The sequence below is a fragment of the Rufibacter roseus genome, assembly GCF_001647285.1.
In the GTDB taxonomy this organism is placed as follows: domain Bacteria; phylum Bacteroidota; class Bacteroidia; order Cytophagales; family Hymenobacteraceae; genus Nibribacter; species Nibribacter roseus.
The window spans coordinates 173,015-230,685 of sequence record NZ_LRML01000004.1; the positions used below are offsets into that span (position 1 = coordinate 173,015).

Below are 57,671 nucleotides of genomic sequence, written 5' to 3' on the forward strand. Positions count from 1 at the left end.
ACTTCAGAGGCGTGAAGCGAATTGGCGACGTCATCAAAATTTTTTCTAAAGTACGGGAGCAGGTCCCTTCCAAACTGTTGCTGGTAGGCGACGGACCGGAGCGCCCAAAAATGGAAAACCTCTGCCGGAAGCTGGGCATTTGCCAAGACGTGCGGTTTTTAGGCAAGTTAGAGGCGGTAGAAGAACTGCTTTCGGTGGCCGACGTCTTTCTGATGCCTTCTGAGAAAGAGAGTTTTGGGTTGGCTGCCCTGGAAGCCATGGCCTGTGAAGTACCTGTCATCTCCTCAAATGCCGGAGGCTTGCCAGAACTCAATGTGCATGGTTACTCTGGATTTGTGAGTGAAGTCGGTGATGTGAAAGACATGGTGAAGAACACCTTATTTATACTGCAAGACGACCAGCTGCCTATTTTCAAAGCCAATGCCCTTGCCAGAGCCAAGGAGTTTGAGATCAATAACATTGTACCTATGTACGAGGCCGTTTACCAACAAGCAGTAGAAGCGGTAAAAGCTGAGGTATAATTTCTGTTTTAGGCCTATTTTCTTGAAAACAGGCCTAAAACAGGAGTATTTACAAGTCTCCCCACTTTCTTTCAGGGCTTGTTTGAAACATATTTTATAGAATATCCACTTTTTACCCGCTGTCACAGCTCGCCAACAAGATTCATCTAGGTTACAATAAGTTAGGAGTGAGCTTCTCCTCTCCCTACCCAATCCCGCTTTCTGCGTATTTTAAATCATCAGCAAAAACAGCCACTTTCACCTCTACCCTATGATCAATTTCAAAATAAGCACGTTTGTGGGCCTTATCTGTTTGGTTCAGTTGCTGGTAGTGTTTGGCTTTGGGCTATACAATGAGAATGGCGACATCATTGCTGCCTCTTTGTATCTGCTGGTTTTCTTTCTGCCTGCCGTTTTGATCAACTTCATCATGGGGTTTTCTCTGATTCTCATCAATTTCAAAAGCCGGCTGGATCGGCTGGTCTTTCTGCTGTTGTTTGTGACAGTGGCCTTTCTGGTAGGGAATGAGCTCCTGGAAACTACAGGTTACGTATTGTATAGATGGGTGATAATAGCCTCCTCTCTGCTCTGTGGCCTGTACTTCTACCGTGGTCTAAAAAAGAACCAAGCTGCGGCCCAGTAACTTTATTTTCAGAAATCCTGTTTTAGAGCTGTTTTTCTAAAAAGAAGTCAAAAACAGAATCCTTCTTTAATTTAGCGCATCACCTCATAAATATTCAGCAAGTGAAACCCGAACATTCCCTCGACACCCCCTGGACTACTTTGGAATCTAAACCTGTGTACAGTAACCCCTGGATTTCTGTACGCGAGGACCAGGTGATTAATCCCAGCGGTGGCCGGGGTATTTACGGAGTAGTCTCCATGAAAAACAAGGCTATTGGCATCATTCCCATTGATCAAGAAGGAAATACATGGCTGGTGGGGCAGTACCGTTACCCGTTGAACGAATACTCCTGGGAAATACCAATGGGCGGAGGTCCGGTAGAACTAAGTCCATTGGAGTCGGCGCAACGTGAATTGAAAGAAGAGACCGGTTTTACCGCTGCCCGCTGGACTAAAATTGCCCGAATTCACACCTCTAACTCGGTCACTGACGAGGAAGGATTCGTGTTTCTGGCCGAGGAGTTAACAGCCGGCGAGACCGAATTTGAAGAAACTGAAGACCTTAAGATCTGGAAGCTGCCGTTTGCTGATGCCGTAAAAATGGCTCTGAATGATGAGATAACAGACGCCATAAGTGTAGCGGGCTTATTAAAGGCTGACAGAATTTTGGCTTCAAGAGAACAAATAATCAGCAATATTTAGCACTAACTTTCTTTTGCCAGCGTTGCCGTGGAAGAACTGTTTTAGGCCTTGTTTTTTAAAAACAGGTTAAAAACAGCTCTGGTCAGTCAGAGGCGTGGTGCTTTTGCTAATAATTTGTAATTTTGAAGAGATGAAAAGGATTAAAGGAATCGGCAGAATGTTGTATTCCGTGTGGTGCACCACATGGTTTGTACTTCCGTTCATAACGTCGTACCCCCTCTTCAGGCTGTTGATTGCCAAGCCCAACCGGCTGCGGCACGCCCACACACTTAATCGCATCTGGTCTAAGCTGCAGCTGCGCATGTACCTCATGCCCGTAACAGTGCAGGGCTTGGAGCAGATTGACCCGAAACAGAAGTACGTGTTCGCGCCCAACCACAGCTCATACATTGACATACCTATGATTTTGGCGGCCATTCCGGGCTTCATCAACTTTGTGGGCAAGAAGTCTTTAACTAAAGTGCCGCTGTGGGGTCGCATCTACGACGCCCTGTACATTTCCGTTGATCGGGACAGCCCCATCAGCAGTGCTAAGGCGTATATTGCCTCTAAGCAAAGCATAGAGGCAGGGCGCAGCGTCGTAATTTTTCCGGAAGGCAAAATCTCTCCTGATTCTGGCAACAACCTGCTCCCATTCAAAGACGGTCCTTTCAAACTGGCCATTGAGAAACAGGTACCTTTGGTGCCTATTACTATGCCATACAACCACCTGTTTTTACCCGATAAAAAAGGCAAACTGGTGATTAGATACCATCCACTGGAAATAATCATTCATCCGCCTATCTCAACCGAGGGCCTTACCCGCCATGACATTGAGTTTTTAAAGGAGAAGACGTTCCAGATTATTCAAGAAGAACTGCATAAGAAACACCATGAGCACCAATATAGAAACACTGCGCCAGTTAGCGCACTTAGCCCGGCTTGAGTTTGACCCTGCCAAAGAGCAGGAAATGCTGAAAGACCTGAACAATATTCTGGACTGGGTAGACCAGCTTCGGCAGTTAGACACTCAGAATGTAGAGCCGCTGGTGCACATATCAGAAGAGCTGAACGTGATGCGCGAAGATGTGGCCCAAAACACCGTACGTCATGAAGATGCTCTGCGCCTGGCCCCTCGCAAAGACTCTGATTATTTCCGGGTACCCAAAGTGATGGAGTAGCCTTGATGGATATCTTTTCTTTTTGGCCCCGTTTAGAGCCTAGCCGCCGCTTTCTATATTTATTGTTAGCGGCGTTGCTTTTTATCGCCCTTGGGTTCGGTGTCTACGGATACTTCAAAGGAGCTGACACCATTTTCCCGGTAATCAAGCTGACTGAACTTTATCCGGCAGAAGCCCAGCTTTTTCCTTCTACTCACCTTCTCACGCCTATTCATGTAAAAGCCAATGCGTACCTGGTGTATGAGCAATATGCCTTGGGTGACATGCAGTTCCCCATGTGGGGTGCTTGGCTGTACTTTATAGGCCTGGCCGCCGCCCTTGCTTTTTTCTGGGCGCTCATTAGTACGTTCAAGCGCATTCCGTATTATGTGGGGGTAACGCTGGGCATGCTGTGGCTGGCAACGCTTAACTTAGACTTGATTGGTATCTTCTCAGAAACCAGCCGAACTGTTCTCCTAGTTACGTTGGCCGTTCTGGTGGTCACCAGTTATTTCTTCCATGCTTTCCGGCAGTACGCGTCTCTGTTCCTCCGTTTTCTGGTGAATGCTGTTTTGGTACTGGTTCTGGCAGCTGCTCTATTCTATTTCACGCCCCTACCAGTAAGCTTTACCGCCCTTCATGTAGTACAGCACGGTACTCTTGCCAGTGCAGTGGTGTCTTTGCTGTTCATGATCTTGGTGTCATATGAGAACCTCCACGGCCTTTTGTGGTTTAACACCCAGGCTCAAAACCCGCAACGACGGTTTGGTTTAGTGCAGTTTTTAATGATCAGCTTGCTTTACTTAGGCAATTTGCTTTTGCTGTACTTAAACCAAATAGGCTCTCTGCAGTTTGATTTTGCAGGCATTGATGCTATGCTGGTGTTCCTGTTCTCGGCTGTTATTGGTTTTTGGGGACTAAGACAACGGCAAGTTCAGTACGCCCGCTTTTTTAGGTTTGAGACAGAGGCATTACCACTTTACCTGCTGTTGGCCCTGCTTACGTTCTTAAACTTCGGGTATGCTGCCTTAATGGCCAACGACCCTGTGGTGCAGGCCTACCGAAGCGCCATCATCTTCACCCACCTTGCCTACGGTGTAGCTTTTCTGCTTTACCTTTTAGTTAACTACGCACATTTGATAAAACAGCGCTTAAGGGTGTACAGAGTGGTGTATGACCCCAAAAGGCTTCCATACTTTGTGGTGTATCTGGTCGGGACGGTATTTGTTATTGTGCTATTCACCTGGTCTAACTTCTCGGTTTATTATCTTACCAAAGCGGGTCATTACAACTACCTAGGCGATTTATACCGGCATACAGAAGAAAAGCCTTTGCTAGCAGAGCAGTATTACCTGGAAGGTCAGGTTATGGCTTGGGGAAGTCAGCGCTCTACGCTCTCCTTGGTAGACATGTATCATCAGGAGCACATGCGTACTCTTGAAATTCAGCAGCTCAGCGAACTTCTGAGAAGAAAGCCGTCACCCGAGGTCTACTTACGCTTGGCTAATTTACGTACCTCCTCTTCAGAATTGTTTGACCAGATAAAAGTGTTGCAGAACGGCATAAAAGCCTACCCTACCTACGCGCCCTTGCTCAACAATCTGGGGCTGGTGTATAGCAATACTACTTTTAAAGATTCTGCCGCTTTCTATTTAGATGCAGCCCTGGAAAACAGCCAGGAACCAGAAGTCATTCAAGCTAATCAGTTGATGTTCCTGACCCGGCATCAGTTTTACCAGCAGGCGCAGGAATTTTCTAACAAGTACCAAGGCAACTATGGCCCGTTACTGACGAACAGACTAGCGGTAAAAGTAATTACGGGCAGTAGTAAAACCGTGGCGGAAGCAGAAACCTCAACGGTTCAGGACAGTGTTCTCTCTACACAAAGCTTTGCCCAATTTTACCTGAAGCACCTGACGGTTAACCGCTCTACTGATACCACAGCACTGGTGCAGGTTGAAAGAATGCTAAAGCAAGAAGAAAACAGCGTCTTTGTGCAGGATCTCACTATTTTAAAAGCATTCCTGCAGCAAAGAACAGGCAGACCTACCCGCGCCAAAGCTACCATGGAGTATTTAGCTGCCAACGGCGGAAGAACTTCTGGTTACTATTATGACGTCTTGGGCCAGTGGATGCTACAGGTGCAGTTATATCCGTTAGCCGCCGATTATTTTGAACAAGCTGCCGAAAGAGGCTTCCTTGATGCCCAGCTACATGCGGCTATTGCACACGCTTTGGCAGGCAATACCAACAGAGCGGCACAACTAGCTTTAGACGCATCTAACATTTCTCAAAACAACCGGCGGAAGAAAGCAGGCACTCAACTAGCCATGGTGACGCAGCTTACTCCGGACATGGCGGCCAACGCCCCAGATTCGTTGAAGGTGCAGTTCTTACAGATTTTTGCCCGCTCTTTACCGGTAGAACAGCTAGAACAAGTAGCCAATAAAATTACCACTCCTGAACTGGCGCCTGTGGCCGCCTTGCCGCTGATGGAGCGGTTCATCTCCGAAAAAGAATTCCAGAAGGCCAGTAATTTACTGGGCGCTCACTTTCCGGCCTCTTTTCCTGAAAACAGGGTAAAATCTAAAGCGCATGTACTTGCCGCTGAGTTATGGTGGAAAGCGGAGCGGTACCAGATGCTGGAACAGCAGTTGCCCACCCTATATTTTGCTCCGGAAGATGCCGGAGCTCCTCATTACTACCGCGCATTGCTGGCACAGCGTAATAAAAATACCCAGGAAGCGACTAATCAATTCAACGCCTTAGTTCAGAAAGCTCCTTGGTCAGAAATGGGTTACTTGGCGGCCGCTAACTTCTTTGTCAATCAGAAGAAGCCGCTACGGGCCTATGACCTCCTGCTGGAAGGAATTGAGTACAACCCACAGTCTACTTCTTTGCGCAAAGCTTATATAAGAATTGCCCTGAACCAAGGCTTTGAGAGCTTCGGCCTTACCGCATTAGAGCAGTTAAAGCCAATGTTGCCCCCTCAGGAGTACCTTACGTTCAAACAGGAAATAGACGCTCAATTGCAGCAAAGGCAGGCGCAGCAAGAAAAGTGGCAATAACATTATACGTATGAGCACGATTATTAAAACCGAAAATGTTTCTAAGGTGTACCAAATGGGTGCGGAGCGAATACATGCTTTGCGCTCGGTTTCCATAGAAATAAAAAAAGGGGAATATGTAGCCTTTATGGGCCCCTCCGGCTCGGGAAAATCAACGCTCATGAACATTGTAGGCTGCTTAGACACCCCTACTGATGGTCATTACATCCTGAACGGCAACGATGTCAGTAACATGGCCGACAATGAGTTGGCCACTGTGCGTAACAAAGAGATAGGCTTCGTGTTCCAGACCTTTAATTTATTGCCCCGTGCCTCTTCTTTAGACAACGTGGCACTGCCGCTTATTTATGCGGGGTACGGCAAATCTCAACGGGAAGAAATTGCGCTGGCGGCACTGGAAAGCGTCGGCCTTGGCTCCCGAGCTAAACACAAACCCAATGAGCTTTCAGGTGGGCAGCGTCAACGGGTAGCCATTGCCCGAGCCTTGGTGAACAACCCCAGCATTATTCTGGCAGATGAACCCACCGGTAACTTAGATACCAAGACCTCTTATGAGATCATGGATTTGTTTGAGAAGCTGCACGCTAAAGGCAATACTATTATCATGGTAACCCACGAAGACGATATTGCCCATTACGCTCACCGCATAGTTCGCTTAAGAGACGGCTTGGTAGAGTCTGATATCATTAATGAAAACATCACCATACCTGCCATGCAGGCGGCGGCACATAATTCTGCTTCATGAAAATTTACACCAAAACCGGAGACAAAGGCGAAACTTCATTGATTGGCGGTACCCGGGTTAAAAAATCGCACCTGCGCATTGATGCCTACGGCACTGTAGATGAGCTGAATTCATTCATTGGTGTGGTGCGTGACCAGGAGGTAAACCAGAAAAGGCAAGAACTTTTCTCTGAGATACAAGACCGGCTGTTCACCATAGGCTCTACTTTAGCCACAGACCCAGACAAAACTGGTAAAACACAGATCCCTGACCTGCACGAGCAGGACATTACCTTTCTGGAGCTGCAGATGGACCAACTAGACCAGAACCTGCCGCCCCTGCGAAATTTTATACTGCCTGGCGGTCACCCCGCCGTGTCTTTCTGCCACGTTGCCCGCAGCGTTTGCCGCCGTGCCGAGCGGTTGGCTATTGCCTTACAGGAAGAATCTTTTGTGTCAGACCTGGTGATTAAGTATTTAAACCGATTGTCTGACCTGCTTTTTGTTTTAAGTAGGGCTATTAGTTTTGAATTAGACGTAAAAGAAATAACTTGGAAGCCTCGAATCTGAGGCTTTTTTTATTCCCAAAGATCAGATTTCCGTACATCATTACCGTTGACTAACATGCAAACCGAAGCAATGCCCATTCATACCACCGTTACCACTGCCAGCCAGCTGGCAAATTTAGATTTAGACAACCTGCAGTTCGGGAAAGTTTTTGCTGACCACATGCTGGTAGTTGATTATGCAGACGGCGCCTGGCAAGATCCTCAAATTGTACCGTATGGTCCTATTGAAGTAAGTCCGGCTACCGCAGCGCTACACTATGGCCAAGCCTTGTTTGAAGGAATGAAAGCCTACAAAACCGTAGACGGACAAGTAGTTCTCTTCAGACCAAGAGACAACTGGGCCCGCATGAACGAATCTGCCAAACGCCTGTGCATGCCTGAGATTCCAGAAGAGATTTTCATGGAAGGTTTAAAGCAGCTCATTTCTATTGACGCCGACTGGGTGCCGCAACGTCAGGGCTATTCTTTGTACATCCGTCCGTTTATGTTCGGTTCAGAAGGATTATTAGGCGTGCGCCCGGCCAACAGCTATAAGTTCATTATCTTCTGCAGCCCAGCCAGCAGCTACTATGCTGAACCAGTACGTGTCAAAATTGAAGAGTACTACACCCGTGCCGTAGAAGGAGGTTTTGGCTACGCCAAGGCAGCCGGCAATTACGGAGGGTCTTTACTGCCTGCCAAACTAGCCGGCGAGCAAGGTTTTCACCAAATCATTTGGACCGATGGCCGCGAGCACAACTACATTGAAGAGTCTGGCACCATGAACGTAATGTTTGTGATAGACGGTACTTTGGTTACTCCGGCTCTAAGCACTTCTATTTTGGCCGGTATCACCCGCGACAGCGTACTCACACTGGCCCGCGATTGGGGCATGAAAGTAGAGGAGCGTCGTATTCCGATTCAGGAAGTAGTAGATGCCTATGCGGCCGGCAAGCTGCAAGATGCTTTTGGTACGGGTACTGCCGCTACCATAGCCCACATTAAGTCCATCACGTTCAGAGATCAGGAAATGGAATTACCACCGCTTGCTGAGCGTGAATTCTCTAATCGGGTTTCCAAAGAACTAGACGCCATCCGGTACGGACAAGCTCCAGATCCGCACGTCTGGGTTGTTCCGGTACAGTAGGTCACAGACTCAAGACAGAAGACGCAAGACTCAAGACTTCTCAGGTGATTCACTTGAGAAACTTGTATCTTGCGTCTTTCTTATGAATAGAATGTAGAAGATGTCACGTTTTCAGGCTCATTTTCGGAAAAAAGGCTAAAAACAAAAATCATTTCCACATCTTCTCATTTTCAAATCTTCAAATTGAATTAGGACATTATAACCCATGACTCAAGACCAGATAAAGGAATTGAAAGGCCGCGTTGAGGCTTTGAGGAGGTATCTTTGACTACGATACTAAAAAAGAGAAAGTAAAAGAGATCGAGGAACAGTCTACCGCCCCAGATTTCTGGGATGACCCCAAAAAAGCGGAAACCGTGCTGAAAGAGGCCAAAAGCCTGAAGACCTGGACCGATGATTTTGAGGCCACTTCCAAAGCGGTAGATGACGTGGAGGTGCTCTTTGATTTCTACAAAGAAGGCGAAGTGTCTGAGGAAGACATTGCTGCTGAATTTAAGACCGCCGAAGAAGTGGTGGAGAACTTGGAGTTCAAGCGCATGCTCAGCAACGAGGAAGACCAGCTAGGCGCCGTACTGGAGGTAAACTCAGGTGCCGGCGGAACAGAGAGCCAAGACTGGGCTGAAATGCTGTACCGCATGTACCTCATGTGGGGCGAACGTAAAGGCTATTCCGTAAAGGAAATTGACATTCAGCCGGGTGAAGGCGCAGGTGTGAAGTCTGCTACTCTGCAGTTTGAAGGCGATTTTGCCTATGGCTACCTGAAAGCTGAAATTGGTGTACACCGGCTGGTGCGCATCTCTCCGTTCGACTCCGGTGGACGTCGTCACACGTCGTTTGCCTCCGTATTCGTGTACCCAATTGTAGATGACACCATTGAAATTACCGTGAACCCCGCCGATATTGAGTGGGATACTTTCCGTTCAGGCGGTGCCGGTGGTCAGAATGTAAACAAGGTTGAAACTGCGGTACGCCTGAAGCACAAGCCTTCAGGTATTGTGATTGCCTGCCAGATTGAGCGCTCGCAGCTCATGAACAAAGAGCACGCCATCAGAATGCTAAAATCGCAGCTCTACCAGATTGAGATCAATAAGCGCAACGAGGAGCGCGACAAGTTGGAAAGCACTAAAAAACGAATTGACTTTGGTTCTCAAATCCGAAACTACGTGCTGCACCCTTACAAGCTGGTGAAAGACATAAGAACCGGTGTTGAGCGATCAGACGTGCAAAATGTACTTGACGGTGACCTTGACGAATACATTAAAGCCTATCTGATGCAGAGTTGATTTTTGCACCTTGTAAGTAATATTAATAACATGAAATATCTGTCTTTGGGTTTGTGCTTACTGCTATTCTCTTGCGGGAAAAAGATTTCCAACGACAATCATTCTATTGAGTACAAAGGAGACTATTCAAAATATAAAGGAATAGATACCTTAAGCACATTCTTAGTCGACAGATATGCCATTGACCTAGACTACGATAGTAAAATTGACACTATAGTACTAGAGAACCATGAAGATTTAAGAGGGGACCCGCAAACTTTTACCATTATGAAAGTACAGTTGGGAACAAATAAGGAGTACGTTTTCAAGAATATTCAGGGCGGACAACTTGACCAAAAGGCAAAGCTTCGTTTACCTAACAGGATAAAGTCTGACAAACTCTATATTCCAGAAACAAGGGAAAAAAGTAGTTTAATTTTCATCTGGGATTACCAGTATCCAGATTGTACCGCTGGACTTGCTATCTATCTTATTGACAGCAAAGACATAACTGAAAAGCGAAACCAAAACTTTTATGTTTCTGAAGTGTCAAATTCAACCTATAAAGGCAAAGTTGCAGTTATTGGAAAACCAGATTGTGAAGAAGAGACCGCTTCAGACACAATTTTTGTAAGCTTGTAGAGAAATCAACTTAAAAAGAGCAGCATCAGAAGTAAAAATTCAGCTGATAATAAGTTTTAAACGTCGCCTCGGCCCACAGTCCTTCGTCATTTATATTATGCTTCTTCACAAAACCGCCACTTTGGATAACTAAAGTGGCGGTTTTGTTTTGCCCCTCAGCAACTGAGAAAATAGCTTGATGATGTGTTTTTGGCCTAGTTTCAGAAAAACAACCCCAAAACATAGAATTCAAACGAAGGGTTGTAGCTATTATAGAAGTTCATTCAAAAGGAGTTAATCATTTCTTCTATAGGTGCTGCCATTGCAGATAGATCAGTTTCATAAGTCGTTGACTGTTTGGGAACTGATGCCGCTGCGGCCATGTTCGTCCTCTGTAAAGCTCTACATCCAAAACTAATCTAGTCTGCCTGAAGAGCTCTATATGCTGCGCCATGAACCCTACCCGTGCAATACATCATATCTGTGTCCGCTTGACTTCTTCAGCGAGGATCTTGGCTGTGCTCTTCTTGTTAGCAGGTTGCCTTAGCTTTACATTTCTTCAAAGGTCAATATCAAACACTTCTCCCTCCCCTATTGCTCTGGCAACAGACAAGCTAGATTTTACTCCAAATGAGTTTTACATAGCTGATGTGCGGGATGAACGACCCAATACCAAAGCCATAGCTTTTTTAGTACCAACCACGCCTCCAGGTGCTACCCCACAGGCTGTTGATTTAGAAGGCGGCACGGCAAATTCAATCCGGAAATACATCAGAGCTAGTCTAGCCCACAACACTCAGTTAAGGCCTGTGGTTATGCGGCTAAAGGAATTCAAAGTAACTGAAACTATGTCGCTTAAAGGGCGGGTAGAGGGGAAAATGGAGTATGTAGTGGCGTTTGAGGTAAAGCGCGAGGGACAGTTGCTTCATTTATTTGAATACAAAAGCGGCGCCCGATATGACCGGCCAGCGGGCCAAGCCGCCGCTTTAGAACCAACCTTACGCCAGGCCATTGCCGAATCTTTACGATACCTGCACCGATGGATGGCTTTAGAAGTGAAGCATAACGAAAAGCTGGCTCGTGAAATCAAAGTAACCTTTGAAGATTTCACCCAAAATAACGAACCTGACACACTCTTTTATGACCCTAACCGGCCCTTGAATTGGTCAGATTTTAAGGGTGGGCCAGTTACGTCTGGTAAATTTGCCGCATTTATCTTTCCTGGGTTGTCTTCAGAATCATATGCAGTGGTCAAAAACGGGGTCATTCATGTAAAGGTGACACTGCGGGTTTATACACTGCGGCAATTGTCTAAAGTTAGGGCAGACTCAAAGACAGCCTATGTTCTGAACCATGAGCAGCGGCATTTTGACATAGTAAAGCTAGTGGCAGAGCATTACAAACAGCGGGTGCAGCCACAAAAGCTTACCTTGCAAGACTATGACAGCATGATCAAGTACCAATATTTGGAAGCGCTGTGGGAGTTAGACCAATTGCAAAAGCAGTACGACGAAGAAACGCACCACGGCCTGAACCATACCGCCCAAGAGCGCTGGAACCGAAAAATTCAGGATGAGCTGCAATCTTTTATGTAGCCTCTGCTCAGAAACCTGCTGGATAGTCATTGCTGGATTCCGGTAGCACCAGCCCAAGTACTACTAACAGAAAGAACACCACTCCAAAAACCAAGGTGGCTATTTCTCCTCCTGTAAAAGCAGAAGTCCGCTTTTCCTCGGGTTCAAACTGTGAAAAGAAATAGTTTCGAGCTTTTACTATTGGCAGTAGCGGCAGGAAAGAAAACAGAGACACCAACCACAGTGGATCTGGCAGCCGGTGCATAAATGAAATGATAAAGAAGGCAAACAGCAGCCAACCCGCTGGATAATAACCGCTGTAGCCGTGCTCCTGCGCCTTGTGCAGAATCTTCTTGAAAAGAGTGTTTCCGAAAAAAATGATGAAGATGGCACGCCAAAATGGTTTGGTGTCCTCATCTTCCTCCATTTCTTTAAAAAAGTAGAAGTTCTTGTAGAACCAATACACCTCGTAAATGCCAAAGGTAAAAAAGCAAAGTAGCGCAAACTGCCATAAGGGCTGTACTTTGTGGTACTCTTGTATGATCTCTTGTTCCCGCTCAGAATAGTCTGACGTGTGGGCTTCAAAGATAGGTAGTTCAGCGGGTAGAGATTGTTCCATAACAAGTCGTGTAAAGTAGTATTGGATAGAAAGATAGTTATAATCTTATAAATTCAAAACAGCCTCGGTTAGAGCCAGAACAGTTTTTTCTTGCTACAGCCTGTCTTGGTTCTGTCACCACTTCTTGAATGCGTTTTCCGAAGAATGCCATCTGAAACCAGTTTCTCTTAGGCAGACGGTAGTTATGGAAACTTATAATGATTTCTATTGCTTCCAATACCTCTCTTTATCTCTGATAGTTTGGTAAGAACTTTGAGGCGTTCTAAGAAAATGAATTGAGCTTCAGCCAAGAAAAGAACAGCCCTACTGTAAAGTGATAAAAAAAGCCTGCGGCAAAAGCATTTGCCGCAGGCTTCGGTTATAAAGGCTGTGAAAATACTACCCAAAAATCTCGTTCAGCAAACCAGCCAAATGAATGCCACCTTTCAGTAATTGCTCATTCAGGGTGTCTACATGGTCAAAGTTGTAGCGGTAACTGAGCTTTTCTTCAGGCTTTACGCTATCATATAATTTATCAGCAATTTGGTAGGAGTTTAAGAACCACTGGCTGATTGGCTGCGCCTGCCAAGTCTTTATTTGTTCTTTGGTGGTACAGTTTAGTACCGTTGCATATTCAGTGTAAGATAATTGCTGGTACTCAATCAATTGACTGTCCCACAAACGGTGCAGGTTGGTTGGGCTGTTAAACCACTCCAACCGCACTCTGTTTCCACCTAAATCTTCCGGTCTACCCACATGCATAGGTTGGTGTACATCGCCTACCAAGTGAATAAGAATGCGCAGATACATTTGCTTAGTAGCCTGTGGTAGTTCCTGCTTTTTCAACTCACTTACCAGAAAGTTGATTTTGGTGTAGGCATTGGTGGTGGTGTCTTGCCTCAGATGCGCTTCCACTGCTTCAGCAAACATACCGTCCTTCAAATTAATGTAATGCCAGTTATCAAGGTATTTGTATGCAGGGTCTGATTTCACAAAATCCGGCCAATTACTGGCCATAGCCACCGACTCACCCAATATCTGACGCACTTTCTTTTTGGCCTTGTTGCTCATGTTGCGCTCGGCAATCTCGCCCACAATGCGGTGCCCCAGCATGCCCCACGCCATTGACTGCAGCGGCAAGTACACAAACAGCGCCAGCAGGGCTATTCTTTTGATCATTCTTGACATCATTGTTCTTAAAACTTTAGAAAATCAGGTGTAAAAGTAGGCGAAAAAAGCGGTATAGGGAACAGTAGCTTAGCTAATTGTATTCAATCTTGGTGTATCTTTACTTAAAGCCACACCACATGTTATGAAATTCCTTTACTCTATTGCCCCCACTTTTCTTTTATTCCTCTTGTGTTTCACACCGCTTCTAACGGTGGCACAGACTAAGAAAGTAAAAGCCAAAGGCCCCAGCCGATATATTCAAATAGAATCTTCAGTATTAAAAAGTGATCCTTCTATCAAAGATGGCCCCTCCAGAACCTTAATGAGTGGCAGAGTAGTGGAAAAAGGAAACTTTGAAAACAACAAGAAAGTTGGCGTCTGGACTTACTTAGATAGTAGCCCTAATCAGTACCTGGAGTTTGACCATACGCTGAATAAAGTTATAGATGATACCCGAAAGAAGTCTGCTGAGCAACTCAGGAAAATAACGAATGCACCTGCTGATTCAACTGTCTCTCTAGAGCCAGTCTTTCTAGGAAGCTGGGGAATTGTGTACCGCCAATTAACAGACAAATTTAGAGTAACTGCAGAAGCCGTAAGAGCCAGTGTTGACGGCACCATTGTGGTTGCCATAAAAATTGGAGATGATGGCAAACCAGCAGCATATGAGGTTGTAGAAAAAATGGGCTATGGGATGGATGAAGAGCTACTTAGGGTGCTGATTCCTATTCTGGAGGATTCAGAATGGCATTTGCCAGAGCTTGATACGCAGCAAGAACCAAACAAGACATTTCTATTCCCCTTTAAAATCAGGATGAGATAGCGCTCTTGTTCCTTTGTGTTTTAGCTTGTTTTAGCCCTGCTTTTCAAAAATCAGCCCTAAAACGCTTAAAAATCCCGCACCGAGCACACCACTCCCCGAGCTAAGCTGGTGTTCTCCATGAGTTGAATCACCTTCTGGGCAGTATGCTCTGGTGCTGCCAGATCTCCGTTAGCTTTATAGTCTCTGAACTGTTGAACGCTGCTAAACTGCACAGGGTCGGCCTCTCTGATCTGCTCCTGCATTTCAGTGTCTATAATACCAGGTGAGAGGGAGAAGACCTTTACGCCGGTTCCTAATTTGTCTTGCTCCAGTTGGGCAGTCTGCGAGAGCATGTCAAGCGCGGCTTTTGAGGCGCAGTAAGCGGCCCAGCCGTCTTTGGCTTTCTGACCGGCTCCTGAACTTATGTTAACAATCATTTTCTCCACGTCTTTCCGGTGCTGGTAGCTCTGCAGGAACAAGTTCATAAACATGGCCGGCACAATTACGTTCACGTCGAAGACGAACTCGAAATGCTCGTTTTTGCTCTGCCCTATATAGCCAATATCGCCAATCACTCCCGCGTTGTTCACCAGCACAATTTTTTGGGCATCAGTAAACAGCGAGAACACTTTGTGCAGGTTATGTTCTACTCCAGCAATATCAGAGAAATCCAGGGGCTGATGCCGGTAGCGCTCATGAGTGATCGTGCAGTTTCTGGATACCCCTATCACGCAATTTTGTTCTTCTTTCAACAAAGCCTCGGCCAATGCTTTCCCCAGCCCACGGCTGGTACCGGTAATGATGTAGTAGTTCATAGTTTCTGTTCGTGTTGCAGTTTGAGAATGTACGGCTTCCGTTTTAGGCATGTTTTGAAGAAAAGAGGCCTAAAACAAATTAAAATCTTGGGTCTGTCTTCGGAACCAGTTTGGGTCTCCAGTTAGCATCAAACTTTCTAGCCTGTGGACCAAAGTTCCCGAAGTCAACATGGAAGCCGTTGCTGCCTTTATGGTTGCTCTCGTGCTGGTCCAAAATAAGGCAGAAAGCGATGAGCAGGTCATAATCACTGTTGTCGTCAGAAATGAGATGGTAGTTGTCGCCGTTAAACCAGGAGACGGCGGCTTTTTCCCACCAGGCAATCTGCACTCCGTCTTTGTACACTGAGAATTTGCGGCCACGGTGACCGTAAATGTCATAGGCACTGCCGCCCACGTAACATTGGAAGTGGCGTTTCCAGAAAGACTCTGTACGGAAAAGCACCTCTGCCCCACCCTCAAACTTAATGGTATACTTGGCTTTCACCCAAGCCCACTTCTGCTGAATGGCAACTCTGGGGAAATCATGATCCAGCTCAAACACCTGCAGTTTGGACATGAAACTGAACATGGAACTGGTGGCGAAAAACCTTTCCTGCCCGTTCAGGTAAATCTTATATTTGTCTTTAACAGATAACTTTTTCTGATTGATGTCTATTTCCATAGGCGTTCCGTTGCCCCTGAATTTACGCTATTTTTCGGAAAATGGGCTAAAAACAGAAAGAGCCACCACCCTTCGGCAGTAGCTCTCAATTTCTACTTTTTAATTCTCAATTAAAGAATATACTGACTTAAGTCACGGTTTTTCACCATGTCACGCAAACGTTCCTCTACCATATCAGGGGTGATGAGCAATTTAGCGTTAGTAGGTATGGTGTCAGGCACGTCGTACAGAATGTCGTTGAGCAGGCGGCTCATGACCGTGTGCAGGCGTCGGGCACCTATGTTTTCTACCTCAGCGTTTACCTCAAAAGCAATTTCGGCAATCTTTTGCAAGGCTTCATCGGAGAAGCTCAGCTCTACCTCCTCAGCCTTCAGAAGCTCCACGTATTGCTTGGTGAGGGCATTTTTAGGATACTTCAGAATCTGGTAAAAATCATCTTTGCTCAGGCTCTGCAGTTCTACTCTGATTGGGAAGCGGCCCTGCAACTCCGGAATAAGATCTGAAGGTTTGGCCACGTGAAACGCACCGGCGGCTATGAATAATATATGGTCGGTTTTGATGACGCCGTATTTGGTGTTCACGGTACTGCCTTCTACAATAGGAAGCAGGTCGCGCTGAACGCCCTCGCGGCTCACGTCAGGGCCACCGCCGCCTTTGTTGCTGGCACTGGCTACTTTATCAATCTCATCAATAAAAATAACACCGGCGTTCTCGGCTTTGGCAATGGCCTCGTCTTTCACCTCATCCATGTCAATGAGTTTAGACGCCTCTTCTTCCAGCAGAATTTTACGGGCTTCGGCTATGGTCACCTTCCGCTTCTTGGTTTTCTTGGGCATCATGTTGCCGATCATCTCCTGAATGCCAGCCATTTGCATTTCGTCTATACCCGGCCCCATTACACCTACACCAGAAGATGGGCTCTGAGATACCTTGATGTCAATTTTGCGGTCTTCCAACTCTCCGTTCCTGATTTTCTCGCGGAAACGTTCACGGGTACGCTCGTTCAGTTCCTGATCGCTAGAAGGTACGTCTGTATCATTGACAGGTCCGAAGCTTTCGTTGTGGCGGCCGCCCGGCTGACTGATCGGCGGAATAAGGGCGTCCAGAATGATGTCTTCCACCAGCAGAGCCGCCTGCTGCTTCACCTCCTCTTTTTTGCGGGTCTTCACCATGTTCACCGACTGCTCCACCAGATCACGCACCATGCTCTCCACGTCGCGGCCTACGTAGCCTACTTCCGTGAATTTAGATGCTTCTACTTTGGTGAAAGGTGCATCGGCAATGGTAGCCAAACGGCGGGCAATCTCGGTTTTACCTACCCCAGTGGCTCCTATCATGAGAATGTTGTTGGGAACAATCTCCTTTTGCATTTCGGGGTCAGCGTGCATACGGCGCCAGCGGTTACGCAGGGCTATGGCTACGTTACGCTTGGCATCATGCTGCCCAATAATGTATTTATCTAGTTCCGCTACAATTTGAGCGGGCGTTAAGTATTTACTTGAATCTAACATGCGTGTTTAGTGGGTGAATGTGTGAAGGAGTGGATGAGTGAATATTTTCAGCTCTTAAGCACTCATTCTTTCACGTTAGTTTTACTGTTTCTAGTTTTCGTATTTTTTCTGCTTGATTAACCTAAACGGCTAACATAAAAAAGTTGTTGGTGATAACACCAACAACGGCCTAACTAATCCATTGCTTTTGGCGCATTTTGAAGAGTTGGCTCAAAACACTTCCAACCTCAGCCCTTGTTGGTGTTATCAACAACAAGTCCAACTGCGGTTCCAGCCAAAGCTCGTTCCGCAGAAGATGACTATTCCATTTTCAGCTTACTTTTAGAAAAAGAGCCCAAAAACAGGAATCTCCAAATTTTTAAATCCTCACATTTTCCAATTAAAGCTCCGGCGCTTTCTTGAAGAAGCGGTTCAGATCAGTGGTGAGGGTGAGGTAGTTGCTGGCTCCGGCCACATGAAACTTGGCATAGGTATAATCAAACCTGAAAGCATGAACCTTGATGGACGTGCCAAATGAAAAACCTGCCATTCCGCCTGCGCTCTCTACCACCAGTTCTTTGCGCCGCAAGTGGTTGTAGCCGCCCCTGATATGGAAGCCAGGCCCCAGCAGCAGTTCGCCGCCCACCACAAAATGGCGGACCAGTTGATCGCCGAAGGTTTTCTTCTCCTTTACCTCCTCGTTGTTCTCGTTAAGCGTGCCTTTCTTATTGGGGTCCAGGTACACAATGTCCCAGCGGTGCAGGTTATGCGCCGTGAGCGACAACCGGAAAGGCGCGTGTTCAGGCTTATAACTCGCGCCCAACTGAATGTCCAGGGGCATGTCTTCGCGCTCGCCGTCGCCGTAGGGCTTCAGCATCACGCCCAGGTTTTTTACAGCCAAGCCTACCACTAATCCGTTCTCTGGGTGTACAAAAGTACCGCCTAGGTCTACCAGCGTGGCCACGGCCTGATCGCCGGCAATGTTTGAAACCGCCACTTTTGCGGTGGCACCTAACGTGAAATGCTCAATGGTAGCGGCATGTGACAAGGTAACGGCATAATCCCGCACCTGAAAAGTACCTTCCTCCAGACCAGTTTCATCACGCTGCACAAAATCACCATAGTTTACATACTGTATTCCAATGGCATTGCGGCCCAGACGGTTGCTCTCAAAGGCATACTGCAAATTGTTCTGCCCAATATCTGAGAGGTAATTGAGGTGTGTGAACGACAGGTGGTTATTGGCCTTACCTTGCATGAGACCTGGGTTGGCGCTCACAGAATTCACATCTTCTAAGCCAGAAGAGATGTTCACGCCGCCCAACGCCGCCTGCCGGGCATGGGTAGGCAGATCAAGAAAACGAAATACATAACGCCCTCCCACTTGAGCGGAGACTACCTGTACAGAGGCTAAAATCATCAGCCCGAAGAGGAAAAGGCGTTTTTGCATTGTTTTTCTAAAATCAGGTCAAAAACAGAAAATCACTCACTCGCCTCAGGCGAATAAGTAGAAAGTTTAAGCTTCGGTTTTAGCCGAGGACTCATCACGCACCCGAAGATCAAGCGGTTTTGACACTTTCTCGGGCAGCAAGGCAATTTCCAACACCTGGTCCACGCGGTCTACATAGTGAATGTTCAGCCCATCTATATAATGCGCGGCAATCTCATTCACGTCTTTGCGGTTTTTCTGGCAAAGAATCACGTCTTTGATGCCCGCGCGCTTGGCCGCCAAAATCTTTTCTTTAATTCCGCCCACTGGCAATACTTTCCCGCGCAGCGTAATTTCACCGGTCATAGCTAAGTGCGACCGCACTTTGCGCTGGGTAAATACCGACGCGATAGAGGTAAAGATAGCAATTCCGGCGCTAGGACCATCTTTCGGCACCGCCCCTTCAGGGAAGTGGATGTGCAGGTCGTATTGGTCGAAGAGGCGGTAGTCAATTTCCAACTCGTCGGCGCGGGCTCTTAAGTAAGAAACGGCCGTAATGGCAGATTCTTTCATCACATCTCCTAATTGTCCGGATAAAGTTAGTTTTCCTTTGCCACGGCTCAACAATGACTCAATGAACAGAATATCGCCACCCACGCTGGTCCAGGCCAAACCAGTCACCACGCCGGCGGTTTCGTTGTCTTGGTACAGCTCTTTATCGAAAATTTCAGGTCCTAATATTCGCGCCACGTCTTTCGGCTCCAGCTTGGCCGGATGCTCCTCTTCCATGGCTTTGGATTTAGCCACGTTCCTGATCACCGCACCCAGTTTGCGCTCCAGGTTCCGAACACCAGACTCACGAGTATAATCTTCAATAACCTTTTGCACCGCGGCCGTTGACAAAGCCACGTCTTTCGGCTCCAGGCCGTGATCGGCTTTTAGTTTAGGCAGCAGGTGACGTTTGGCAATCTCGGTTTTTTCTTCAATGGTGTAGCCGGTTACCTCAATAATCTCCATCCGGTCGAGCAGGGCGGGGTGAATGGTGTCTAAGGAGTTGGCCGTGGCGATGAACAATACTTTCGATAGATCATACTCTACCTCCAGGTAATTATCAGCGAACGTGTGGTTCTGCTCAGGGTCCAGCACCTCTAATAATGCGCTTGATGGGTCACCTCTAAAGTCAGAATTCAGCTTATCTACCTCGTCCAGAATCATGACTGGGTTAGAGGAGCCTACTTTTTTGATTTGGCTGATGATACGACCCGGCATGGCGCCCACATAGGTTTTGCGGTGCCCTCTTATCTCGGCTTCGTCACGCACGCCACCCAGGGCAATGCGCACGTACTGGCGACCCAACGCTTTGGCCACCGAACGCCCCAGTGAAGTTTTACCCACGCCCGGAGGTCCGTACAAGCACAGAATAGGCGCTTTCATGTCGTTCTTAAGCTTGAGCACAGCCAGATACTCCAGAATGCGCTCCTTCACTTTCTCCAGACCATAATGGTCAGCGTCTAATATCTTTTTGGTGCGCTTCAGGTTAAAATTGTCTTTGGTGTATTCACTCCAAGGCAAGTCCAACAGGAATTCGCAATAGTTGTGGGCAATAGGGTACTCTGCGCTCTGCGGATTAGAGCGGCTCAGCTTGTCCAGCTCTTTGTTGAAGTGCTTGGCCACGGCCTCAGGCCATTTTTTCTTAGCAGCCTTCTCCCGCATTTTCTCCACTTCCTGCTCGGGGCCGTCTATGCCCAGTTCGTCTTGCAGTACTTTTATCTGCTGGCGCAGGAAGTAGTCGCGCTGCTGCTCATCAATATCCAGGTGCACTTTGCTGTGAATTTCCTGCTTGATTTCCAGCATCTGAATTTCGCGCATCATGAGCTGCAGTAAGGTAGTGCCGCGCTCCACGCCGTCGTTGATTTCCAAAAGCTTCTGCTTCTGGGCCACCTCCACGTTGATGTTACTAGACAAAAAGTGCGTCAAGAAACTGGGGCTGTCAATGTTATCAAGCGCCACCTGGGCTTCCTGCGGAATTTCGGGGTTTAGCTTGAGTATTTTACCGGCCGCTTCCTGCAATGACTCCACCAGGGCTTTTACCTCCTTGCTGTTCTTGTTCGGGAAAGTTTCAGGGCAATAGCTCACCTTAGCTTGCAGGTAAGGATCTTCCTGGGTTACTTTCTCTATTTTAAAACGACTTTGGCCCTGAATGATGATGGTAGTATTACCGTCAGGCAGTACTAACATTTTCAGGATCTTGGCCATGGTACCCACCTCAAAAATATCTTCAGGGCCTGGTTCCTCGGCAGTCATATTCTTTTGGGCCACCACGCCCACAATCTTATCTCCTTTATAAGCTTTTCGCACCAGCCGCACCGATTTTTTGCGGCTCACGGTAATGGGAATGACTACCCCTGGAAACAAAACCGTGTTGCGGATAGGCAGCAAAGGCAACGTTTCAGGAGTATTTTTCTCAGCGCCGTCTTCGCCGTCTAGTTCCGAGGTGATAATGGTGATTAATTCGCCGTTGCCATCGTCAGATGTGTCAGACAATAAAAGTTGCTGTAGTAAGTTCTGTTGGCTATAATTCATAAAATAGGCATCTGGGGGTGCCAAATTGGCAGCAATGTCCCCCTCCATTCAATTTTTTTCCTGTCTTCTCTATACTGTTCAAGAGCTGTGCCAATATTCAGGCGTAATTCTCCCCAAATTCATATATATTTAACATCAGAAAGAAGTACATTTGACACCGCGTTTTCTTGTTGCCCTTCTTTCAACGGCCCTTTATTGTATGCAGCGTTCCGGTTTTATATGTATTTTTCTGCTCTTATGGACTATAAGTTTTTCCACTGTTGGACAAACTAAAAATCCGTTAAGGCTGAAACTCAAACCGGTGAACGACTCTCTCAGACGCACAGCTCCCAAAGCCGATCTGATTCTGGATTTCCCAAACGTGAACCAGGTTCCCTATTACTTTCATAAGTCTAAGCTAGCTCAAATTCATAAACTGGAGCAAAAACAGCAATGGGATAAAGTTTTACCCTTGCTCAAAGACTATGTCAACAACTTTGGTATCGAGAATTTTTACAAAGATACAAAACTCTTGTGGCGCTTGGGCCAACTATATGAAAGACAAGGCGAACTAGACAAAGCCGTTGCCTGCTACCGCTTGGTTTTAAAGCACCACCGCACCGATATAAGGCAGGTAAAGAACTACTATGACTCTTTGGAGCAGAAGAAAAAAGATTTTTACGTTCCGCTGGAGTACTACTACAAAATAGTGGAATACCGGAAGTCAGTAGACACTTTTCAGCCGCCACGCGGGGTGTACACCAACATGGGCAATGGCATAAATTCATCCTCTGAAGATTATGGCCCTGTCGTTCCGGATGACGAGACGCTGATTTTTACGTCAAGGCGCAAGGGCAGCAAAGTAAACGGAACAGATGAAGATCTTTATTATGCCAAAAGCGAAAACGGCTATTGGCTAGATGCCCAGTCATTTGGGAAGCCGGTGAACAGCATTTACAATGAAGGATCGGCCTGCCTGAGCAAAGATGGCCAAACCCTGTATTTTGCCCGCTGCGACAGCCGCGATGGCTACGGAAACTGCGACCTATATTCTGCTTCTAAACTGTCTGACGGCAGTTGGGGCCAAATTAAAAACCTGGGGCCTTCTATCAACAGCAAAGCCTGGGATTCACAGCCAAGCCTCTCTCCTAACGAAGACACTTTGTATTTCGCCTCAGACCGCCTAGGCGGCTTTGGCATGTCTGATATTTACTTCAGCTACAGAAACAAAAGCGGTGAATGGACCGTGGCCCAGAATATGGGGCCCGTGGTAAATACCCGCGAAAGTGAAGTGAGCCCCTATTTCCACCCTAAATACCAGGTGCTGTACTTTAGCTCCAGAGGTCAGTTGCTTAACTTCGGTGACTTTGACATTTACAAAACGTACCGGATTGAGGGTAAATGGCAAGAGCCCAGGAACGTGGGGCCGCTGGTGAATGGCAAGGGCAGTGAGTACTACTTTGCCATTGACCGTAACTCCACCAATCTGTACTACGCCCGTTCTGAAGCCAACGACATCAAGAACCTGGACCTGTATTCATTCCCGCTTCCTATGGAGGCGCACCCTTTGGCCGTTACCCGCCTTTCGGGTGTTCTTACTGACTCTATTACCCACAAACCTCTTACTGGTCTAATTTCTATCATTGACCTTGAGAACGGTATTGAGGTGGCTTCTAAATATTTACGCCCAGACGGTTCTTTTGATTTTGACCTCATTGACAACAGCCGTTACATGATGTTAATTCAGAGCCCTGACTTTTTCTCTATTGAAAAAGAGGTTGATTTAAAGCAGGACACCTTGCTGAAGATCATGACCACGCTCATTGACTACAGCATTCCGCTTATCTTCAAGAACCTTGAGTTTGACGAAGGCAAAGCAGATATCAAAGAAGCCATGAAGTCTACCCTAGACAGAATTGTGCTGTTCTTGCTTGACCACCCGCAACTGCGTTTGAGTATTGAAGGCCACACCGACAGTTCTGGTGATCCGGCTGCCAACATGGATCTCTCACAATGGAGGGCAATAGCTATTAAAGAATATATTGTGAAAACAGGGAAAATTGAGCCTGATCGAATTGAAGCCGTAGGCAAAGGCAGTACCCAACCCCTCAAAGTAGAAGTTACGCTGGAAGACCGTCAGGTAAACAGACGGGTAGAGTTCAAGCTTATCAGACCAGAACAACACAAAGCCAACACTGATTGGTAGCCTGTTTTAGGGTTATTTTTAGAAAAGTAGCCCTAAAACAGGCTAATCAGCTTTTTTCAGGCTTTTACCGCCCACATTTATTATCAGGCCAATACTTAAAACGGAATTACCGGCAGACATAAAGTCACGGTTTTTAAGCCCAAAATTACTGCCACTGGTGTACTGCAACTGTACCCATGGGTTTAAGGTCATACGGGTATAGAAGACAGGCTCAAAAAAAATATTATCCTCGGTAGGCTGGGCTATGTCGTTGCGGTAAAACTCATCCATGCTCACATAGCTTAAGCGCAGCGCAGTGCCATAGTTGAGCGGATACTTCTCACCAAACAACCTAAGCGACTTCTTCTTTTTAGAAGAGTAATTCACCTGAAAGAAAAGCTTACGAAAGGTCACCTCTTGCCGGTCATACGTAACCAATCCTTCTGAAGTGTTGTGCTTAAAGGTGCGGTCACTGCTGCCCTGCCCCACACCGGCATATAGTTCTAGAATTCTGTTTTGCTCAGGACCGAAGGTGGTAAAATACCCCCCTCCTACTTCTAATAGATTATGCCGGAAATCTTTCTTCTTGGTATCGTTATTCATCATAGCCCCGCTCACCAACACCCCTACATGGTCAGTTACCGCATAGGCAGAATTAAACGTAGCGTTTCCTTTCAGTGTGACATGGGCACTGGTGCTCAGCTCTCCTTTTGCGCTTAGCATAGGGGTACTAGGCGTGTTGGGCATGTAAACCGAAGAGCAACCTTGGCTAGCGAGAACAGAAAGGCAGGCAGCCAAACAATAAAGGCTTTTTCTCATAAGTGAAAGTTTTCCTCTACTAATCAATTTTGCATCATTGCAGTAGCGAATCAAAGAGGAGGACAGTAAACTTATGAAAAAATGATCTTACCCCCTAAGCTTTACTTAGAGCAATAGTGAGTAATTCTTATTGTTTTGGGCCTGATTTCTCAAAAACAGATCAAAAACGCTCTACTCAGGCAGAAGAAAGTAGAGCTGCTTTTTAAAGAGAGATGGTATGCTGCGTGTCGCGGTATTTCGCTAAAATGGAGTGCTTCTTGCCCGCCACTTCCAAATTGAGGATGTTCATCTGGTCATCGAAAATTTCTGTGAGTAGGGCATTCTGCACCCACACCTGCCCTGCTGGAGCTTTAGCAGCCGGTATTTCCAGGTACAACCAAACCGCATCAGATTCTTCCTGTAACCCTAAAAACTTTTGTTGCGGAAGCTCACCCTTTGCTCCGGCAATGGAGAGGTTCGCCTGTAGATACTCCGCAATAAGTTTTTTCACGCGCTCAGATCGGTCTAACCGCACATTGGTTTTATTCCGGCGGCTGAGGGCATTTTCAAGGTCATCGGCAAACACCCTTACCGCCAGCTCATAGGTTTTGGTACGGGCGTTATAGCGGGCATCGGTGATGCTGGTATGGAAATCATGCGCCCACCCCTGCAGCGGCGAAAAAGCCAAAGCCCACAATATGATCAAGCCTAATATCTTATTCCTCATGTTCCTGTTACTTTACCCTTAAACAGAGAAAGACGCCACATAGTGCGTCTTTCTCTGTTTTTTATCTATGGAATAGTGCTCTTCTTATTTGAACAAGAGCTTAAAGAAGTCATTGAAAATAGCGAAGGCCATAAGCCCTAACAACAATACCATGCCTACCTTTTGGGCATTCTCTAAAAACTTATCAGAAGGCTTGCGGCCTGAAACCATTTCATAGGTGAGGAACATCACGTGTCCTCCATCTAAAGCCGGAATTGGCAGGAAGTTCATGAACGCCAACACCATAGAAAGCATAGCCGTGATGGTCCAGAAATTAGCCCAAGAAAAGTCGCCCCCAAAGGTTTGCGCGATCATCAACGGGCCTCCAATAGATTTAGAAGCCGAAGCTTCACCACTGAAGATTTTGCCAAAACCTTTGATCTGGGTGGAGATAATCATATAGGCTCTATCAAGACCAGCTGGGAACGACTCTAAAAAGCCATACTCACGCGTTGCCCGGGGCAGTAACGGCTTAGAATTAAAGCCAAGAGTACCGGATTCATCAATTTGTGCTTTATTGCTGATTCTTTGCCCGTTTCGGTCAATTTCAATTTCAACCGTTTTACCGGCGCTTTTCTTCAATTCCGCTTGCAGCTCGTCAAAAAACTGGATTGGCTTGTTACCAATGCGCACAATCTTATCGCCTTTTTGCAAACCTATTTTTGAAGCAGCGGTGCCAGACTGTACTTTGGCTACTTCAAATGGTTCCCGCGGCAAGACAAAACTAGTTTTGTCATCGTCAATAAGCTGGTCCATCAGGTTAGCCGGCAGAGGTATGGTTAGCTGCTGCCCGTCACGCTCCACGGTAAAGGTAGTGTTGCTACCCAAAAGTACATCAGGGCTATAGACATCGTTAAACTCTACCAGTGGCTTCCCGTTTACGGCTACAATTTTGTCTCCGTCACGCAAACCTATTTTCTTGGCGGTGTTGTTGGTGACAATGCCGTACTTCACGTCTTCGGCTAAAAGATAGCTCTCGCCGTATGCGTAAGTAAGAGCCGCAAAAATGATGATACCGGTGATCACGTTAAAGATGATACCGCCCATCATCACAATAAGGCGCTGCCAGGCTGGCTTTGCTCTAAATTCCCATGGCTGCGGCTCCTGTGCCAGCATGGCCGTGTCCAGAGACTCATCTACCATACCGGTTATCTTCACAAATCCGCCCAACGGAATCATTCCGATCATGTACTCTGTTTCGCCTACCTGCTTGCTCACCAGTTTGGGCGGGAAGCCGATAGCATATTTTTCCACTCGCATTCCGAACCATTTGGCGGCAAGCATGTGGCCTAGTTCATGTATTCCTACTAAGATGGTCAGGCCCAGAATTAACTGAGCAGCCATTACTAAAGCATCCATTTATATTTTTTAAAAGTAGTGGTGAAGCGTGGGGCTTCAACGGTGTTATTTTAGGGTTCCTAAGCTGTAGAGCACCTGCCTCTCTGGCTGTTACCTATACCATAGAAAGCGCCAGTTGGCGAGTTTCCTGGTCTGTTTCTACATAGTCTTGCAGCGAAGGAGTGGCAATATACGCAACTTTGGCGAGACAGTCTGAAATGAGGTCTGACATCTCTAAAAAGCCAATCTGCTCTTTCAAAAAGGCCTCAACGGCTACCTCGTTGGCGGCGTTGAGCACACAAGGGGCGTTTCCGGCTTTCTCCATGGCGGCAAAAGCCAAGCCAAGATTTTGAAAGTTTTCTAGGTCTGGTTTTTCAAATGTCAACTGCGGGTAATCCAGAAAACTAAACCGAGGGAAATTGCTTTTCAGACGCTGCGGATAACCTAACGCGTATTGAATAGGCAATTTCATGTCTGGTAGGCCTAACTGCGCTTTTAAAGAACCGTCTTCAAACTGAACGAGCGAATGCACAATAGATTGCGGGTGCACCACCACTTCAATCTGCTCATTCTTCAGCCCGAACAGCCACTTAGCCTCAATCACCTCTAAGCCTTTGTTCATGAGTGAAGCGGAGTCAATGGTAACTTTTGCGCCCATGTCCCAGTTAGGGTGCTTGAGCGCTTGGGCTTTGGTCACTGTTTGCAGAAACTCACGCCCTCTTCCCCTGAAAGGACCTCCTGAAGCGGTTAGAATGATTTTCTCTATTGGGTTATGGAATTCGCCGGTCAGGCATTGGAAAATAGCGCTGTGCTCAGAGTCTACCGGATAAATGTTCACGCCTTTTTCCCGAGCCAACTCCGTGATAAGTTGCCCTGCCACTACCAATGTCTCTTTATTCGCCAGGGCAATGGTTTTACCGGCTTCAATAGCTTTTATGGTAGATTGTAAACCAGCATAACCCACCATGGCGGTCAGTACAATGTCTACAGTCTCCATCTGCACCACGCTGTTCACGGCGTTCATGCCCGCGTACACTTTTATTGGGTGAGCTGCCAAAGCATCACGCACGGCCTCATATAAGTCATCGCGGGTAATCACTACGGCATTGGGTTGAAAAGCAATGGCTTGACTAATAAGTAAATCAGCGTTTGAGTGCGCTGTGAGTACTTCTACCTCAAAGGTTTCGGGTTGGGCTTGTATCACCTCCAAAGCCTGCGTGCCAATGGAGCCAGTGGAGCCGAGAATGGCTACTCGTTTCTTCATGCAATAATGGTAAAGCCGTTTTTGGCCTGTTTTTACAAAATTAGCTTAAAAACGGGAGTTTTTTCGAGCCTTATGTGGTGAGATGCTGAACTGTTCTTGCTCTCTTTGACCACAGCACCAGAAAATTCTTGACACTTTAGTCATCTTGAGCGCAGCCGAAGGATCCAACTAAAACACTACACAGGAACAATTTCACAACTCATAAGTTTAGAAGTGGATTTTTTTCAAGAATGCACCCACACAAAATTCTCTGTTAGATCCTTCTATAGCTACGCTAGCTCTTTTCGGCTCTCGCCTCAAGAATGCTCAGAATGACGCCAAGGTTTGATGTAGCAAAAGATTTAACCTTTAACCACCTCTAACAAATTATCAGCCACGGTGCGGTCATTGCTCAGCCTAGGCACTTTGTTCTGGCCTCCCAGCTTGCCCTGACTTTTCATGTACTGCTGAAAAGCATCTTGCGGCAGAGGCGTCAACTTCAAAGTATCCAGAATATTGCCGGAAATAAGGTCATCATAGTAGCTGTTGCGCCGGCGGAGGTGCCAATTCAAGGCTTTGGCAAAACGCTCCGGTTCATGCGGCGGATGTGCAAACGCCACCAGCCACTCATGGTAGGAGCTTCCTTCGCCCTGGCTCACGAAAGGTGCCACAGTAAATTCAGTTACCGCCACTTCGGGGAATTCGGCCATGGCGTCTTTCAAAGCTCCCTCTACTTCTTCAGCGATTACGTGTTCGCCAAAAGCTGAGATGAAGTGCTTCAGGCGGCCACTTACTACTAATTTATGCGGGAAAAGCGATGTAAATTTAACCGTGTCGCCAATGGAGTAGCCCCAAAGCCCTGCATTGCTGTTGATGATTAAAGCGTAGTTTACCCCGGTTTTCACCTCGGCCAGCGTAAGGCGGCGTGCGTTGGGCTGGTGATATTCTTCTGCAGGCACAAATTCAAAGAAGATGCCGCTGTTGGCCAGAAGCAACAACCCCGGATCATCTTGCTGATTCTGGTAAGCAAAGAAGCCTTCAGAGGCTGGAAAGGTCTCAATGGAATCAACCTTGCGGCCTATGCTCTCGAACAGCTTAGCCCGGTACGGCGCAAAATTCACCCCGCCGTACACAAACAAGTTAAAATCTGGAAAAACGTCTTTGATTTGTTTGCCGGAGCGCGCCATTATTTTGTCAAAGTACATCTGCACCCAGGGCGGAATACCTGAGATAAGCGTCATTTTTTGCCCCAGCGTTTCTTCTATGATGGCATCTAACTTGGTCTCCCAGTCGTCAATGCAGTTGGTCTGGTAGCTGGGCAGCTGGTTTGTGCGCAGATAACTAGGTATATGGTGGTTCACAATACCCGATAGCCGGCCGGTGTTGATGCCTGCCGTTTGCTCCAGCACTGGGCTCCCACTCAGGAAGATGAGTTTACCATCCAAGAACTGTGCCTTACCAGTCTCGTGAATGTAGTTCAGCAGCGCGTTTTTGGCGCCGTTGATATGGTTAGGAATAGAATCTGCTGTGATGGGAATGTATTTGGTGCCCGACGTAGTGCCTGAGGTTTTGGCAAAGTACAGCGGCTGCCCCGGCCATAGTACATCTTTTTCCCCTTCTTTCACGCGGTCAAAGTAAGATTTCAACCCTTCGTAATCTCGTACAGGTACGGCTTGGGCAAAGTCTTTAGGTGATTGTATGTCTTTGAAGTAATGGTCGCGCCCAAAAGCAGTATTTGAGGCCTTTTTCAGTATTTGCTGAAAAACCTGCTGCTGGGCCTGAGCAGGCTGCTCCATCCAGCTTTTCTGGTTTGTCTGCACCCAGGCAGCCAAGGGTTTACTCAACAATGCTTTTATTCCCATTCAACTAACTTTAAGGTTATAAAAAGACTTCGGCACAGCCTTGGGTAGAATCCTGCACAAGCACTTGCCATTCATCTACTGTTATTACTCCCTAACTGTTGATCTACCTTTAACCCAGTTGCTGCCCACCAATAATTCCAACAACAGACTAACACTAGAGGCTTAGCTAAGAAGCATAAACAGTAAATATACTAATCTACGGCTAAGGTGTACATTCATCAGGCATTTATAGCTGTAGTGTTTTAGACCCGATTTTCTAAAAACAGACCTAAAACACTCTCTCCATCGCACCTTCACTTTCTCAATAATTTGAACTTTACTATTAAATATTAGAATTGAAATTCCACATTATTTATTTTAAAATATTCGTTTACACATTAATAAGCAAAGTTTTATACCTTTGCATGAAACCCTAAATAATTTAGCGATCAAATGCACTTTTCTAATCTACTTTGCTGTTATCAAGGTAAGAAAAGAATTGAGCTTGGAGTAGGCACCACCAGAAGTAGGTCTGTTTAAGCTTTTGCTTGTTCTTCAATTTGATTGAGTTTGTATAGCCTAAACCCTTACTATAACTTCAAATGATTACTCCCACTCTTCCCGCAAATGAGCCAGAAAGGCTTCGGCTGCTCCAGGAGTATGACATACTGGACTCTCTCCCAGAAAAAGATTTTGACGAGATAACCAGAATTGCCTCTCAGCTATGCCAGACCCCTATTGCGCTGATTTCATTTATAGACTGTGACCGTCAGTTCTTCAAATCTAAAGTTGGCCTGGATGTGGTAGAAACTTCCCGAGATGTATCTTTCTGCGCGCACTCAATTCTTAACCCCGAGGAAGTGTTGGTGGTGCATGATACGCGCAAAGACGAGCGTTTTGCTCAGAACCCCTTTGTTCTGAACCCACCCCACGTTACATTTTATGCAGGCGCGCCTTTAGTAACTTCTGAGGGCATAGCCTTAGGCACACTGTGCGTGGTAGACCAAGTGCCGCGTACTTTGGAGCAAAGCCAGATAGATGCTTTGCGGGCATTGGCCAACCAAGTAGTGGCCCAACTGGAACTTCGGAAGAAACTGGCACAACTTAACGAGCGGGAGAAGAAACTTCAATTGGCCAATGAGCAGTTAGATAATTTTGCCTCTATTGTTTCACATGACTTAAAAGCTCCTCTTAACAACATTGTTGGCATTGCTAAAAATCTGGAAGAGAATTATGCCGCAGGTATGCCCCCCGAGGCAGGGCAATCTGTTCGATTACTGCACGTAGCGGCTTCCAGACTGCGCGAAATGGTGAACGGGGTATTGGAATACTCACGGGTGACAGAGCTTTCGCCAAAGCAAAGTTCCAGCTTTAACCTTTCTGACATGGTGAGCGAAGTAGTTGAGATTCTATCGCCGCCCCAGAACATTAACGTGGTGTACCCGAAAGATTTGCCTAGAATCACTACTTCTAAAACAGCCCTGCAGCAAATTTTCCTGAACTTGCTCAGCAACGCTATTCATTACAATGACAAAGCCTTAGGCACTGTTGAGGTACAGTTTGTGGATCAACCAACTAACTACGAATTCACGGTAATTGATAACGGAAGAGGCATTCCGCAAACTCAGCAAAAGCGAATATTCAGGTTGTTTCAAACCTTTAGAAGAAGCAAGAACGATAATGTAGGTACTGGCATTGGCTTATCTACCGTAAAAAAACTGGTAGAGAAATTAGGCGGCGAAGTGAACATTTGCTCTGAGCCCGGCCAAGGCACTACGTTCTCCTTTACCATTCAGAAAAACACCTTCAGCGCCAATTAACAACTAACCTCTACTCTACTTGCCCTACCACTGGCAGAACAAAGTTTGGTTGCTATCAAAAGATTAGGAATATAACTTATTCCTAATCTTTTAAGTATTTTTATATATCTACAAAAAATACTTAATCTAAAACCATGGCAAACAATACTGGAAACGCTACCTGGCAAGGTGGCCTGAAAGACGGCAAAGGCACTGTCTCCACCCAAAGCGGCACGTTAGACGCCCGTTTCTCCTTCGGCTCCCGCTTTGAGGAGGGCGTGACAGGCACCAACCCAGAAGAATTAATTGGCGCTGCCCTCGCTGGCTGTTTCTCTATGTTTTTGAGCAGCCTTCTTGAAAACAACGGCACTCCGGCCACCGAGGTAAAAACCGAAGCCAAAGTTCACCTGGGCAAAGACGACACCGGGCCTTTCATCAAAAGAATAGACTTAACCTCCACCGCCCAGGTAGAGGGAATCAACAACGATAATTTCCAGAACCTGGCTCAGAAAGCCAAAGAAGGTTGCCCTATTTCCAGAGCACTGGCCTCTGTGCCGGAAATTAACCTATCAGCTACCTTAAAATAAGGCCAAGCAAGGCAAAGAGGTCATATCAGAAATTTGCTATCTTTGCCCAATAGGCACACATTATTGCATGAAATCATTGGCAAGAGTTGGTCTGCGCCCTTCGCGCGACCATAAAATTTCTTTTGGGGTACAGCTGGCGTTGGTACTGCTGTGGATTACATACGGCTTATTCCTGATTTTCACGGAACCCGGCTCCTCTACCAACGACCGTCATTTTATCCATTACATTTTTCTGCTGCTGGCACTGGGGTACCTGGTTTTCATACTGGCCCAGAACACGTCTTTGTTCGGGCAGCAGTCTTACCTGGAGATTACGCCAGCATATGTAGTGGAGAAAAGAGGGCATTTCAAAAAGAAGCTTGCTATTTACCTGCAAGAAGTAACTTCCATCAACATTAACAACACCCAAGCCCGCTTTACCATGCGCGACGGCAGCCGCTGCCAGATTGATCTGCGGTTGGTAAGCACCCGCAGAAAAAGCCGCCTGGTAAAGGATAAACTGTTGGAAGTAGCTAACAGACATGCTATACCTGTAACTGACACTTCTACACCAAACCGTCGTTAACAGAGGTTAGCTTTTACAGCTGCTTTTCTAAAAAATAGGCCTAAAACAGAAATGGCCATCCTTTGCAGGATGGCCATTTCTGTTTTTATATCTTGTAGTCAAACCTAGTCTAAGTTTGGCTGCGGCGTCATGCGCAGGTAAGGCTTGATGACACGGTGACCTTTCGGGAATTTAGCCTCTACTTCTTCCTGCTTCACAGATGGAAGAATCACGCAGTCCTGACCGTTTTCCCAGTTAGCCGGAGTAGCTACGCTATGGTTGGCAGTTAATTGCAAAGAATCAATCACGCGAATGATTTCAGCGAAGTTACGGCCGGTGGAGGCTGGGTACGTGAAAATAAGTTTCACTTTCTTATCTGGCCCAATAATGAACACAGAACGAACAGTAAAAGTATCACTGGCGTTCGGGTGGATCATGTCGTACAGGTCAGAAACTTTTCTGTCTGGGTCAGCAATGATCGGGAAGTTCACGTTGGTCTCCTGCGTCTCATTGATGTCTTGAATCCAGCCGTGGTGCGAGTCAATTGGGTCTACGCTCAAAGCAGCCACTTTCACGCCTCTGCGGTCAAACTCGTCTTTGATTTTGGCAACTGCACCTAGTTCAGTTGTACAAACCGGGGTATAATCGCGCGGGTGCGAAAACAATACAGCCCAGCCGTCTCCAATCCACTCGTGGAAGTTCAGGGTACCTTGTGAGGTTTCTGCGGTAAAATCAGGAGCGATATCGCCTAATCGTAATGCCATGGTTTTATCTATTAATGTGTTACTAAAGGTTCTGGTTCATCTACTCTCTATAGCCTCTCCTCTTTTAACTGCTCAATAGCTCAATGGAATTGAGAATCTCTATAGAAGTAGTAGACAAATTAAGAGCCCAATTTTTGGAAATCCTAATAAGTGTTGATAAAATTTACATTAAAATCTTAAGATCCTTAAGATCTGCATGAGGAAGAAGCAGAATTATTGACATTTTCGTTTTAAGGCTGGTTTTGAGAAAACAAGCCGAAAACGTAATCTGTAATAAACCTGTAGCCTCCGGAGAACCGGCGAGCGCCTGAGACAAATTTTGCCTTGCTGTTAACTGATAATTGTTTACTGTTACCTGAAATTACTCCGCCACCAGCAGCGCTTTCACCTTGTTCAGGTCTGTCAGGAAAGTGGTGTCCAATATATCACAGGTGGCGTCGCGGACGCGCTTCATGAGCAGACGGATCTCACAAGTAGCTTCGTCTACGCATTCATCGCACTTCTTATAATAGAGATGGCTTACGCAATGCACTGGGGCCAGCGGGCCGTCTACCATGCGGATCACATTGCCCACTGATATTTGAGAGGGGTCTTTGACCAGCGTATAGCCGCCGTTTTTGCCACGAGTGCTCTGCACTACCTGCTGCACCTTTAAATCCACCAGAATAGCCTCCAGAAACTTACGCGGGATGAGCTCGGCGGCGGCAATTTCAGAAATAAGAACGAGGCCGCGGTCTTGGTGCTTCGCCAGGTAAAGGAGAGCCTTGAGCGCGTACTTGGCCTTTTTTGAAATCATAGGGTATAGGTGCCAGAGAGGCAGGCTTTGCTTAGCCCGCTTTTACCCTGAACTTCTTTTGTAGCTCCTGAATAGAAGCCTTGAATTTTTTGTCGGTATCAATTAAATCAGAAACCGTTTGTACCGAGTGTATTACCGTTGAGTGGTCACGACCGCCAAAATGGTACCCAATAGATTTAAGCGAGTGGCTGGTATATTCCTTCGCGAAATACATGGCCACCTGCCGTGCCGTCACAATCTCTTTTTTCCGGGTTTTGGCTTTGAGCGAGTCCAGGCTCACCTGGAAGTACTCAGCTACGGTTTTCTGAATGAAATCGAGGTTTACTTCAGTTTCAACGTCTTCAATGATGTGCTTGAGCGCCGACTTGGCTAATTCCAGGTCAATTTCTTTGCGGTTCAGTGACGACTGCGCAATCAACGAAATCAACACCCCTTCCAGTTCCCGCACGTTCGTATCAACGCTGTAAGCCAGATACTCAATCACGTTGTCCGGAATATGAATTCCGTCGCTCTGCATCTTTTTGTAGATGATGGCCATGCGGGTTTCAAAGTCCGGGCTCTGAAGATCAGCGGTAAGTCCCCACTTGAAACGGGATAACAGACGTTCTTCCAGTCCTTTCAGATCACGTGGCGGGCAGTCAGAGGTCATGACAATTTGCTTACCAGACTGGTGCAGGTGGTTGAAAATGTGGAAGAACATTTCCTGCGTCTTCTCCTTTCCGCTCAGGAACTGCACATCGTCAATAATGAGAATATCTACCAGCAAGTAAAAGTTAGCAAAATCCTGCACACTGTTCGTCTTCAAAGACTCAATGAACTGGTTCACGAACTTCTCAGAAGACACATATAGCACAAACTTATCTGGATTGTTGCTCTTGATGTGGTTACCTATGGCCTGCACCAGGTGGGTTTTGCCCAACCCTACACCGCCATACACCATTAATGGGTTAAAAGAGGTAGTACCCGGTTTGTTGGCTACGGCATAGCCTGCCGAGCGGGCCAAACGGTTGCAGTCTCCCTCAATGTAGTTCTCAAAGGTATAGCTCTGGTTAAGCTGCGAGTTGAAGAAGTGCCGGTCAATGGCTTTTGACTCAAACGGGTTCTTCAGGAAACTTTGCTCTGGGCGGTAAGAGTTGGCTACCGCGGCAGGTACTTTCTTAGTTGGAATGTTAACGGTCTGCGGCTTGCTTTGGTCATTTCCCTGGTCTACTATAATAGAGTACTCCAGGCGGCCTTCGCTGCCCAACTCCTGGTACACCACTTTTTTGAGCAAACTCACGTAATGCTCCTCCAGCCATTCGTAAAAGAACTGGCTGGGTACCTGAATTGTCAAGACGTTGCCGGCCAAAGACAATGGCACAATCGGCTCAAACCACGTCTTGTAGCTTTGCTCGCCTATGTTGTCTTTGATAACCTGTAAACAGTTATGCCAGACGGTTGTACAGTCCTTTACCATTAACATCGCTTCTTCCAATCCCGCTTTTTTTGAGTCTTAATTTTTTCAGAGGGGTACAAAAATGTAAAAAAACTCTTGAACAAAAAACTTGAACTTCATGAAATTCTGACACTATTATTTAAGGGCAGAACAGAAGCCGTAGTAGCGGTTTTTGTTTTCTTTTTTATATCAAATGTAAAATCAATTCTACCTAAGTTGATGCCCGACCACCCTACTTGGTTCACCAGAGTTTCATGGCCGCTAGGGTGTGTGATTCTCTCGGGCTCGTCTAAGAACGTGTGCGTATGACCTCCAATGATTAAGTCAATGCCGCTCACTTGCTGGGCTAGTTTCCGGTCACTTATTTTATCAGTTTCATAGGCATACCCTAGGTGCGAAAGACAAATAACCAGATCTACCTTCTCCTCTTCGCGCAGCGTCTTCACCATTTTATTGGCCGTAGCCACTGGGTCTAAATATTTGGTGTTGCCAATGTGGTTGTCTGCCACCAGGCCTTTCAGCTGTATACCTAAGCCAAATACCCCTACCCGCACGCCTTGTTTCACAAATACTTTATAAGGATTGAATTTACCTTCTAAAATTGTTCCGGTGAAATCATAATTGGCTATAATAAAAGGAAAACCAGCGTGAGGCAACTGTTTCTGCAGCCCCTCCAGCCCGTTATCAAAGTCGTGGTTGCCTAGGGTGGCGGCATCATAGCCCATTTGGGTCATGAGTTTAAACTCCACCTCACCGCCGAAAAAATTGAAGTAAGGCGTACCTTGCCAAATATCACCGGCATCTAACAACAGCACGTTAGGCTCCTGCGCCCTGATTTGCTTTACCAAAGAAGCTCTGCGGGCCATGCCGCCCATTCCGCCATACTTGCGCCCATCGTTCGGGAAGGGCTCAATGCGCGAGTGCTGGTCGTTGGTGTGCAGAATGGTTAGTTTTATGGGGCAACTGGCTGCCATACCCAAACCAGGAAGACCCAATAAGCTTAACCCAGCCGTTCCAGCTACGGTATTCTTTATAAATTCTCTGCGTTTCATGTTTTTGGGATATAAGACTCAAGACGCAGGACACAAGATTATTCTTTCCTCTCGTAGAGGAATCTTAAATCTTATGTCTTGCGTCTTATGTCTGAATTCTAATTCAACACTTTCACCCTGCCGTCAACCTCTGCAGTGACAGGTTTGCCTTGTGCGGTTAACTCTTTTATTTTATTCAAAATGGCATCGCGGGCCAGCAATCCTGTTTGCTCAACCTTTTGGGCATTTTTCAGGAAACTCATGTTGTCGCCGCCGTTGGCCAGATAATCTGAGATTGCCAAGGTGTAAGTCTTATTGATATCAAAAGGTTCGCCTCCAATAATGATACTTTGCACCTGGCCGTTTCGCATGGTGTACGTGGCATTGGCAATTGATAGATTCTGCACCCGCGCGGCATAGTCAAACATATCTTTCACGGTTTGTCCGGAAAGAGTGAGTACTAGCATCTCGTTCTCAAAAGGCATCAGCTCAAACACATCGCCTACCGTTACCGGACCTTTGTCAATGGGATTTCGCAGGCCGCCGCTGGTCATTCCCCCCATGTCTATGGGCTTGCCATACACCTTCATGGTTTGTTCACGGGTCAGGTCGGCCACAAAGTTACCCAGTGCTGATTCAATTACGCCCTTCTCCAATGCCACCGGGGCTTGCCCTATAACCTCATTCATGGTTTCATTTACACGAGCGGCGTAGGGAGCAATTGCCTCCTGAGCTGCAGGGTCTGGCGGCACTTGTGTGGTAACCGGAATATCAGTGGGCTTTGTAAGCTGGGCAGTTGGAATGAGCTCTCGGGAGCAGGCTGACAAGGCCAAAGACACTCCTATACTCAAGAAAGCCCACCTTATATTTTTGATAAATTTTAATTTCATGAATAAATACTGATTTTCTCAAAGATAGGGCCACCATTATTAAAAAGCCAACGTTGGTCTATCTCTGTTTCAGGGCTGTTTTCCAAAAATTAAGCCAGAAACAAATTCCTTTTCAACTCAAGTTCATTTGCTAAACACTTGACAGTTAAATACTTTTTTAGTATACTTGTTCCAGTTAACCGCTAGGCCCAACGGTTGCTGTTTACCTATCTATAACACCTATGGCACAGATAATTTGGAACATATTCCGTTTGCTGTGGTCCTGGACACCGGGGTTCTACCGGTTCCTGCTAAGGGTGTGGGCCGCCCGCCCGGCACCTCGGCTCTGGCGAGTACGGGCAAAGAAAGTGTGGCAAAAACTGCTGCACCAGGTTACATTATCAACCCCTCTGTCAACTCTATTTCGCCTGCAGGTTTTAGCCTGGGCGGCCAGCGGGAACTCCCTCTCTTCTACCCGTTCCGTGCGGCCCTTGCTATACCTGCTTTTCCGGCGATTTCTGATTTGAGAGTAAGATTGGGGGGCCACTTATCTAGCATACATTTCCCGTTAATCCTTTTCCGGCGCTGCCGGCAACCGGATTCTTTCCCGTTCCTTATCTACCTATTGAGCAACCTATTGAAAAAACGTTCTTACTATTATGAGCACCTCATACCTCTCTTACAGCAAAATGATTCTTTTGAAAGTAAGTTTTGACGTAGTATTGTTTGAGAAAGAGCTCCGAAAATGCCTCCGCCTGCTATTGACGCATGAAATACGGGAATTGAAGCGCTGGTGTCGCGCTACTTTCCCTAAAAGCTTTCGCCGCATTATGGGTCGCTGCTTCCGCCTTTTCCGCCGAAGCAAAACAGGTACTGCCAAAAAAGCCGCGGTATCCTCTGAGCAATTAGAAGCTGTTTGTTAACACATTGCACTTCACACCCTTTTCTTTATAGACAAATCAAAGCGTTTCGGGCCTGTTTTTTAAAAAGCAGGCCCGAAACGCTTTTGTGCTTAAAGCTGTTGGTTTCTGATTGCTGATTGATGGTTGTTCACTAATCATCCAGCCCTTGTTGGTGTTATCACCAACAAGGGCTGACGGCTGTCTGTAGGTTGCTGATTGTTTTTGATAATTGCTGATTACTCATTGTTCATTACTCATTGCTCATTACTCATAGTTCACTGACAACTGATTTCTGTATCTTGCGGAATGGAAATCAAACAACTGCCTACGCACCCCAAGGCTCGCTTAGCTGACCAACTGCTGCTGGTAAGACCTGCCCACTTCTCCTCAAACCCCGAAACCGCCCAGGACAATGCCTTTCAACAGGAGGTTCCGGCTGGAGCCGAAGACAAAGTGCAGCAAAAAGCTCTGGATGAGTTCAATCAGTTTCTGCTGAAATTATGGGCTGCCCGCATTGACGTGCTGGTGCTGGATGACCCCGAAGAACCTGCCACCCCAGATGCCATTTTCCCGAACAACTGGATCTCCTTCCATAAGGGCGGCAAAGTAGTGCTCTATCCCATGTACTCCCCCACCCGCCACCTGGAGCGTCACCCTGATATTTTCCGGCAGATGAAAGAAGAGCACGGCTTGCCGTTCACAGAAATCATTGACCTAACCTATTTTGAGGAGCAGGGCAAGTTTTTGGAAAGCACCGGCAGCATGGTACTGGACCGCGAGCACCGCCTAGCATACGCCTGCCTCTCTAACCGCACCCACGTAGAGCCCCTGCAAGTTTTCTGCGATAAGCTGAACTACCGCCCCATCGTTTTCCATGCCACTGACCAAGACGGGCTGCCTATTTACCACACCAACGTGATTATGTGCATTGGCGCTGATTTTGCGCTTGTATGCCTAGAGGCAATTCAGGACGAGGAAGAACAGGGCGTACTACTGGAAGCCTTGGTAGACACCGGCAAAGAAATCATAGACCTGAGCCTGGCGCAGGTAAAGAAAATGGCTGGCAACATGCTGCATGCTCGCAACAAATCAGGTGAGCCCGTACTGATTATGTCAGAGAAAGCTTACAAAGCCTTGCGCAAAGACCAGTTTGAGGAATTGAACAGCCGTACTAAAATGGTGAGGGCAGACCTGAGGACCATTGAAGCCCATGGCGGCGGAAGCGCCCGTTGTATGTTGGCGGAGGTTTTCGTTTAGTTGCTGATTGTTGATTGCTTGTTGTTGATTGTTGGTTGCTGAAACTGAATTTTCTTACTGATTATTGTTGCTGTTGGGAGTCTATTGACTGCCAACGTCAGATGGACAGGTAGTCTCTGACTACCTTCGCTGCCTTGCAGCGACACCACACATTGCTGAACCTCTACTTTTGCGGCCAATTCAACCAACGCCGAGAGACCTAATAAGTACAAGCCGCAGGCGTGCTTCTCCATTCTCGCATCTACTGATGTTGGAAACTTGGTGTTTTCCTTTGCCTTACACTTCTCTGTTCCTCTACCTCGGAGAGTAAGTAGTACCACTAAATGCGTTTTTGGCCTGTTTTTGAAAAATCAGGCTAAAAACACCAGCAAAAGAAAGACCTCACATGTTATAAAACCTGTGAGGTCTGTTCCTGTAGAGACTAGGCACTGCCTCGTCTCCCACGCATTACTGATAAAACTGCAAGTTCGTACCAAATTCTATCCTTGGTACCCATCTGAAATACATCCTCTTTTCGGCCACTTTTTTCAAAAACAACTCAAAATCAGCCTTACAAATTTATTAGCATCTGCTTTAGCTTTTGCGCATCAGTAGTAGCGTTTCCGCCTATGGTATTGTTGAAGAAGCACCACACCTCTTTCCCGTCCAGGAGCCAGTCTTGCGCCATGTAAGTAAACCGCTCCAATTCTTCCTCTGGATAAGGGCTGCGGTAGACTACCTCGTGGCCGTGCAGACGCAGGTAAACCGTATCAGTAGTGGCGGCGGCTAGGGCAGGCCATTTCTTACCGGCACTAATCACTACCAATGAAATGTTGAATTCCTCCAGCAGTTCCAGCGCTTCTTCTGTGTGCCAAGAAACGTGCCTGACTTCCAGCGCAAATACTGTTTGGGGATACAAATCCCGGAGCAGCGTGAAGAAATGCTTGGCCACCATTTCGTTGTAGTGGAAAGAACCGGGCAACTGCACCAGTACCGGCCCCAGCCTCTCTCCCATTATCAGAAAACGGCCCATCCACTTGCGGAGCGGGTCTTCAATGTTTTGCAGGCGATTTTCATGGGTAATGGAGCGGTGAAGTTTGGGCGCGAACTTAAAATGAGGCGGTGTAATGTCCAGCCACTTCTGAATAGTTTTCTCCATGGTGAAATGGTAGAAACTGCTGTTGACCTCGGTGCAGTTAAAGTGCTGGGCGTAAAAAGGTAGCATCTCCGCTGACTTGATATCTTCAGGATAAAAAATGCCGCGCCAGGCGTAACTCCAGCCCGAGGTGCCAATGTACAGTTTGTCTTGAGGTAGCTCCATGTGGTGTACAGACGCAGAATCAGAGAGCAAGTTTCCGTTGTTTTGGAGCTATTTTTAGAAAAACACATCAAAAACAGCAGAAAGCTTTTTTCTTACACAGAATTACCTCCACTCCTTAACGCTGCAATTTTTATTTAATCAGGCCAAACCTAACATTGCACGGCAGCGGAATTACCAGTTCTGCCGTAGAACAGTTCAAGCAAAAAGCTATATTTACCCAAACAACCGTTAGCGTTTGTATGACTGACACTTCCTCTTCAGAGGCACTATTCCCTGAGTTCGGGCCGGTAACGGCAGAGCAATGGGCTGCCAAGATAAAACAAGACCTAAAAGGCGCCGACCCAAATGACCTGCACTGGCAGAGTTATGAAGGAATTGTCGTGGCTCCTTTTTATACGAAAGATAATCGCCCAGCTGATGCCGCCTTCTACACCGCGCCCGGACAGTACCCTTACCTGCGCACGCCCAAAACAAACCAAAATAACTGGCTGAACTACCAGGTGATCAGAGTATCTGGCAAGGGCAGAGAGGCCGTTGACAAAGCCGTAGAGGTGCTAAGAAAAGGAGCAGATGGCATTCATTTCATATTGGAGCAAGGCTATGATTTTGATACAGTTTACCTCATTGAGCAAATAGACCTGACACAGGTGCCGGTGGCCTACACTGTTTCTACCGAAGCGGCCAATTTTCTGCATCACCTACTCGCAGGGCTCACCCGCAAAAAAGTTAACCTGAACCAGTTACAGGGATTTCTGAAGTGTTCGCCTATATTGTCTTCAGAGAATTATAAGCAGCTGGACATGGAGCACGTGCAGCACCTAATGGAACAGACCTTAGACTCTCCTAATTTTTACGCCCTCACCATTAATGGCTCTCACTTCAGCAACAAAGGAGCTACGCTGGTGCAGGAAGTGGCAATCACTCTATCTATTGCGGTTTGCTACACTAATGGTCTTAACTGTGACATTCTGCCCGTAGAGCGAATTTTCCAGAACATGCAATTTCACCTGGCCGTAGGCACCAACTACTTCTTCGAGATTGCCAAGTTCAGAGCGGTACGGCTGCTGTGGGCGAAAATAGTGGAAGCCTTTGGCGCTCCTGCTAGTGTTGCCGGTGCCTTGAGTATTCATGCCTCCACATCGCGCTGGCACCAGACAACTTTGGACCCGCACACTAATTTGCTTCGGCACACCACTGAGGTAATGAGCGCAGTGATTGGCGGAGTGAACTCCGTGGAAGTGGAGCCGTTTGACAGCACTTTCCGGAAGGCCAATGACTTTAGCGAGCGTATCGCCCGTAACATTCCCATCATTCTGAAAGAAGAAGCTTATCTAGACCAGGCCATTGACCCAGCAGCCGGCTCTTATTACCTGGAATACCTTACCCAGCAAATCGCTGAGAAAGCTTGGGCATTGTTTCAGGACATAGAGAGCAGGGGTGGTTTCATTCCGGCTTCTAATACAGGTTATATCAACAACCTGATAAAAGAGGCCAGCAGTCAAAAATTCAAAGACATTGCCTCGGGCAAAGAAGTGATATTGGGCACGAACAAATACCCCAACCCCAACGAAAAGCATGATTTTGACCCTGAGGATCTGATTCAGAGCAAACAATTCGACAACACCCGCGCCGCCTACTCCTATGAAGTCATGCGCCTGGCCACGGAACTGCATTACCGCAAGAAAAACCGTCGTCCGCACGCGCTGGTGGTGCATATTGGAAACGCCCTTCAGGAACATATACACGCTTCGTTTGCGCGGGAGTTCTTTACCTGCTCCGGCTTCACCACGCAGGTGCTCAAGTTCGATACCCCTTCAGCTGCTTTGGGTGCCGTGAAAGAGATGGATGTGCAGGTAATTGTGATGGCCGCCCCAGAAAATGAGTTCGACAAATTCGCCGAAGCTTTTGCCACTGGCATGCGCGCCCAACATCGGCAAGGCCCCGCCCTGATTTTAGCCGATGACCCATTGCACCTGAAAGATGAGCTCCGCGCCCACGGTTTTGACGAGTTTCTATTTCAGGGTTGTGATACAGTAGAGATCATTGCCCGCATTCAGGAACGGCTAATGTAGCGCGCTGCGCGCGCCAGTCCTGAGTCCTGAATTCTGAGTCTAGCGTTATTCTCCTTTAGGTCATCCCGAGTGTAACCGAGGGATCTAACGAAGAAGTTTTACAGAAGAATTATAGTAAGATTCTCCGTCTGCACTCAGAAGGACAACTAAGAACACCTATACCCGCCACCAAATTCTTCTAAGATAACAGTGGAGGGGAAAACGGCGAAAGCAAGTGCAAATGAATGAACGGTGCAGTATTAAGAATAGAAACCAGATGCCATTGCAGGATAGTCTTTTGTCTTGCGTCTAACATCTAACGTCTAAAAAAATGAAACCAGATTTCACCAAAATACCATTTACGTTTTCGGGCTCTTTTCCGGAAAACAAGCCAAAAACGGAGCGGAAAACCTGGAAGACGGCTGAGCGCCTGCCGCTGCAGAACTTCTACACCAAAGAAGACACTGAAAAGTTTGAGCATCTGGACTTCGCTGCTGGCATACCTCCTTATTTGCGGGGTCCGTACAGCACCATGTACGTGAAGAACCCATGGACGATCAGGCAGTATGCCGGCTTTAGCACGGCCGAAGAATCAAACGCTTTTTACCGCCGCAACCTGGCCGCCGGTCAGAAAGGGCTATCGGTGGCGTTTGACTTAGCTACGCACCGGGGCTACGACTCTGATCACCCACGCGTGGTTGGTGACGTAGGCAAGGCTGGTGTAGCCATTGATTCTATTCTGGACATGAAGATTCTGTTCGACCAGATTCCGCTGGACCAGATGAGCGTGTCTATGACCATGAACGGTGCAGTGTTACCCATTCTGGCCTTTTATATTGTGGCGGCTGAGGAGCAGGGTGTGAAGCCGGAGCAGCTGAGCGGCACCATCCAGAACGACATTTTAAAAGAGTTCATGGTGCGCAACACGTACATTTATCCGCCGGAGCCCAGCATGCGGATTATCGCTGATATTTTTGCGTACACCTCCAGGCACATGCCCAAGTTCAACTCCATCAGCATCTCTGGCTACCACATGCAAGAAGCCGGCGCCACCGCCGATATTGAACTAGCCTACACCCTAGCCGATGGGTTGGAATACGTGCGCACAGGTCTGGCCGCAGGCATGGACATTGACACGTTCGCTCCTAGGCTGTCGTTTTTCTGGGCCATTGGCATGAACCATTTCATGGAAATTGCCAAGATGCGGGCGGCTCGTATGCTCTGGGCCAAGATCATTAAGCAGTTCAACCCCAAGAGTGACAAATCGCTAGCCCTGCGCACGCACTGCCAAACATCTGGCTGGAGCTTAACCGAGCAGGACCCGTTCAACAACGTGGCCCGTACTACCGTGGAAGCCTTAGCCGCCGCCTTAGGCGGAACCCAAAGTCTGCACACCAATGCGCTGGATGAAGCTATAGCCTTACCAACCGATTTCTCCGCCCGCATTGCCCGCAACACCCAAATCTATCTGCAGCAGGAAACGCACATTACCAAAACTGCTGACCCTTGGGGCGGCTCTTATTACGTGGAGGCCCTCACCCATCAACTCGCACACCGCGCCTGGGATTTAATTCAGGAAGTGGAACGCTTAGGCGGCATGGCCAAAGCCATTGAAACTGGCTTGCCTAAAATGCGCATTGAGGAGGCCGCTGCCCGCCGTCAGGCACGTATTGACGCCGGTAAAGACGTAATTGTAGGCGTAAACAAATTCCGGCCGGAGCAGGAAGAGCAACTGGAAATCTTAGACATTGACAACACCGCCGTACGCGAAGCCCAGTTAGCCCGTTTGGCGCAACTCCGTGAGAACCGTGATGAAGCCGCTGTCTTTGCTGCCATGGATGCTCTCACACAAGCTGCTGAAACAGGCGAAGGCAACCTGCTGGAGCTAGCCGTAAATGCTGCTCGAGTGCGGTGCAGCCTCGGCGAGATATCTTATGCCTTGGAAAAAGTATACGGTCGCCACCGAGCCACTATCAGATCTATATCAGGCGTGTACAGTTCAGAAATATCAGACGATGAAAACTTCCGCAAAGCCCAGGAGCTAGCGGATCAGTTCGCGGCCCAGGAAGGCCGTCGCCCCCGCATTATGGTTGCCAAAATGGGCCAGGACGGCCATGACCGCGGCTCCAAAGTAATTGCCACCTCTTTCGCCGACCTCGGCTTTGACGTTGACTTGGGTCCACTTTTCCAAACTCCAGAGGAAGTAGCCCTTCAAGCCGCTGAAAACGATGTGCACGTGGTAGGCGTGAGCAGTCTGGCCGCCGGGCATAAAACCTTAATTCCACAGTTGATCGCTGAGCTGAAGAAGCTAGGCCGAGAAGACATAATGGTCATTGCCGGCGGCGTGATTCCGGCGCAGGACTACCAGTTTTTGTATGACGCTGGGGTAGCTGGGGTGTTTGGTCCAGGTACGGTCATCAGTGTGGCTGCTCAGGAGATTCTGGAGAAATTACTTAAAAGTTAACCCAAAGCTGGTTAAAAAGAAACGAGCTGCCGAGGGTTTGTAGACGCTCGGCAGCTCGTAAAGCCCCATGTATAATATCTAGCAGACACACAGCCATTTTTCGCCTCTTTCTCTGAAAACAAGGCTAAACCACCTCCCGGTTTAAACTTTTCGCACTTTAATTATCTTACCTTTTAAACCATTGACAGAAGTTATAGTCTAAAACGTGTAAATTCAACACCTAACACTACAACCCTTTTTAACAAACCAGCTTACACCTTATGAAGAAATTCATCTTGACCCTGGGGCTATGTGCGTCCTTTGCGGGCGTTGCCATGTCCCAGGGCCGAACACAACCCGCAGATTCTACCCGCCGGGTAGCCGGGACTGCCGGCATGAAAGGCAATGACACCAAAAACTCGAAGCCCAAAGCATATTCAGATGTCATCACTGACAAGGCTTTGTCTAAAACTGGCTTTTTCAATGTACACAAAGTAGAAGACAAGTACTTCTTTGAATTGGCTGACTCAGTACTGGGCCGTGAAATTCTGGTGGTAAACCGTATTTCTAAGGCCGGAGCTGAAGTTCGTTCAGCAGCAGGTTATGCCGGTGACCAGATAGGTTCTGCCGTAGTTATATTTGAGAAAGGTCCGGATGACCGTATTTTTATGCGGAAGGTTTCTTTTGATACCTATAGCCCAGACAGCACCGCGTCAATGTACCAGGCGGTGCAGCGCTCGAACGTACAAGCCATTGTGGCCGCGTTTGATATAGCCGCTTACGCTCCCAACGGAAAAGGAAGCGTAATTGACGTAACCAGCTACATTAAAGGCGAAAACGATGTTTTCTCGTTCAACTCTACTGCCGGCAAATCACGTTTCCGGTTAGGCAACTTTATTGGTGACCGCAGCTACATTCAAGATGTCCGCACGTTTCCGGCAAACGTTGAAATCTCTACTGTAAAAACGTACGTGCTCACCCCTCCTACTACTGGTGGCGGAAGCAGCTCCAGCGGTGGCGGCGGAAATAGCGCGCTTAACGGTTCTTCAACTATTGAAGTGAACTCTTCAATGGTAGTGTTGCCAAAAAAACCTATGCAACCCCGTTACTTTGACCCACGCGTAGGTTACTTCACTGTTGGTTATGTAGATTTTGACGCCAACCCACAGGGTGTGAAAGACATTAGAATGGTGAAGCGCTGGAGACTGGAGCCAAAGCCGAAAGACATGGCCAAGTACAAGCGCGGCGAATTGGTAGAACCAGCCAAACCAATTATTTTCTACATTGACCCTGCCACTCCTAAGAAATGGGTACCCTATCTGATTGCCGGAGTAAATGACTGGCAGAAAGCTTTTGAAAAGGCTGGTTTTAAAAACGCTGTGATTGGCAAAGTAGCCCCTACGCCTAAAGAAGATCCTACCTGGAGCTTGGAAGATGCCCGTCACTCCGCCATAGTATACAAACCTTCTGAGATTTCTAACGCCAGCGGTCCTAGCATTGCTGACCCACGTAGCGGCGAGATTCTGGAAAGCCACATTAACTGGTACCATAACGTGATGAAACTGGTGCGTGACTGGTACATGATTCAAGCATCAGCCGTTGACCCTAGAGCTCGCCAAATGCAATTCCCAGATGAGCTGATGGGCGATTTGATTCGCTTTGTTTCTTCGCACGAAGTTGGTCACACTTTGGGTCTGCGCCACAACTACGGCTCTAGCTCAACCGTGCCAGTTGAAAACCTGCGCAACAAAAAATGGGTGGAAGCCAATGGCCACACCCCGTCTATCATGGACTACGCCCGTTTCAACTACGTGGCTCAGCCAGAAGACAACATTTCTACCAAAGGTCTTTACCCAAGAATTGGTGATTATGACCTGTGGGCCATAGAGTGGGGCTACCGTGTACTTCCGCAAGCGGATAACGCGAAGGAGGAAGTTCCTATTCTGAATAAAATGACCATGGAAGCTCTGAAGAACCGTCGCAACTGGTTTGGTACGGAAACTAATCCAGACGACCCGCATTCTCAGAATGAAGACTTGGGTGATAACGCTATGCTGGCCAGTACCTACGGCATCAAAAACCTACAGCGTATTTTAGTGAAGTTACCCGAGTGGACCCGTGAAGAAAACCAGGGCTATGAGAACCTGCAGGGCATGTACAATCAGTTGACTGGCCAATTTAACCGTTACATGGGGCATGTAGCCAAAAACATTGGTGGTGTGTATGAAAACCCTAAAACGGTAGAGCAAGAGGGTTTTGTATATGAACGCACGCCAGCTGCTACCCAGAGAGAAGCCATGGCCTTCTTAGACAAACAACTTTTCACCACCCCTACCTGGCTCCTGAATGAGACAGTATTGAATAATACGGGGCAAAATCCGCTTACAGTGATTTCACGCAGCCAGCAGGCTGTTCTGAACCGTTTGGTGAGTGGCAACACCATCAACAAATTAGTAGTAGGTGAGGCTATAGATGGTACCAAGGCGTACAAAGTGACCGATTTATTTGGTGACCTGAATAACATTATTTTCAGGGAAGCAAAAGACAATCAGCCAATTGATGTTTACCGCCGCAATCTACAGAAGATTTATGTGGAACAGTTAATTGAGCTGGCAAGACCTTCAGAAAGCGCTTCTTCCCAAACTACCACCACCAGAAGAAGCACTCCTACCGTGAATTACCAGCAAACCGATGTAACTTCTGTGGCCAAAGCCCAATTGCGCAACATCAACAGAATGATTAAAGGGTCAGCGAACAGCAACTCTGATACTCTGAGCGATTATCATCTACTAGACTTATTAGACCGCATTGATGAAGCCTTGAACCCAAGAGGCTAAGCTTAGATAAATTTAATTGGAGAAAAAGCTGTCCTACTTAACTAGGGCAGCTTTTTTTTATTCACCTCCCCCACTTAATAATTTTCAGCATTCATAATTGACTGGTGCCTACCACTCCAGCTTCTGCTATTAGAATCTGTTCTTTGAAAGGAGCATGAGGGTAGGATTCTTCATGAGTCATAAAGGCGCTGAGCTGAAAGGCTATTGATTCTGGCTCAAAAACATCATGTTGCAAAGCATAAAAAAAAGCACTTTTTGACTGTTTCAGCACAAAACCAGACTCTTCAATATGTTACAAAACAACTTAAAAACAGTATTTTTTTTCAACATTTCATTCCTTCGGCAACAAACATTACCTATAAAATAAAACACAATCACCTGTATATCAGCAAACTAATTAATTAATATTCAACAACATCAACTGTTACAAATGTCTTCACACATTCCTTTTTATCGCTGTTAATTCTTCCGAAATTTCATACATAAACCTATCCTACTAAACCCATCATGAAAAGAAAAATTATAGTTGGAGCCACCTGCTTACTGTTGTTAAGCAGTGTGACTCGATTGTCTGACAGCCCACAAAGGGTTAAAAATGCATTCTCCCACATCAGAATTGATCTTGCCTTGCCTGATTCAATGGGAACCGCTAAAAACTTGTGCGCCTTGTTAGCTATACACCTGTACTAGCACTACTCTTTTGAGCTGTATGTGAATTTGGCCTAATCTTTGAATTCTTCTGACAGGATCTTTTGTTCTGTTAGCGATGAAGAAGTTTGTGAAAAAATTCCTGGCCCTGTCTGTAAGTCTGATTTCTTTTTCCGCATTGGCGCAGAAGGAAGCAACAACGTGGTATTTTGGAAGAAATGCCGGCCTGTCCTTTTCTCAATCAACTGAACCAACTCCGATAAAGAACGGAAGGCTTTTCAGTGAGGAAGGGAGCGCGGTGGTGTCAGATGCCAGCGGGAATTTGCTGTTCTATTCCAACGGCATGCAGGTATGGAACAAGAATCACCAGCTTATGGCTAACGGCACTGAGTTGAAAGGGCATGAATCTGCAACTCAATCTTCTCTTATTCTCCTGAAGCCTGGCTCTTCTACCATTTACTATCTGTTCACAACTGATTTTCAAGGGCAGGACCATGGGCTGCAGTACCACCTCATAGACATGAGCAAAAACGGAGGATTGGGAGAAGTCATTTCCAAAAACAACCTGGTGTTTGCGCCAGTTACTGAAAAGTTAACCGCTGTACGGCACCGCAACGGCCGCGACTTCTGGATTGTTACCCACCGCTGGAACAGCACGCTTTTCTATGCCTATTTACTTTCGCCTTCTGGCATTACCTTCAGTCCGGTAGAAAGCAATGTAGGCAGCATGCATACCGGAGACAACGGCGGCACTATTGGATATTTGAAAGCATCGGTGGCTGGGAATAAGTTAGCCATGGCTACCTGGGCGCCCGTGAACAAGCTGGAGCTATTCGATTTCAACAATGCCACTGGCCAGGTTACAAACGCAGTAGATTTAGGCCAGTTTGAGGAAGCATATGGCGTTGAGTTCTCTCCGGATGGCAGCAAACTATATGGCTCCAGAAATGGCAAGAATGGCAGGGAGGCTCGTATTTTTCAATTCGACTTGTCTTCTGGATCACCTGAAACCATTGTGGCCTCTGGCCAAGTAGTAGCGAAAAGCATGAGTTCGAAATTTGGAGCGTTGCAGTTGGCTCCTGATGGTCGTATTTATGTAGCCCGGAACGGCAGTTCATACTTGGGCGTTATCAGAAGCCCTAATGAGTTGGGCAACCTCAGCAACTACAAAGACAACGGCATTTCCTTAGGTACCCAGCGGAGTGAATTTGGCTTACCAAACTTCCCTTCCTTCTACTTCCAAAACCTTACCGCACCAACTGGCTTTGTGGTACACCAGAAATAATTCTGTTTTTCACCTGATTTTCAGAAAACACCCCTAAAACGGCACCTCCCGCTATTGCAGCGGGAGGCGCCGTTTTCTATTTTAGGGCATGCAACTTTCTTCCTATTCTCAGGCGGTAACAGATTATATTCAGCAACATGAGGGTTGGCAAAGAGATATGTTGCTGCGGTTACGGCTATTTATTTTAAGCCAGGGCCCACAAATGCAGGAGCAGTTTAAATATGGTGGCGCCTTTTACTACTGCTTCGGTATGGTATGTTATTTAGCCCCGCAGAAAGACCATGTGTACATTGGTTTTGTAGAAGGAGTGCATTTGAGCAATGAACAAAAGTTGTTCGCAGAACCAGACACCAAACAGATCAGAAAAGTCAGAATTTATCCTGACAAAGCTTTTCCGGCTGAGGCGTTGCATGATTTGCTTCAGGAGGCTATTCTTTTTAATGAGCTGAAAATGCAGAATAAGAAAACTAAATCTCGGGTAAGGGATAAGTGAAAGCCGTATTACCAACGGAAACATGTGTATTTTTAGCCTACTTTTCAGAAAACAAGCCTAAAACAAGTGCCTAAACGCTTTACACCAGATGAGTATGCCGCCGGAGTTTTGTCTGGTAACCGTGTTCTATTGAGCCGGGCCATTACTTTGGTGGAAAGCACTTTACCATTTGATCAGGATCTGGCACACCAGGTAATGGAGCAAATTATGCCTCAAACAGGCAACTCCGTCCGGATTGGCATAACTGGCGTGCCAGGAGTGGGCAAGAGCACGTTTATTGAAGCCTTCGGAAACTACCTGCTGGAGCAGCAGGATAAGAAACTGGCTGTGCTTGCCATTGACCCCACCAGCCAACGCACCGGGGGCAGCATTTTAGGCGACAAGACCCGCATGGAAACGCTGGCCGCAAATTCTAAGGCTTTCATCAGGCCTTCTCCAGCGGGCAAAACATTGGGCGGTGTGGCCCGCAGCACCCGTGAAAGCATTCTACTTTGTGAAGCCGCCGGTTTTAATGTCATTTTTGTAGAGACGGTAGGCGTAGGACAATCTGAAACGGCCGTACATGAAATGGTTGACTTCTTTTTGTTACTGATGCTGGCCGGTGCAGGTGATGAACTACAGGGTATAAAAAAAGGCATCATGGAAATGGCCGATGCCATTGCCATTACCAAAGCCGACGGAGATAATATACCAAAAGCCATCAGTGCACAGGCTGAATATCAGAGCGCGCTGCATTTGTTTCCGGTAAACCCCTCCACCTGGAGCCCCACCGTAAGCGTTTGCTCTGCCTATGACAAAACTGGGCTTGACGCAATCTGGCAATCAGTGACGGAGTATGTGCAGCTCACCCAAAAGAACGGTTATTTCCAGCAGCGCAGGCAAGAGCAGAATTTACACTGGCTAAAACAGAGCATCAGGCAAAGCCTGGAAGAGCGGTTTTACCAAAATGAAGATGTCAAAAAACAGTGGGCTACCATCTCAAAGCAGGTTTCAGAAGGAAGTAAGTCTCCTTTTGCCGCCGCCGCCGAGCTTTTGCAGCATCTTCCATAGGTCTGGCTACTACAGCCCACAAGAGCTCTCACGCTAAATATTTTCTTCCCTTCCTCATCTCTACAAAGCTCTGATCTACTTTTCACCCCATCCAGACCAGCGTTAAAACCACTTTCAAGGCCATTTCAGCCTATTTTAAAACTTTTTAAAAATATTTAAAACAACAATAGGGGTAAAATATCCTATTTATGTCTTTAACACAGAACTTAGCTAAGAAAGAATTATAGTTACACTTAAAATCAAATAATCAAATTTAATATAAACATCATACAACCTTTACATCAATTATATCATCTTATGATGAAAGAACTGCTATAAAGGTGAAACCACAGAACCTAATGTAAAACCAGAGGATCTACTTCATCTATTGGCAAGAACTAATTTATTTACAATTTAAGTAAACCCCTAAACAGTTTCAAACTTACTATTATGCGTTCATTCGTCATCGCTTTGCTTTTGTGTGCCCTTACTTTTGGCACTAAGTCTTTCGCCCAGAACAATACCCAGGTTTTTACAAAGGCACAGAACTTCTGGAAACAGTTCTCCTTGAAGAGAGACCGTACTCAGGCTCAGCAATTCAAGAATTTTGACTCTGCAGAAGAAGCAGCCAAACGTTTACTCACCAGCAGAAACAAACCAAGAGCTGCCAACGCTAGGTACACCCCAGAGTGGTGTTATACTGAAGGAAAGATAAGTGTTCTAAAAGATGGAGTACAAAAGCATTATCTAGAGCGCTATGAGTATCTAACGGAATATGATTTCACCATTACTTATGATGAGGTCACCGCAGACGGCCAGTTTATAGCCGAGGTAAGAAAAGGAATGGGCTCACTCAGCCCTGAAGACATCCTGGTGATTTTCATATCTGAAAAAGTAGGATCAGAATGGAAAGACCTGTCTTATTATGAAGGCTTCTGGGATTCTGATCTGGACATGTTCCAGCCGTTGGTTATAAAAGACTTCAACAGGTATTCTAATGATACCAGAACTGGCGTAGATGTCACAACCTACAAGTTCTACTATGATGCTTCTAATCCACTAGAATATGAAATAACCTCTGAAGATGACGCCAAAGTTGGTAACATAGATTATTATGACGGTGTGTGGATTAAAGGATTCAGAAATGGCGGGTACCTGTCACTGAGATCTGGCCAGAAAGGCACTTGGGAAGATGATGAAAAACTAGAGGTGACTCAAGTAAACAACCGCAGAGAGTCCATGCACTTTATTTCAATGGGCCCTAACTACTGGGTGCCTGTTACCCAAACCATTACCACTTACAACGCCCAAAATGAGGTACAGGAGGAAGTAAAGAAAGAGAATGACGGTACGGGTATCAACAATTCAGAGCGCAGTCTGTACATCTATGAGAACGGCCGTTTAGTGAGAATAGAGAATTATATGGCCGACATTGAAGACAACTCAGTTTGGAATTACCTGTCTAACACTGTCTTGACCTACAACACCGCCAACCAGCTGGAAGAAAAGGTAGAGAACAGACGCTTTTATGAAGGCGGGAACCTGGACCCTTATAAAAAAGAAACCTATGCTTACTATGGCAACGGTCACGAGTTTGCAGGAAAAGTTTCTGTGAAAGCTAGTTTCTTAGCCGATGGAAGCGGCGGCTGGATTTCTGATTCAAGAACCAGCTACACTTACACACCCAGTGGCAACTACACTTCTTTTGAAACAGAAAACTTTGTGGGTAATGCCTGGATACCAAGCCGTAGAGTAGTGTATGAAGAAGAAGGAGACGAAAAATTAACCTTTCAATCTGATGTGATTTTTGTAAACGGTGTAGCGCAAATGGCTAACATTAAAGAAAGCGCCTACATACAATGCTCTACAGTTCTAAGCTCTCCGGACGAGGCTCTAGATTTGCAAAAGCCAACCGTAAGCGCCTGGCCAAATCCGTTCACGTCTGAACTCACCCTGAAGGTAGAACTGACCAAAGCAACTGATGTAGCCGTGAAAATAGTATCTCAGGTAGGACAAACGGTTAAAACCTACCCTACCCGCAAACTTACCCAAGGCGTACACGAACTGAGCCTTAACCTTGAAACGATGACCGCCGGTGTTTACCTCTGCCACCTGCAAACCCAGGAAGGCGTACAGGTAGTCAGAATTGTGAAGAATTAACAGTAGCGTACCCCCGCACCAAGTAGAGCGGCCCTCCATTCATTTCAAACCTTGGAAGAGCAGACTTTTTTAGATCGTTGAAATAAGACAAATTGGTATAATTAATTGTAGGGCCGCCTGCCGTTTTGGGCTTGTTTTCTTAAAAACAAGCCCAAAACAAAATTGAACTAATTTCTTTTATTCAATTGAACATTTTATAAACAGCGAAAAAACATCTCTATTATTTTAGACTTGCTGACATCCTGCAAGTACCTAAAATGATCAAGCGCTGACATTGTATATTTTCAATCTATCTGAAAAGCTGGCCCAAAGCCAGCTTTTTGTTTTTACCCTGATTTCCAGAAAACAAGGTTAAAACAGCACCAGCACATTATTTCTTCTAAAAATTTCACTATTGGTTTGAAAAGTTGGCAGAATCTGTGGTACTTAAGGGAGTATTTCACTCTCAATATTTAATATGCAATCAAAACTTACCCTCACCCGCCGGCTGGTAGCTGTGTTGTTGCTGTTGGTGTACCTTTTACCGGCCGTTCCTTCTGTGGCCGCTACTCCTGCCCCTTCTACCCTAGAGCAGGCCTGGCAAAAGTTTCATGAGAACCAGCGGACTGAGGCGCGGGAACTATTTAAAAAAGCTACTGCTGATCCTGCCACCAAGGCGGAGGCGCACCTGGGCCTGTCGCTTTTGGCCAGCCAAGACAAAACTTCAGCTGAGGCTTTTCAAGAGTTTCTGAACTTTTACAAAACATCGCCCGAACCCACTCCATATCTGTATGCACTGTGGTCAACGTCTTCTGTCATGGGGGGCAGCGGTAAGAAGTCTGCGGCACAGTTGGCTTTTCTAAAGCAATTGATTGATGACCCTAAGCTGGAAGGCACACTCAAAGCCATGGCTTATTCAATATTAGGCAGCCACTATGAGAGCAGTAACCAAATGGCGGCTGCGCATGAAACTTACGCTAAAATAGGAGCCCTTGATAAGTGGCAAATGGCGGGCGAGTTTGAGAACATGTCTGGCAGTGGCTTTGGGAAAGATTTTGGCCCCCTGGGCAAACCTGAGGCCAATGCCTCTTTTGTAAACAAGCACGGTGCCACTGTTACCTGGTTTACGCCACCAGCCACTCGCTCAGACCGCTGGATTGATTTCACCTATCACTTCTACCACAGTGATGCCGTGATTTATGCACAAACCTTTGTCAACAGCCCCAAAGAACAAAATGCCCAGCTACGTTTAGGTGTTTCTGGCTCACTGAAAGCCTGGGTAAACGACCGCTTGGTTTTTGCCGATGACATAGAACGAAACAACGACTTAGATACGTACCTCACGCCGGTGACCTTGAAAAAAGGCTACAACCGTGTTCTGATTCAGGTGGGGGAAAGCTATGCCGACCGCTCTAATTTCATGGCCCGCCTAACCGATGAAAAAGGCAATCCCTTACAAGGTCTTACCGCCACTACAGCCACTCAGGCTTACTCTAAAGACAATGGTCCCACCCCTGCCCCCATCACGCTGCCTTATGAGGTCTATTTTCAGGACCTGGTAAAGAAAAATCCGTCGCAGACGTTACCCTTGTTGCTATTAGCACAGACGTACCTGCGCAACGACAAAACCTTTGAGGCCCGTCAAATTTACCGCACGGCCCAGAAGCAACTTCCTAACAGCAGCTACGTGGTGATGCAGCAACTGGAAGCTTATGGCCGCGAAGATAACCGCACCTCTCTTACTACCGCTCTGGAATGGTTGAAAGAGCATGACTCTCAGTTACCTTACTCCCTGAACTTGCTGTTTGAAGAAGAAGTAGAGAAAGAGAACTATACCAAAGCATTGGAAATGCTGGACCAAATGGAACGCCAGCAAGGTGCCAATGAGTCTACTTTAGCCAAACGCATAGGAGTACTTTCTAAAAAAGAGCAATACAACGAGGTCATTCAGTTGGCGGAGAAAGGGTACTCTGCCTACCCAGAGAATTCCACGTTCATGGAGCTCAAATACATGATTGAAAAGAACGTGAACAAAAACCAGAAGAACGCCGCCAATGTGCTCAAAAAGTACCTGAAAGCCAATCGGTCTTATGGAGTTTCACAGCGTCTGGCTTCAATTTACTTTGACAAAGGCGACATGAACAATGGCCTTAAGCTGTATCAGGAGTATATAAAACAGGAGCCCGCCGCAGTAGGTATTCAGCACAACATTGCCGGAATCTACAACCAAGCGCAAAACTACCGCATGGCCGAAGAGGCTTACCGCAAAACCTTGGAACTGGCTCCTTTTATTGGCACCTATTGGGCAGACTTGGCTAAATCATTGAGTGCCCAGCAGAAAAAAGAAGAAGCCATGTCGGCTTACCGCAAGGCAATTCAGTTAGATCCTACTGATTACAAGAGCCTGAAAGAACTTCGTCAGCTGGAAAACAAAAAGGAAGTGTTCAGCTACTTTAACCAGCCAGATGTGTACGCGCTTATCAAAAATGCACCGGGCGCATCTGAATACCCTGAGCACAGTAGCGTCATTTTGCTGGATGAAGTACAGAAGGTGGTGTACAAAGGCGGTGCTTCTGAAGAAAAACGCACTATGGTAGTAAAAACCTTTAACCAGCAAGGCGTTGAACACTGGAAAGAATACGGCATTGGCTACCACAACATGCAGCGTTATTTGGTGGAGAAGGCCGAGGTGGTTAAGCAAAACGGTAGTAAAGTACCCGCCGAAGGAAACAATGGACAGTTAGTGTTCACTAACTTGGAACCAGGTGACGCCATTCATGTAACCTATAAACTAGAGAACCATTTGTTAGGCAAACTGGCTCCTCATTTCTGGGACCGTCAGTTCTTCACCCATTTCTTACCTTACAAAACAACCCGTTATAGCTTGTTGGTTGATCCGGAAGCAAAGTTCCAGTACCAGGTAACGCAGAAAAAACTGGAGCCTACCATAAAGAAAGGGCTTGACAATGAATTTGACTTGTATGTGTGGGAGCAAAAAGACCAGGCTGCACTGAAGAGCGAAGACAAAATGCCTGTACTGTCTGATGTGGGCCAAACACTGTACATCTCTTCTTTCCCAGACTGGAAATTCATCTCTAACTGGTATGCAGACCTGGCTGCCTCTAAAGCCCGTGGCGACTTTGAGGTAAAGCAAGCAGTAGAAGAAGTATTTGCAGGCAAAAAAGGCCTGACTCAATTGCAGAAAGCCCAGGCTATTTACAATTACATTACCACTAACATCACCTACAGTTCCATATCGTTCCGCCAAAGCGGTTTAGTACCTCAGAAGCCTTCACAAGTGCTCAACACTAAAATTGGCGACTGTAAAGATGTTTCTACCTTGTTTGTGGCCATGTGCCGCGAAGTAGGTGTACCGGCCCAACTGGTACTGGTGAACACCCGCGACAATGGCTACGACGACCTGGTGCTGCCTTCCATTGACTTTAACCATTGTATTGCCAAAGTAAATATTCCAGGTCAGGAGACGTATGTGGAGCTTACTTCTAACTTCTTGCCTTTTGGTAGCATGTACCAGAGCTCGCTACAGTCGGCTATTCTGGAGATAGATGATGAGCAAACGCCTGTGAGCCGTACGCTTACGCACCTGAACCCTAAAACCCGACCACAGAACGTAATTAGCCGCGTATCCAAGGTTTCACTTGTAGACAATGACCTGAACGTAGAAGAAGAATATTACCGTACCGGTGCCATGGCGGCCGATGCGAAATACCGCTACCGCGATGCGGGCCAGCAAGACCGTGAGCGCCAAATCACTGAGGCCTTTGGTTCTGCACTGGCTGGTTTCAAGCTGAATTCTTTGGTATTTAAAGGATTAGATGGGTTACAAGATACCGTG

At 46.9% G+C, this 57,671-nt stretch carries 47 protein-coding genes (2 of these 47 running past the window's edge); 28 read left to right on the forward strand and 19 right to left on the reverse strand.

What is annotated here, in order from left to right:
• From bshA to A8O23_RS07095, 12 genes are all read left to right on the forward strand, one after another.
• A protein-coding gene (gene bshA / locus A8O23_RS07035) for an N-acetyl-alpha-D-glucosaminyl L-malate synthase BshA (protein WP_066618735.1) crosses the window boundary here: on the forward strand, positions 1 to 521 show its 3' portion. It extends 616 nt beyond the left edge of the window; 521 of the gene's 1,137 nt are visible here — the last part of the coding sequence; its start codon lies beyond the left edge, outside the window; its stop codon occupies positions 519 to 521.
• Between the two features lie 250 nt (positions 522 to 771).
• Positions 772 to 1,143, forward strand: a complete 372-nt coding sequence (locus A8O23_RS07040; protein WP_066618740.1) for a hypothetical protein — start codon at positions 772 to 774, stop codon at positions 1,141 to 1,143.
• 101 nt (positions 1,144 to 1,244) lie between these two features.
• Positions 1,245 to 1,826 (forward strand): NUDIX domain-containing protein, encoded by a 582-nt coding sequence (locus A8O23_RS07045; RefSeq protein ID WP_066618743.1) that lies wholly within the window; start codon positions 1,245 to 1,247, stop codon positions 1,824 to 1,826.
• Positions 1,827 to 1,956: 130 nt separating this feature from the next.
• Entirely contained in the window at positions 1,957 to 2,751 is a 795-nt protein-coding gene (locus A8O23_RS07050) for a lysophospholipid acyltransferase family protein (protein ID WP_239693358.1), read from the forward strand.
• The gene (gene gatC, locus A8O23_RS07055; RefSeq protein WP_066618746.1) at positions 2,699 to 2,986 is read left to right on the forward strand and encodes an Asp-tRNA(Asn)/Glu-tRNA(Gln) amidotransferase subunit GatC; all 288 of its coding nucleotides are present in this window, start codon (positions 2,699 to 2,701) and stop codon (positions 2,984 to 2,986) included. Before A8O23_RS07050 ends, gatC begins: the two co-directional genes overlap by 53 nt.
• Before the next feature lie 5 nt (positions 2,987 to 2,991).
• Positions 2,992 to 6,033, forward strand: a complete 3,042-nt coding sequence (locus A8O23_RS07060; protein ID WP_153042106.1) for a tetratricopeptide repeat protein — start codon at positions 2,992 to 2,994, stop codon at positions 6,031 to 6,033.
• A gap of 10 nt (positions 6,034 to 6,043) precedes the next feature.
• The gene (locus tag A8O23_RS07065) at positions 6,044 to 6,778 is read left to right on the forward strand and encodes an ABC transporter ATP-binding protein (protein WP_066618751.1); all 735 of its coding nucleotides are present in this window, start codon (positions 6,044 to 6,046) and stop codon (positions 6,776 to 6,778) included.
• Positions 6,775 to 7,326: a cob(I)yrinic acid a,c-diamide adenosyltransferase gene (locus A8O23_RS07070; RefSeq protein WP_066618758.1), complete on the forward strand. Its 552-nt coding sequence runs from the start codon at positions 6,775 to 6,777 to the stop codon at positions 7,324 to 7,326. The genes A8O23_RS07065 and A8O23_RS07070 overlap by 4 nt, the downstream gene beginning before the upstream one ends.
• Positions 7,327 to 7,380: 54 nt before the next feature.
• A complete protein-coding gene (locus A8O23_RS07075) occupies positions 7,381 to 8,451 on the forward strand; it encodes a branched-chain amino acid aminotransferase (protein WP_066619491.1) in 1,071 nt (356 codons plus the stop codon).
• 205 nt (positions 8,452 to 8,656) lie between these two features.
• Positions 8,657 to 9,734, forward strand: a protein-coding gene (prfB, locus tag A8O23_RS07080; protein ID WP_153042107.1) for a peptide chain release factor 2 whose coding sequence is annotated in 2 segments (ribosomal slippage) — positions 8,657 to 8,716 and positions 8,718 to 9,734 — 1,077 coding nt in all. Because the reading frame shifts where the segments join, the coding sequence is not laid out codon by codon here.
• 30 nt (positions 9,735 to 9,764) lie between these two features.
• The gene (locus A8O23_RS07085) at positions 9,765 to 10,355 is read left to right on the forward strand and encodes a hypothetical protein (protein ID WP_066618760.1); all 591 of its coding nucleotides are present in this window, start codon (positions 9,765 to 9,767) and stop codon (positions 10,353 to 10,355) included.
• A gap of 497 nt (positions 10,356 to 10,852) precedes the next feature.
• Complete coding sequence (locus tag A8O23_RS07095; protein WP_153042108.1) at positions 10,853 to 11,929, forward strand: hypothetical protein; 1,077 nt, start codon at positions 10,853 to 10,855, stop codon at positions 11,927 to 11,929.
• A gap of 7 nt (positions 11,930 to 11,936) precedes the next feature.
• Here the strand turns inward: A8O23_RS07095 and A8O23_RS07100 are convergent, their stop codons facing one another.
• A complete protein-coding gene (locus tag A8O23_RS07100) occupies positions 11,937 to 12,527 on the reverse strand; it encodes a DUF4234 domain-containing protein (protein ID WP_066618767.1) in 591 nt (196 codons plus the stop codon).
• A 378-nt stretch (positions 12,528 to 12,905) separates the two neighbouring features.
• Positions 12,906 to 13,685: a S1/P1 nuclease gene (locus tag A8O23_RS07105; RefSeq protein ID WP_153042109.1), complete on the reverse strand. Its 780-nt coding sequence runs from the start codon at positions 13,683 to 13,685 to the stop codon at positions 12,906 to 12,908.
• 133 nt (positions 13,686 to 13,818) lie between these two features.
• Here A8O23_RS07105 and A8O23_RS07110 point away from each other — a divergent pair, with 133 nt between their 5' ends.
• Positions 13,819 to 14,499: an energy transducer TonB gene (locus tag A8O23_RS07110; RefSeq protein ID WP_066618771.1), complete on the forward strand. Its 681-nt coding sequence runs from the start codon at positions 13,819 to 13,821 to the stop codon at positions 14,497 to 14,499.
• Positions 14,500 to 14,564: 65 nt separating this feature from the next.
• Here A8O23_RS07110 and A8O23_RS07115 read toward each other — a convergent pair whose 3' ends face one another.
• The 5 genes from A8O23_RS07115 to lon all read right to left on the reverse strand — a co-directional run bounded on the left by A8O23_RS07115 (position 14,565) and on the right by lon (position 21,456).
• Complete coding sequence (locus A8O23_RS07115) at positions 14,565 to 15,293, reverse strand: SDR family NAD(P)-dependent oxidoreductase (RefSeq protein ID WP_066619497.1); 729 nt, start codon at positions 15,291 to 15,293, stop codon at positions 14,565 to 14,567.
• A gap of 79 nt (positions 15,294 to 15,372) precedes the next feature.
• Entirely contained in the window at positions 15,373 to 15,954 is a 582-nt protein-coding gene (locus tag A8O23_RS07120; protein WP_066618774.1) for an LURP-one-related/scramblase family protein, read from the reverse strand.
• A gap of 110 nt (positions 15,955 to 16,064) precedes the next feature.
• Complete coding sequence (gene hslU, locus A8O23_RS07125) at positions 16,065 to 17,465, reverse strand: ATP-dependent protease ATPase subunit HslU (RefSeq protein WP_066618777.1); 1,401 nt, start codon at positions 17,463 to 17,465, stop codon at positions 16,065 to 16,067.
• Between the two features lie 379 nt (positions 17,466 to 17,844).
• Positions 17,845 to 18,894, reverse strand: coding sequence for a type IX secretion system protein PorQ (gene porQ / locus A8O23_RS07130; protein WP_153042110.1), 1,050 nt, complete (start codon positions 18,892 to 18,894; stop codon positions 17,845 to 17,847).
• 66 nt (positions 18,895 to 18,960) lie between these two features.
• Positions 18,961 to 21,456, reverse strand: coding sequence for an endopeptidase La (gene lon, locus A8O23_RS07135; protein WP_066619501.1), 2,496 nt, complete (start codon positions 21,454 to 21,456; stop codon positions 18,961 to 18,963).
• A 301-nt stretch (positions 21,457 to 21,757) separates the two neighbouring features.
• Here lon and A8O23_RS07140 point away from each other — a divergent pair, with 301 nt between their 5' ends.
• Positions 21,758 to 23,641 carry an OmpA family protein gene (locus A8O23_RS07140; RefSeq protein WP_239693359.1) on the forward strand — a complete coding sequence of 628 codons (1,884 nt, stop codon included), beginning with the start codon at positions 21,758 to 21,760 and terminating at the stop codon, positions 23,639 to 23,641.
• 42 nt (positions 23,642 to 23,683) lie between these two features.
• Here A8O23_RS07140 and A8O23_RS07145 read toward each other — a convergent pair whose 3' ends face one another.
• From A8O23_RS07145 to A8O23_RS07165, 5 genes are all read right to left on the reverse strand, one after another.
• Positions 23,684 to 24,439 carry a hypothetical protein gene (locus A8O23_RS07145; RefSeq protein WP_066618782.1) on the reverse strand — a complete coding sequence of 252 codons (756 nt, stop codon included), beginning with the start codon at positions 24,437 to 24,439 and terminating at the stop codon, positions 23,684 to 23,686.
• 202 nt (positions 24,440 to 24,641) lie between these two features.
• Positions 24,642 to 25,145, reverse strand: a complete 504-nt coding sequence (locus A8O23_RS07150) for a DUF6702 family protein (protein ID WP_066618784.1) — start codon at positions 25,143 to 25,145, stop codon at positions 24,642 to 24,644.
• Positions 25,146 to 25,229: 84 nt separating this feature from the next.
• Positions 25,230 to 26,543, reverse strand: a complete 1,314-nt coding sequence (gene rseP, locus A8O23_RS07155; protein WP_066618786.1) for an RIP metalloprotease RseP — start codon at positions 26,541 to 26,543, stop codon at positions 25,230 to 25,232.
• Between the two features lie 94 nt (positions 26,544 to 26,637).
• Positions 26,638 to 27,786, reverse strand: coding sequence for a 1-deoxy-D-xylulose-5-phosphate reductoisomerase (locus tag A8O23_RS07160; protein WP_066618788.1), 1,149 nt, complete (start codon positions 27,784 to 27,786; stop codon positions 26,638 to 26,640).
• Positions 27,787 to 28,127: 341 nt separating this feature from the next.
• Positions 28,128 to 29,627, reverse strand: coding sequence for a GH3 auxin-responsive promoter family protein (locus A8O23_RS07165; protein WP_066618791.1), 1,500 nt, complete (start codon positions 29,625 to 29,627; stop codon positions 28,128 to 28,130).
• Positions 29,628 to 30,208: 581 nt separating this feature from the next.
• On the opposite strand from A8O23_RS07165, the gene A8O23_RS07170 reads away from it, so the two are divergent.
• The 3 genes from A8O23_RS07170 to A8O23_RS07180 all read left to right on the forward strand — a co-directional run bounded on the left by A8O23_RS07170 (position 30,209) and on the right by A8O23_RS07180 (position 32,557).
• Positions 30,209 to 31,426, forward strand: a complete 1,218-nt coding sequence (locus A8O23_RS07170; RefSeq protein WP_066618793.1) for a sensor histidine kinase — start codon at positions 30,209 to 30,211, stop codon at positions 31,424 to 31,426.
• Between the two features lie 134 nt (positions 31,427 to 31,560).
• On the forward strand, positions 31,561 to 31,992 hold the full coding sequence (locus tag A8O23_RS07175) for an OsmC family protein (protein WP_066618796.1): 432 nt from the start codon (positions 31,561 to 31,563) through the stop codon (positions 31,990 to 31,992).
• A gap of 67 nt (positions 31,993 to 32,059) precedes the next feature.
• Positions 32,060 to 32,557 (forward strand): hypothetical protein, encoded by a 498-nt coding sequence (locus tag A8O23_RS07180; RefSeq protein ID WP_066618799.1) that lies wholly within the window; start codon positions 32,060 to 32,062, stop codon positions 32,555 to 32,557.
• 104 nt (positions 32,558 to 32,661) lie between these two features.
• Here the strand turns inward: A8O23_RS07180 and A8O23_RS07185 are convergent, their stop codons facing one another.
• The 5 genes from A8O23_RS07185 to A8O23_RS07205 all read right to left on the reverse strand — a co-directional run bounded on the left by A8O23_RS07185 (position 32,662) and on the right by A8O23_RS07205 (position 37,452).
• Positions 32,662 to 33,300 carry a peroxiredoxin gene (locus A8O23_RS07185; protein ID WP_066618801.1) on the reverse strand — a complete coding sequence of 213 codons (639 nt, stop codon included), beginning with the start codon at positions 33,298 to 33,300 and terminating at the stop codon, positions 32,662 to 32,664.
• A 361-nt stretch (positions 33,301 to 33,661) separates the two neighbouring features.
• Positions 33,662 to 34,096 (reverse strand): RrF2 family transcriptional regulator, encoded by a 435-nt coding sequence (locus tag A8O23_RS07190; RefSeq protein ID WP_066618802.1) that lies wholly within the window; start codon positions 34,094 to 34,096, stop codon positions 33,662 to 33,664.
• Positions 34,097 to 34,127: 31 nt separating this feature from the next.
• The gene (gene dnaA / locus A8O23_RS07195) at positions 34,128 to 35,552 is read right to left on the reverse strand and encodes a chromosomal replication initiator protein DnaA (protein ID WP_066619504.1); all 1,425 of its coding nucleotides are present in this window, start codon (positions 35,550 to 35,552) and stop codon (positions 34,128 to 34,130) included.
• A 95-nt stretch (positions 35,553 to 35,647) separates the two neighbouring features.
• Entirely contained in the window at positions 35,648 to 36,583 is a 936-nt protein-coding gene (locus A8O23_RS07200; RefSeq protein WP_066618803.1) for a bifunctional metallophosphatase/5'-nucleotidase, read from the reverse strand.
• Between the two features lie 98 nt (positions 36,584 to 36,681).
• Positions 36,682 to 37,452: a 5'-nucleotidase C-terminal domain-containing protein gene (locus A8O23_RS07205; RefSeq protein WP_066618807.1), complete on the reverse strand. Its 771-nt coding sequence runs from the start codon at positions 37,450 to 37,452 to the stop codon at positions 36,682 to 36,684.
• A gap of 221 nt (positions 37,453 to 37,673) precedes the next feature.
• Between A8O23_RS07205 and A8O23_RS21420 the strand changes: the two genes are divergently transcribed.
• The 3 genes from A8O23_RS21420 (at position 37,674) to ctlX (ending at position 39,590) form a co-directional block, all read left to right on the forward strand.
• On the forward strand, positions 37,674 to 37,958 hold the full coding sequence (locus A8O23_RS21420) for a hypothetical protein (RefSeq protein ID WP_153042111.1): 285 nt from the start codon (positions 37,674 to 37,676) through the stop codon (positions 37,956 to 37,958).
• A gap of 132 nt (positions 37,959 to 38,090) precedes the next feature.
• The gene (locus A8O23_RS07215) at positions 38,091 to 38,354 is read left to right on the forward strand and encodes a hypothetical protein (protein ID WP_239693360.1); all 264 of its coding nucleotides are present in this window, start codon (positions 38,091 to 38,093) and stop codon (positions 38,352 to 38,354) included.
• 285 nt (positions 38,355 to 38,639) lie between these two features.
• The gene (gene ctlX / locus A8O23_RS07220) at positions 38,640 to 39,590 is read left to right on the forward strand and encodes a citrulline utilization hydrolase CtlX (RefSeq protein ID WP_066618816.1); all 951 of its coding nucleotides are present in this window, start codon (positions 38,640 to 38,642) and stop codon (positions 39,588 to 39,590) included.
• On the opposite strand, the gene A8O23_RS07225 is transcribed toward ctlX, so the two are convergent.
• A complete protein-coding gene (locus A8O23_RS07225; RefSeq protein WP_153042112.1) occupies positions 39,587 to 39,823 on the reverse strand; it encodes a hypothetical protein in 237 nt (78 codons plus the stop codon). The genes ctlX and A8O23_RS07225 overlap by 4 nt on opposite strands.
• 317 nt (positions 39,824 to 40,140) lie before the next feature.
• Complete coding sequence (locus tag A8O23_RS07230; RefSeq protein WP_066618821.1) at positions 40,141 to 40,890, reverse strand: DUF72 domain-containing protein; 750 nt, start codon at positions 40,888 to 40,890, stop codon at positions 40,141 to 40,143.
• 239 nt (positions 40,891 to 41,129) lie between these two features.
• Between A8O23_RS07230 and A8O23_RS07235 the strand changes: the two genes are divergently transcribed.
• The 8 genes from A8O23_RS07235 to A8O23_RS07275 form a co-directional block, all read left to right on the forward strand.
• Positions 41,130 to 42,962, forward strand: a complete 1,833-nt coding sequence (locus tag A8O23_RS07235) for a methylmalonyl-CoA mutase family protein (protein WP_066619505.1) — start codon at positions 41,130 to 41,132, stop codon at positions 42,960 to 42,962.
• A 310-nt stretch (positions 42,963 to 43,272) separates the two neighbouring features.
• Positions 43,273 to 45,405 carry a methylmalonyl-CoA mutase gene (gene scpA, locus A8O23_RS07240; protein ID WP_074988336.1) on the forward strand — a complete coding sequence of 711 codons (2,133 nt, stop codon included), beginning with the start codon at positions 43,273 to 43,275 and terminating at the stop codon, positions 45,403 to 45,405.
• A 260-nt stretch (positions 45,406 to 45,665) separates the two neighbouring features.
• On the forward strand, positions 45,666 to 48,221 hold the full coding sequence (locus A8O23_RS07245) for a zinc-dependent metalloprotease (RefSeq protein ID WP_066618824.1): 2,556 nt from the start codon (positions 45,666 to 45,668) through the stop codon (positions 48,219 to 48,221).
• Between the two features lie 766 nt (positions 48,222 to 48,987).
• Positions 48,988 to 50,154: a YncE family protein gene (locus A8O23_RS07255; protein WP_066618829.1), complete on the forward strand. Its 1,167-nt coding sequence runs from the start codon at positions 48,988 to 48,990 to the stop codon at positions 50,152 to 50,154.
• A gap of 88 nt (positions 50,155 to 50,242) precedes the next feature.
• Entirely contained in the window at positions 50,243 to 50,647 is a 405-nt protein-coding gene (locus A8O23_RS07260; RefSeq protein WP_066618831.1) for a DUF1801 domain-containing protein, read from the forward strand.
• Positions 50,648 to 50,713: 66 nt separating this feature from the next.
• Positions 50,714 to 51,697 (forward strand): methylmalonyl Co-A mutase-associated GTPase MeaB, encoded by a 984-nt coding sequence (gene meaB, locus A8O23_RS07265; protein WP_066618833.1) that lies wholly within the window; start codon positions 50,714 to 50,716, stop codon positions 51,695 to 51,697.
• 429 nt (positions 51,698 to 52,126) lie between these two features.
• Positions 52,127 to 53,836: a T9SS type A sorting domain-containing protein gene (locus tag A8O23_RS07270; RefSeq protein WP_082882941.1), complete on the forward strand. Its 1,710-nt coding sequence runs from the start codon at positions 52,127 to 52,129 to the stop codon at positions 53,834 to 53,836.
• A gap of 457 nt (positions 53,837 to 54,293) precedes the next feature.
• Positions 54,294 to 57,671 carry the 5' portion of a transglutaminase domain-containing protein gene (locus A8O23_RS07275; RefSeq protein ID WP_066618836.1) on the forward strand. The gene runs 408 nt beyond the window's last position, so only the first 3,378 of its 3,786 coding nucleotides appear in the window; the start codon lies at positions 54,294 to 54,296; its stop codon lies off the right edge, out of view.

What these genes read in the sequence shown, in the direction of transcription:
- A8O23_RS07040 (WP_066618740.1), top strand. Translation starts at nt 772, where the DNA reads ATGATCAATTTCAAAATAAGCACGTTTGTGGGCCTTATCTGTTTGGTT.
- A8O23_RS07050 (WP_239693358.1), top strand. Translation starts at nt 1,957, where the DNA reads ATGAAAAGGATTAAAGGAATCGGCAGAATGTTGTATTCCGTGTGGTGC.
- gatC (WP_066618746.1), top strand. Translation starts at nt 2,699, where the DNA reads ATGAGCACCAATATAGAAACACTGCGCCAGTTAGCGCACTTAGCCCGG.
- A8O23_RS07060 (WP_153042106.1), top strand. Translation starts at nt 2,992, where the DNA reads ATGGATATCTTTTCTTTTTGGCCCCGTTTAGAGCCTAGCCGCCGCTTT.
- A8O23_RS07065 (WP_066618751.1), top strand. Translation starts at nt 6,044, where the DNA reads ATGAGCACGATTATTAAAACCGAAAATGTTTCTAAGGTGTACCAAATG.
- A8O23_RS07070 (WP_066618758.1), top strand. Translation starts at nt 6,775, where the DNA reads ATGAAAATTTACACCAAAACCGGAGACAAAGGCGAAACTTCATTGATT.
- A8O23_RS07075 (WP_066619491.1), top strand. Translation starts at nt 7,381, where the DNA reads ATGCAAACCGAAGCAATGCCCATTCATACCACCGTTACCACTGCCAGC.
- A8O23_RS07085 (WP_066618760.1), top strand. Translation starts at nt 9,765, where the DNA reads ATGAAATATCTGTCTTTGGGTTTGTGCTTACTGCTATTCTCTTGCGGG.
- A8O23_RS07100 (WP_066618767.1), bottom strand. Translation starts at nt 12,527, where the DNA reads ATGGAACAATCTCTACCCGCTGAACTACCTATCTTTGAAGCCCACACG.
- A8O23_RS07105 (WP_153042109.1), bottom strand. Translation starts at nt 13,685, where the DNA reads ATGATCAAAAGAATAGCCCTGCTGGCGCTGTTTGTGTACTTGCCGCTG.
- A8O23_RS07110 (WP_066618771.1), top strand. Translation starts at nt 13,819, where the DNA reads ATGAAATTCCTTTACTCTATTGCCCCCACTTTTCTTTTATTCCTCTTG.
- A8O23_RS07115 (WP_066619497.1), bottom strand. Translation starts at nt 15,293, where the DNA reads ATGAACTACTACATCATTACCGGTACCAGCCGTGGGCTGGGGAAAGCA.
- A8O23_RS07120 (WP_066618774.1), bottom strand. Translation starts at nt 15,954, where the DNA reads ATGGAAATAGACATCAATCAGAAAAAGTTATCTGTTAAAGACAAATAT.
- hslU (WP_066618777.1), bottom strand. Translation starts at nt 17,465, where the DNA reads ATGTTAGATTCAAGTAAATACTTAACGCCCGCTCAAATTGTAGCGGAA.
- porQ (WP_153042110.1), bottom strand. Translation starts at nt 18,894, where the DNA reads ATGCAAAAACGCCTTTTCCTCTTCGGGCTGATGATTTTAGCCTCTGTA.
- lon (WP_066619501.1), bottom strand. Translation starts at nt 21,456, where the DNA reads ATGAATTATAGCCAACAGAACTTACTACAGCAACTTTTATTGTCTGAC.
- A8O23_RS07145 (WP_066618782.1), bottom strand. Translation starts at nt 24,439, where the DNA reads ATGAGAAAAAGCCTTTATTGTTTGGCTGCCTGCCTTTCTGTTCTCGCT.
- A8O23_RS07150 (WP_066618784.1), bottom strand. Translation starts at nt 25,145, where the DNA reads ATGAGGAATAAGATATTAGGCTTGATCATATTGTGGGCTTTGGCTTTT.
- rseP (WP_066618786.1), bottom strand. Translation starts at nt 26,543, where the DNA reads ATGGATGCTTTAGTAATGGCTGCTCAGTTAATTCTGGGCCTGACCATC.
- A8O23_RS07160 (WP_066618788.1), bottom strand. Translation starts at nt 27,786, where the DNA reads ATGAAGAAACGAGTAGCCATTCTCGGCTCCACTGGCTCCATTGGCACG.
- A8O23_RS07165 (WP_066618791.1), bottom strand. Translation starts at nt 29,627, where the DNA reads ATGGGAATAAAAGCATTGTTGAGTAAACCCTTGGCTGCCTGGGTGCAG.
- A8O23_RS07170 (WP_066618793.1), top strand. Translation starts at nt 30,209, where the DNA reads ATGATTACTCCCACTCTTCCCGCAAATGAGCCAGAAAGGCTTCGGCTG.
- A8O23_RS07175 (WP_066618796.1), top strand. Translation starts at nt 31,561, where the DNA reads ATGGCAAACAATACTGGAAACGCTACCTGGCAAGGTGGCCTGAAAGAC.
- A8O23_RS07180 (WP_066618799.1), top strand. Translation starts at nt 32,060, where the DNA reads ATGAAATCATTGGCAAGAGTTGGTCTGCGCCCTTCGCGCGACCATAAA.
- A8O23_RS07185 (WP_066618801.1), bottom strand. Translation starts at nt 33,300, where the DNA reads ATGGCATTACGATTAGGCGATATCGCTCCTGATTTTACCGCAGAAACC.
- A8O23_RS07190 (WP_066618802.1), bottom strand. Translation starts at nt 34,096, where the DNA reads ATGATTTCAAAAAAGGCCAAGTACGCGCTCAAGGCTCTCCTTTACCTG.
- dnaA (WP_066619504.1), bottom strand. Translation starts at nt 35,552, where the DNA reads ATGGTAAAGGACTGTACAACCGTCTGGCATAACTGTTTACAGGTTATC.
- A8O23_RS07200 (WP_066618803.1), bottom strand. Translation starts at nt 36,583, where the DNA reads ATGAAACGCAGAGAATTTATAAAGAATACCGTAGCTGGAACGGCTGGG.
- A8O23_RS07205 (WP_066618807.1), bottom strand. Translation starts at nt 37,452, where the DNA reads ATGAAATTAAAATTTATCAAAAATATAAGGTGGGCTTTCTTGAGTATA.
- A8O23_RS21420 (WP_153042111.1), top strand. Translation starts at nt 37,674, where the DNA reads ATGGCACAGATAATTTGGAACATATTCCGTTTGCTGTGGTCCTGGACA.
- A8O23_RS07215 (WP_239693360.1), top strand. Translation starts at nt 38,091, where the DNA reads ATGAGCACCTCATACCTCTCTTACAGCAAAATGATTCTTTTGAAAGTA.
- ctlX (WP_066618816.1), top strand. Translation starts at nt 38,640, where the DNA reads ATGGAAATCAAACAACTGCCTACGCACCCCAAGGCTCGCTTAGCTGAC.
- A8O23_RS07225 (WP_153042112.1), bottom strand. Translation starts at nt 39,823, where the DNA reads ATGGAGAAGCACGCCTGCGGCTTGTACTTATTAGGTCTCTCGGCGTTG.
- A8O23_RS07230 (WP_066618821.1), bottom strand. Translation starts at nt 40,890, where the DNA reads ATGGAGCTACCTCAAGACAAACTGTACATTGGCACCTCGGGCTGGAGT.
- A8O23_RS07235 (WP_066619505.1), top strand. Translation starts at nt 41,130, where the DNA reads ATGACTGACACTTCCTCTTCAGAGGCACTATTCCCTGAGTTCGGGCCG.
- scpA (WP_074988336.1), top strand. Translation starts at nt 43,273, where the DNA reads ATGAAACCAGATTTCACCAAAATACCATTTACGTTTTCGGGCTCTTTT.
- A8O23_RS07245 (WP_066618824.1), top strand. Translation starts at nt 45,666, where the DNA reads ATGAAGAAATTCATCTTGACCCTGGGGCTATGTGCGTCCTTTGCGGGC.
- A8O23_RS07255 (WP_066618829.1), top strand. Translation starts at nt 48,988, where the DNA reads ATGAAGAAGTTTGTGAAAAAATTCCTGGCCCTGTCTGTAAGTCTGATT.
- A8O23_RS07260 (WP_066618831.1), top strand. Translation starts at nt 50,243, where the DNA reads ATGCAACTTTCTTCCTATTCTCAGGCGGTAACAGATTATATTCAGCAA.
- A8O23_RS07270 (WP_082882941.1), top strand. Translation starts at nt 52,127, where the DNA reads ATGCGTTCATTCGTCATCGCTTTGCTTTTGTGTGCCCTTACTTTTGGC.